Below are 57,108 nucleotides of genomic sequence, written 5' to 3'. Positions count from 1 at the left end.
TTGATTTGGAGCCGGATTGAGATTTCAGGTCGAACCCACCAATCATCATCGGGCTCTGGCGGAGGCGTGAGTCGCGAGATCAAGGCGCGTCACCAGGATGTGGAAAAGTTTTGAGACTTTCCTGTTTAGCCGTCGCATATTGCCGGAAATGACAATCTATAGATTACGCCTCCTATGACGGGCGACAAACGCTTCTTCCTCGATGTCAGGCAGTCGGCGACCGGTGTTTCCTGGGAACACCGGTTGAGCGAGCGGCAGGACATGACGGCGCTTGCCATTGCGCAGGGCCACGGCGTGCCCGACATTGTGGCGCGCGTGCTCGCCGGGCGCGGCGTGACCGCGGACCAGGCCGAGCGCTTCCTCGATCCGACGATCCGCAATCTGTTGCCGGATCCGGCTTCGCTGACCGACATGGGCAAGGCTGCGACCCGCATCGCCGAAGCGGTCATGGCCAAGGAGAAGGTGGCAATCTTCGGCGACTACGATGTCGACGGCGCCGCCTCTTCGGCGTTGCTCAAACGCTTCCTGACGCATTTCTTGGTGCCTTCGGAGATCTACATTCCCGACCGCATCTTCGAGGGCTACGGCCCCAATCCGGAGGCTATGCGCGAACTGGTCTCGCGCGGCGCGACGCTGATCGTCACCGTCGATTGCGGCACCAACAGCGCTGTCTCCATTGATGCCGCCAAGGCCGCAGGCGCCGATGTGGTGGTGCTCGACCACCATCAGGTCGGCGGCCCGCTGCCGGAGGCGACCGCGGTCGTCAATCCCAATCGCGAGGACGACCTTTCCGGGCAAGGCCATTTGTGCGCCGCCGGTGTCGTCTTCCTCACTCTGGTGCAGACGGCGAGGGTCCTGCGCAGCCGATTGCCCGACGCAGCGCCACCGGACCTGTTGTCGTTGCTCGACTTGGCGGCGCTGGCCACGGTTTGCGATGTGGTGCCGCTCATCGGCGTGAACCGCGCTTTCGTCGTCAAGGGACTACAGATGGCGCGGCAGCAGAAGAATGAGGGGCTCGCCACACTGGCGCGGGTGTCCCGCATTGGTGAGCCGATAAGCACCTTTCATCTCGCCTATCTGATTGGGCCGCGCATCAATGCCGGCGGCCGCATCGGCGATGCAGCACTTGGCAGCCGGCTGCTCGCCACCGACGATCCGGTTGAGGCCAGGACCATTGCCGAGACACTCGACCGGCTCAACCAGGAACGCCAGCAGATGGAGCTGGAGATGCTGGCAGCGGCGCGCGCGGAGGCTGACGCCGAACTTGCCGGCGGCAACGGGCCGGCCATCATCGTCACCGCCAGCACCAATTGGCATCCCGGCATTGTCGGCTTGATCGCCTCGCGGCTGAAGGACCATGCGCGGCGGCCGGCCTTCGCCATCGCCTTCAACGCCAATGGCATCGGCACCGGCTCCGGCCGTTCGGTGTCGGGCTTCGATCTCGGACGGCTGGTGCGCGCAGCCGCCGATGCCGGGCTGATCGTCAAGGGCGGCGGCCACGGCATGGCCGCCGGCATCACGGTGGAACGCGCCAAGCTCGGCGAACTCCGTGCTTTCTTCGAGGAGCGCGCGGCGGCCGAAGTGTTCCGGCTCCAGGACGAAGAAAGTCTGGCCGTCGACGGCGCGCTCGCCGCCGAGGGCGCGACGATTGCTTTGCTCGATGCACTGGAAAAGGCCGGGCCTTTCGGCGCCGGCCATGTCGCGCCGGTGTTCGCGCTGCCGCGCCATCGGCTGGCCGACGCGCGGGCCGTCGGCACCAACCACATCCGGGCTGATCTGCAGTCGGAAAGCGGCGGCCGCATCCAGGGCATCGCCTTTCGATCCGTCGATACCGCGCTGGGCGAATTCCTGTTCAAGAACAGGGGCAACACGATCCATGTAGCCGGCTCGCTGTCGGGGAATTATTGGAACGGCAACCGCACGGTGCAGTTCCGCATCACCGATGCGGCCAAAGCCTGACATTGCCGAACTGGTTTAAGCGAGAACCGTCTGCAGCCGCTTCAACTCGCTGATCTGCGCCATCGTCGCCTGGTAACCGACGCTGATCGCCTCATCCGCGCGGTGGAATTCGGTCAAGCCGATATGGCTGAGTTTCGGTTGGAGCGACATGTCGGGCGGATCGCCCGCTAGCCTTGCGCGTGAAATCCGGTCCTGGATGATGTTGAAGGCTTCGACCATGACGCCGGTGATGCCGAGACGGCTCTGGTGCGGCTGGTGGTCGGGGCTGGCCTGGCCTGGCCGGGGCGCGTCCTTCTCGATGAGCAGTTCGCCGGCGCTGTGCTTGATGACGGCGGCGCGGCCGAACAGATCGTAGTGAAGGTTGACCGCGACGACCAGCGGCTGCTCGTAGGCGCGGCAGACCGAAACCGGAACCGGGTTGACCAGCGCGCCGTCGACCAGAATGCGGCCGTTGCAATTCACCGGTTCGAACACGCCGGGCAGCGCATAGGAAGCCCGCATCGCGGTGATCAGCGATCCGCTGGACAGCCAGATCTCATGGCCGGTGCGAATTTCGGCGCCAACGGCGACGAAGGGTTTCGTCAGATCCTCGAAGCGGATGCCTGCCATGTGCTCGCGCAGCCTGACGTCCAGTTTCATGCCGCCGAACAGGCCGCTGCCGCGCAGATTGAGATCGAGCAGGCCGAAGATGCGCCGCTTGGTCAGGCTGCGGGCGAACTCCTCGAGTTCGTCCAGCTTGCCGGCGAGATAGCAGCCGCCAACCAGCGCGCCGATCGAAGTGCCGGCGATCATCGAGACTTCGATGCCGGCTTCGTCGAGCGCGCGCAGCACGCCAATGTGCGCCCAGCCGCGTGCGCAGCCGCCGCCCAGCGCGAGCGAAATGCCTGTCTTGCCCGCGGGTTGCGGGTCAGGCACGCCGCCGGACGATGAGGGGCCATTGGCCTCCCGCACGTCCGGTCTGCTACGCAATGACGCCCACTCGAGCATCATGATCTCCCTTGTCCCGCGTCCGTTCTACAGGAAGGACGTTTGAGAATAGTGAATATGAGTGGTTTGCGACTGTTGAATGGTTCACGCGGGCTTCCGATACGTTTTTTCCGCATCGAACAGCGGCGTGCTGCCATCGTCGGCAAGCGTTGCCTTGCCGCCGATTAGCCCCACCGTCCGATAAAAACATGAACGCCGGCCGGTGTGACAAGTTGCGTCGTGGCCCAACACTTTGACGCGCAACCATATGGCGTCCTGGTCACAATCCGTGAGCATCTCGACGACGGTCTGAAAATTGCCTGATGTTTCGCCCTTCTTCCACAGCGTGCTGCGCGAGCGCGACCAGTAGTGCGCGATGCCGGTTTCGAGCGTCAGCGCCAGCGCCTCGGGATTCATATGCGCGACCATCAGCAGCATACCGTCAGCGGCGTCGGTGACGACGACGGTGACCAGCCCGGCAGCATCGAAGCGCGGGGAAAACACCGCGCCTTCTTCGAGAGCCTTCTTGTCTGATGGAGCCTTGGGAAATGTTAGTGCCGACATCGCCGGTCCTTGATCTAGCGATGCCGGCGAGGGGCTTACGCCCCGAGGCCGCGCACCATGGTGACGAAACGGACCTGTTCCTCGGGCGTGTCCTTGAACACGCCGGTGAAGGTCGAGGTCAGCGTGGTGGAGCCCTGCTTGCGGATGCCGCGCATGGCCATGCACATATGCTCAGCCTCGATCATGACGGCGACACCGCGCGGATTGAGCACGTCCTGGATGACGCCGGCGATCTGTGCGGTCATGGCCTCCTGAGTCTGCAGGCGATGGGCGAAGATATCGACCACACGGGCAATCTTGGACAGGCCGACGACCTTGCCATCCGGGAGGTAGCCGACATGCGCCTTGCCGATGATCGGCACCATGTGGTGCTCGCAATGCGAGTGGAACTGGATGTCCCTGACGATGACGAGATCGTCATAGCCGGCGACTTCCTCGAAGGTGCGGCCGAGCTCTTCGGCCGGGCACATGTCATAGCCGTTGAACATTTCGAGAAAGGCCTTGGTGACGCGCTTGGGCGTGTCGATCAGGCCCTCGCGGTCCGGATTGTCGCCGGTCCAGCGCAACAGCGTGCGCACGGCGGCCTCGACCTCGGCTTCGCTCGGCCTGTCGGTGACCGGCTTGTCCAGATAGTCGGAAGGGGGCATTATTTTCTTGATGACGGCATCCATAAAGGCGTCTCCCGTAGTTCCTCTCTCAGGAGGAACGAGTTGAACGGACCACGACCTTTCGGGTGCTGAAAACTCGCCCGGTTTCCAGCCCGCAAGCGGCGTGAACGAAATGGGCAAGGACGATGGCTTTGCTTTGCCTTGTCGATACCCGACTGCCACCATTATATATGGTCGTACGCAGCGAATGAAAGACGCTACAACGGCAATCGCTGTTCGCTTGGCGGCGACGGATTGGAAAAATATGATTGACGACGTCTACAATGCGAAAATTCTGGGTTTTGCCGGAAACATCGCACGCATCGGCCGGCTCGATCATCCGGATGCGAGTGCCAAGGCTCATTCCAAATTGTGCGGCTCGACGGTAACCGTCGACCTCAAGATGGACAATGGCGTCGTCACCGATTTCGCGCATGACGTGAAGGCCTGCGCCCTCGGCCAAGCCTCGTCCTCGATCATGGCTCAACATGTCATCGGCGCCAGCGCCGACGAATTGCGGGCGGTGCGCGACACCATGCTGAAGATGCTCAAGGAAAATGGCGCGCCGCCGCAAGGCCGCTTTGCCGATCTGAGATATCTGGAGCCGGTGCGCGACTACAAGGCGCGCCATGCCTCGACCATGCTGACCTTCGATGCGGTCGTCGATGCCATAGGTCAAATCGAGAAGAAACGCGCAGAAGAAGCAGCGTGACATAGCGCGGGCTTCGCGCAGGACATGACGGAGGAAGTGTTTGCATTGGTTGATGGTGGCTTCGGGCCTTGTGGTTTCGCTGGTCACGAGTGGCTATGCTGCCGGCGCAGAAAACGCCTCGCAGCAGAAGGCTGCCGCCTACCTCGCTGACAAGCTGGCTGGCTGCTGGATTATCCCCGTCGGCGACGAACTTGTGGCCACACGCGTCAAAATCAGCTTTAACCGGGATGGTTCGCTGGCGGCGCCGCCGAAGGTACTCAATCTTGCAACAGAACCACAGGGCAAGAAGTTCGATGACAGCGCAGTTCGGGCGATTACCCGTTGTGCGCCCTTCATTGGCCTTGCGATTTATGCCGATAGCTACCAGGCTTGGCGCGAGACGACGGTCAATTTCGACGGCCGAGTGATGTCATCCGGCGCGCAGCAGAAATAGAACCGAGGGCTTAAGAAGCACGACGGCTTAGGTCTGCTGTTCCTGCGCCCGTCTGCTTTCGGCAAATTCGCTTCTCACCCAGTCGGCAAAGGCCTTAGCCGGCTCCGGCAGGTCCTTCAAACTCCTGGCCACCAGCCAGTAGGCGCCGGATGCGACGTCGATGTCGAACGGCTTGATCAGCGCGCCGGACGCAATCTCCTCGCCGATCTGCAAGAGGTCGCCCAGCGCCACGCCGTGGCCGAGCAGGGCCGCCTGCTTCGACAGCGACACATCCGCCAGCATAGGGCCGCGCGCCGGAATGGTGTCGGCTGACACGCCGGCTGCCTCGAACCAGCGCGCCCAGCCTTGACGATTCTCCTCGTGCAACAGCGTGTAGCGGGCAAGGTCGAGCGGCTTTTCGAGGGCAGGGCCCGATGCCAGCAAGGCCGGCGACAGGACCGGTGAATCGACGGTCGAGGCGAGCCATTCGGCCTCGCTGCGCGGCCATGAGGTGGCGCGCGCGCTGAAGCGCAAGGCGAGTTCGGGCTGATCGCTGCGGAACTCGATCGGCCTTGGGTCAACTTCGAGGGAAACGTCGATATCGGGCCGCAACTGGCTGAAGCGGTTGAGCCGCGGCAACAGCCATACCGAGGCCAGCGACGGCTCGACACTGACGCGGACCACCGACTGCGCCGGGGCCGCCACCAGGTCCGAAAGCAGCCTGTCGATGTCGTCGAAACTCCTGACCAGTTGATCGAGCAGGCGCTGGCCGGCCTCGGTCAGCTCGACGCGGCGGTGATGACGGTGGAACAAGGGCTGGCGCAAGAACTGCTCGAGTTCGCGGATCTGCCGGCTGATGGCGGCCTGCGAGACGAACAGCTCCTCGGCGGCCCGGCTGAAACTCAATTGCCGGCCGGCTGCCTCGAAACTTCGCAACGCCGTCAGTGGGAGCCGTCCGCGCTTCATTTCGCATAACCCGAAGTTATCCGAACCGGAAATTATACTCGTTTGAAGGCGAAGGCCAGCGGGCGTCTAATCCGCCTCAAAGGAGATGCGGCCATGATCCAGTTACTGGAAATCTTTTGCGATGTGATGCAGATCGCGACATTTCAGTGGCATGGCGACAGGCAGCATCATGTGCAGCGCACCGAGCAAAGGCCGGCCACCCGCTGGGCGGCTCCAGCGGAGCGGCATCCCTTTCGCCGCTCGCGACCCTGAAGCCGACAAAGAGGCGAGTGAGTGAAGAGGATTGCGTTTGCCGGCCGAAGCTCACATCTATCGGTTTGGAAACGCAAGCTGACCCGGAAGCCGGTTTCGGGTCGCGTTCGGAAAGAGACTGCGGTGGGCGACCAGCATCGGCATGTGCATGCCGCCGGACGGACCCGGCGCGGGCGCAACTGGCCCGGTCCCTGGCGCAAAACACCCGGCCGCATTTTCGGCACGTCGCTGGTGCGCCTCTATCAACTGACGCTGTCCGGATTTGTCGGCAATTCCTGCCGGCATCTGCCGACCTGTTCCGAATACGCGCATGAGGCGATCGCCCGCCATGGTCTGTGGGCCGGCGGCTTCATGGGGCTGTTCCGCGTGCTGCGCTGCGGCCCTTTCGGTTCGCATGGCATCGATCGCGTGCCGGAGGTACTCGATCAGCGCTATGTCTGGTTCATGCCATGGCGTTATTGGCAGATCGGCAGGAAGCGCGGCGAGGCCTGACGGCGGGCGCGCTGGTCCCTGATCCAGATCGCCAGCGCGGCATTTCTTTACAATCCGGTAAGGTTAACAACGGGCTGCACAAAGACTGCGCATTTGAGTCAAAATCGAGCCAAGACACTTCGCTAAGCGCCTCCTGTTCATTCCCAGGAGAGCCCACATGCGTCGGATCGAAACCCATCCCTTCATCATTGCCGCGGTCCTCTTCCTGCTGGCCTGGTTTCTGGGATTTCCGATGCGGGCGCAATCGGCGCCGCTTGGCGATGTCGCCTGCACGCTTATCCAGGACGCGGCGAGCGGCGAGACGCTCTATCAAAGCGGCGTCTGCGACCAACGCGTCAGCCCGGCGTCGACCTTCAAGGTGCCGCTGGCGCTGATCGGCTACGACAGCGGTATCCTGAGCGATGCGCATACGCCGACCTGGGACTACAAGCCTGAATTCAGGGCCGTGAGCCGCGACCACAAAGCCGTCGACCCGACTATCTGGGAGCGCGACTCGATCGTATGGTATTCGCGCGAGATCGTGCGCCGGCTCGGCGCAAAAAGCTTTGCCGGCTACGTCTCGAAATTCGGCTACGGCAACATGGATGTCTCGGGCGATGCCGACAAGGACAACGGGCTCACGCAATCCTGGATAAATTCCTCGCTTGAGATATCGCCGGTCGAACAGACAGCCTTCCTGCGCCAGCTGCTCGCCGGCAAGATGCCGGTTTCTGCCAAGGCGCATGAGATGACCCGAGCCATCCTGCCGACTTTCCAGGCCGGCGGCTGGACGGTGCGGGGCAAGACCGGCAGCACCAGGCTGGGAAACAGCAAGGACAAGCGCGCGCTGGGCTGGTTCGTCGGCTGGGCCGAAAAGGGCGGCCGCCGGATCGTCTTCGCCCGGCTGGTCGTCGACACCAAGCCGATCGACATGCCGAAAGGCCCGGCGACACGCGCGGCGTTACTGAGGGAGTTGCCGCAACTGGTGAAGTGAACTTGCTTTAGCTTCAAGTGCTCCGGCGGGCACGAAGGATGTGGCCGCCGGAATTCCTTGTATCCGCCTTTGGCGTCCTGGAGAAGCGGGCGGCGATGTCGCTGCTTTCCAGATCTTCGATCTCATCGAAGCCGAGCTCGCGCAGCGATTGCGCCAGTGCCGCGGGCACGAAGAAGCTGATCCAGGGCTCTCCGGCAGCGGCGACGCGCGCCGCATGGAAAGAGAGGGCAGCCTGTCCAGCCGCATCGCGGTTCTCGGCCGGCTCGCTGTAGTCGAAGACGACCTCCGAACCGGGCATGCCGGTAATCCAGGACAGGGTGCTGAAGATTGCGTCCTGGCTCAGATACGGAACGACACCCAGCCAGATGAAGAAACTGGGCTCGGTCTGCCGCAAACCGGCCGACGTCAGTTCATCCGCGGGGCGCTGGCGCTCGAAGTTGACCGGCACGAACATGGTGGCCCGCGGTTCGGCAAGACCAGCATCGGCGATGCATTTGCGTTTCCAGGCCTGTGTCGCCGGGTGATCGACTTCGAACACCGCGACATCAGGGTACGGATTGCGCAGCGAGAAAGTGTCGAGGCCGGCGCCGAGCACCACCACTTGCCGGACGCCCCGGCGCACCGCCGCAGCCAGCCAGTCCTCGGCGAGGCGGGCGCGCGCTGCCACGAACAGGCGCATGCGCCGGCTGCGCTCACCTTCCTGCTCGAGCTCCTGCACCGTCGGTGCGGCATCGCCCAGTATCGCACTCGCATATGGGTCGCGAAACAGCGCCGCCTGCTGCGAGAACTGGTGGAGGGCCCGCATGCGCGCGACGCCCAAGGCGGTTCGGCTGGGTTTTGCGTCTTCCATGCCGGGGATTCCAACCTCGTGTCGGGGAAATTCGCAAGCCTGTGCGACTGGCCTGCGACATCTGTCGCGCCATTTCCTGACAGCTGCGCCAACGACGGCTCTTTACCTGATGCCGCGTGGCCTCTAAAACCCGCCCGCTGCCGGATGCCTCCGGCTTCACACCACGACCACCCGCGCTCGTTTGCGGGACTGGATAGGAGATACCCGATGCTGAATTCCGTTTCCCTGACATTTCCCGATGGCTCCGTTCGCGACTATGACGCGGCGATGACCGGTGCAGGCCTCGCCGAATCGATCTCGAAGTCGCTGGCCAAGAAAGCCGTCGCCTATGCCATCGACGGCACCGTTCGCGATCTTTCCGACCCGCTTGGCAAGTCCGGCAAGGTCGAGATCATCACCCGCACCGATCCGCGCGCGCTGGAGCTCATCCGTCATGATGCAGCACACGTGCTGGCGGAGGCCGTGCAGGAACTGTGGCCGGGAACGCAAGTGACCATCGGGCCGGTAATCGAGAACGGATTCTATTACGACTTCGCCCGCAACGAGCCGTTCACGCCTGACGATTTCCCGGTGATCGAAAAGAAGATGCGCGAGATCATTGCGCGCAACAAGCCGTTCACCAAGGAAGTCTGGTCGCGCGACAAGGCGAAAAAGGTCTTTGCCGAGAAGGGCGAGCGCTACAAGCTCGAGCTGATCGACACCATTCCCGAAGACCAGGATCTCAAGATCTATTCCCAGGGCGAATGGTTCGACCTCTGCCGCGGCCCGCACATGGCCTCGACCGGCCAGATCGGCAACGCCTTCAAGCTGATGAAGGTGGCCGGCGCCTATTGGCGCGGCGATTCGAACAACCCGATGCTGACCCGCATCTACGGCACGGCATGGGCCGAGCAGGCTGAACTCGATGCCTACCAGACGATGCTGGAAGAGGCCGAGAAGCGCGACCACCGCAAGCTCGGCCGCGAGATGGACCTGTTCCATTTCCAGGAAGAGGGGCCGGGCGTCGTCTTCTGGCACGCCAAGGGCTGGAAGATGTTCCAGAATCTGGTCAACTACATGCGCCGCCGCCTCGACGAGCAAGGCTACCAGGAGGTCAACGCACCGCAGGTTCTCGACAAGAGCCTGTGGGAGACGTCGGGCCACTGGGGCTGGTATCGCGATGCCATGTTCAAGGTGACGGTGGCCGGCGACGACACCGACGACGACCGCGTGTTCGCGCTGAAGCCGATGAATTGTCCGGGCCACGTGCAGATATTCAAGCATGGGTTGAAATCCTATCGCGATCTGCCCGTAAAGCTTGCGGAATTCGGCAATGTGCATCGTTACGAACCGTCCGGCGCCTTGCACGGGCTGATGCGCGTGCGCGGCTTCACGCAGGACGATGCGCACATCTTCTGCACCGAGGAGCAGCTGGCCGCGGAGTGCCTGCGCATCAACGATCTGATCCTGTCGACCTACGCCGATTTCGGCTTCGACGATGTCAGCGTGAAGCTGTCGACGCGGCCGGATAAGCGCGTCGGCACCGACGAGGCCTGGGATCATGCCGAGGCGATCATGGGCAACGTGCTGGATACAATCAGGACGCGCTCGGGAAACCGCATCAAGACCTCGATCAATCCGGGCGAGGGCGCTTTCTACGGGCCGAAATTCGAATATGTGCTGAAGGACGCGATCGGCCGCGAATGGCAGTGCGGCACCACGCAGGTCGACTTCAATCTGCCGGAACGCTTTGGCGCCTTCTACATCGGTTCGGATTCGGAAAAGAAGCAGCCGGTGATGGTGCATCGCGCCATCTGCGGTTCGATGGAACGCTTTCTCGGCATCCTGATCGAGCATTATTCCGGCCATTTCCCGCTGTGGTTCGCGCCGCTGCAGGTGGTTGTGGCGACGATCACCTCGGATGCTGACGACTATGCGCGAAAGGTTGTCGCACAGTTGAAGGCGGCAGGACTTTTGGCCGAACCGGATCTGCGCAACGAGAAGATCAACTACAAGGTGCGTGAGCATTCGCTGGCCAAGGTTCCTGTGATCCTCGTCTGCGGCAAGCGCGAGGCGGAAGAGGAGACCGTCAACATGCGCCGGCTCGGCTCGCGCGATCAGGAATCGCTCAAGCTGGCCGACGCGCTGAAGCTGCTTTCCGACGAGGCTGTTTCAGCCGACCGAAGGCGCAGCGCGGCCTGAGCAAACAATGTTTCGTAGAAATGGCGGTGGAGCGATCCACCGCCATTTTCACATGCCTGTCACGCCAACCTTGTAACGAGCCCCCATGCTCAAGCTGAAGATACGGGAAAGACCGTTTCCCGAACTCTCCTACGCCAATGCGAGCCAGCCGGCGCTGACGCGCTGGTTCATCCATTCCATTGAAGGTCTGTCGGGGCGCGACCGGTATGCCGCGCTCTATGATTTCTGGCGCCGCCAGGTGGCGCCGACCGGCGAGCGGGTGTTCAGCCGCATGCTGCAGCTGATCGACGTCAAGGTGCGCAGCACCGATCAGTGGCCGCCGGCGGGGCTGCCCGACACGCCGCTGGTGATCGTTGCCAACCACCCGTTCGGCATTGGCGACGGCATTGCCGTGCTGTCGCTCGTCGAGCAGCTCGGGCGTCCGTTCCGCGTCATGATCCACAAGGATCTGCTGAAGATCCGCGAGATGGAACCGTACTCGCTGCCGGTCGACTTTTCCGAGACCAAGGACGCGGTGAAGAACAACATGGCGGTGCGCCACGAGGCAGTGCGGCTGTTGAAAGAGGGCGTCACCATCGTCGTATTTCCGGCCGGCGGCGTCGCCACGGCGCCGAAAGGCTTTGGCCGGGCGCGCGACCTGCCGTGGAAGATGTTTCCGGCGCGCCTCGTGCAGGACGCCAAGGCGTCGGTGGTGCCGATGCATTTTTCAGGTCAGAACGGCCGGCTGTTCCATCTGGTCAGCGGTCCGATGAACATGGCCGAGCGCGAAGGAAGGCTGGCGAAATTCGTCGGCAAGGCGTCGCTGACGTTGCGCCTTTCAATGCTCATCCGCGAATTTGCGCGGCTGTCCGGCAAGGCGATCGACGTGCGCGTCGGCGATGTGCTGAGCTGGGATGAGTTGGAGCCATTGCGCGACCGCAAGACGCTGCTCGACCGTCTTCATCGCGGTGTCTTCGACCTAGCGCCCGACGCGCCGCGCGGCCGGGTCCACTTCCTGCAGCGCCGCCTGTGCAAGGCCGCCTGACGTAGCCCTGAACTACCACTTCAACTGAGCAGCCAAACCGATGCCAATGGGCGCGCCGGTCAGTCGGCGCCTTCCTCCGGATCGATCGCAGAGGCATCAGTGGCCAGGACCTCGATCTCCTGGTTCTGTCCGGCAACGACGGTGAAATCCTTCTGGTAGATGCGGTCGCGGTTCTTGGCGATGATGGTGTATTGGCCTTCGGCCAGCACCATCGAGGCGAAGGCGCCGACGGCCTCCTTGATCGGATCGCCGGATTCGTTGAGCAGCGACCAGGATGTATCGGCGATGGCCTCGCCGCCGGTCCCGCGCACCAGCTTCATGGTCTCCTCCGCCGCGCGATGCTCGACGGTGGCTTCGGTCAGCTTGCCGGCTTCGACACGGATGTCGGAGCGAATAACGGCATTGACCGCGCCATAGGTGGAGACGACATGATAAACGCCGGCGTTGAGCCGCACGACGCTGTTCGGCTCGACATCGGGAATGATCAAAGCGCGGTCGCCATTGGCCTCGGCGGTGCCCTCATAAATGGAGAAGCGCAGTTTTTTCGGCGGAATACGCACGCCGCCCGACAGCACCGCGTCGAGCTTGAGGCCGCCGGCATCGAGCACCAGGCTTTCGCGCCTGGCGTCCTTGCCGACGGTGATGCGCTTGGTGGCGCCGGCGCGTCCGTATGAGGCGTGGACCAGATAGCTGCCGGGTTCGAGCTGGAACACGGCGCTGCCGCCATGCGCGGAAGCCACCATCGGCAGCTTGCCGTCGCCGGCGGCCTCGGGCTTGAAGACGCGCCAGACGATGCCGCGCGTGATGTCGGCGCCCTTGTCGGTCAACTGCGCCGACAGCGTTATGGCACCGCCGCCACCGAGTGCCAGCGGCGTCTCGCCCTTGGGCGGTGCATAGCTCGAAATATCGGGGAGTTTCAGATTGCCGATGCCGTCGGCATTCTGCGCCATGGCCATCGAGGCCGGCGCAAACAGCGCTACGGCGAGCCAAATCAGGAAAAGGCGCGATGTCCCCTCAAACATGCCTTGCGTTGAAGCCCAAGGCGGTGGCAATTTCAAGGCTTAAGAGTCCGACCGCCTTGGCAACAGGTTCTTTCGTCCGGCGCGCCCGCGCCAATGCCCGAGCCGCCCCGATCCGCAATGGCGCGCTTCAGCTCAAAATCGAGTGCTTTAGGAGACCTGGCCCCCATGGCGTCGCCGATCATCGACTTCCTGCTGACCCGAAACTCCGCACCTATTCCTGAATTGAAGGAACCGGCGCCCAGCGATGCCGATATCGCGACCATGATCGCGGCTGCAAGCCGTGTGCCCGATCACGGCCGACTGGAGCCGTGGCGCTTCATCCTTTATCGCGGCGAGGCGCGATTCGAGATCGGCAGGAAGCTGGCGGCGCTCGCCGAACAGCGCGAAGGGCCGCTGCCGGAAAACCGCCGCAACCAGGAGCTTGCGCGGTTTTCCCGCGCGCCGCTGGTGATCGGCGTGGTGTCGGTTCCGAAGGACAATCCAAAAATCCCGCAATGGGAAATGTTCCTGTCCGGCGGCATGGCGGCGCTGAACCTGATGATCGCGGCCAACGCGCTGGGCTATGGCACCAACATGATCAGCAACTGGTATTCCGACGTCGCGGAGGGCAGGGCGATCCTGGGGCTGGCGCCGCAGGAGCGCGTCGTCGGCTTCATCCATGTCGGCTCCTACCAGGGCCCGGCGCCGGAACGGCCGCGGCCCGATCCGGCAAAGCTCTATGCCGATTATACTGGGCCGTGGAACGGCTGACACCCGAAAGCGATTCCCCTTTATTTAAACACAGGCTAAGACGGCGGCTTGGCGATGCGTGGGGTTGGCGTATCGATCATAGGATATTGGGGGTCGCCGGCGACATGAAGAAACGAGACTCGCTGCGAACCCGGCTGCGCTATGGGTTTGACAAGAGCATGGCCGCCGGGCCGATCGCGCTGATCGGCTGGCTCGCCGTCCTTTCCCTGCTGATCATCATCGCCGCCGCGGCCTTCCTTGCGGTGACCCGCATCGCGCCGGAGGGCGGCGAACCGCTGAACTTCTTCGAAGCGTTCTGGGAATCGCTGATGCGCACGCTCGATTCCGGCACGATGGGCGGCGACACCGGCTGGGCCTTTCGTCTCGTCATGCTGTTTGTCACGCTTGCCGGCATCTTCGTTGTGTCGGCCCTCATCGGCGTGCTCAGCGCCGGCGTCGACAGCAAGCTCGATGAATTGCGCAAGGGTCGTTCGCGGGTGCTGGAGAGCGACCACACCATCATCCTCAACTGGTCGCCGTCGGTCTTCGACGTCATCTCCGAACTCGTCATTGCCAATGCCAGCCGCCGCCATCCGCGCATTGTCGTCATGGCCAACATAGACAAGGTCACGATGGAGGACGAGATCGCCGCCAAGGTCGGCAGGTTGGGCAACACACGCATCATCTGCCGCAGCGGCGACCCGACCGACCTCTACGATCTGGCCATCGTCAACCCGCAGACCTCGCGCTCCATCATCGTGCTGTCGCCGGACGGCGACGATCCGGATTCGCAGGTCATCAAGACGGTGCTGGCGCTGGCCAACGACCCGAACCGGCGCACCGCGCCCTATAACATCGCCGCCGAGATCCGCGACGGAAAGAACGCCGAGGTCGCCCGCGTCGTCGGCGGGGCCGAGGTACAGCTTGTCCTGGCCGACCAGCTGATCTCGCGCATCGTCGTGCATTCGAGCCGGCAGTCGGGTCTCAGCGGCGTTTATTCGGAGCTGCTCGATTTCGACGGCTGCGAAATCTACACGACCGAGCAGCCTGATCTCACCGGCAAGACCTTCGGCGAGGCAGTGATGGCGTATGAGCATTGCACGCTGATCGGGCTCTGCGACCAGCAGGGGCGCGTCAATCTCAACCCGCCGTCGGAGCTGGTAATCGGCAAGGACATGCGCGCCATCATCATTGCCGAGGACGATGCCGCCATCAAGCTGGGAAGCGCCGGAGCCAAGATCGATGCCGCGGCGATTCTTCGCCATCAGCCCATCGAGGCGAAGCCGGAGCGCACGCTGATCCTTGGCTGGAACCGGCGCGGTCCGATCATAACCTATGAACTGTCGCGCTATGTCGCGCCTGGTTCGATCCTGACCATCGCCGCCGATACGCCAGGCCTCGAGCAGGAAGTTGCCGGGCTGCCGGTCGTCGGCGACAATCTGTCGGTTTCCTGCCGGATCACCGACACGTCGAGCAGCACAGCACTGGCAAGCCTGGACGTGCCTTCCTACGACCACGTGCTCGTCCTCGGCTACAGCGAGACCATGGCAGCGCAGCCCGCCGATACGCGCACGCTGGTGACGCTGTTGCATCTGCGCAAAATCGCAGACGATGCCGGCACGCATATCTCGATTGTCAGCGAAATGATCGACGTGCGCAACCGCGAGTTGGCGGCGGTGACCAAGGCCGATGACTTCGTCGTCAGCAACCGGCTGGTCAGCCTGATGCTGGCGCAGGCATCGGAGAACCAGCATCTCGCCGCGATCTTCGATGACCTGCTCGACGAGGAGGGCTCCGAAATCTACATGCGTCCGGTCGGCGACTATGTCGCCATCGACCAGCCGGTGACGTTCTGGACGATCGCGGAATCGGCGCGGTTGCGCGGAGAGATCGCCATCGGGCACCGGCGCGTTCGCGCCGCGCAGAGTGATGAGCGGGCGCTGGGCGGCGTCACCGTCAACCCGTTGAAGTCGCAAGCGCTGGCCTACCTGCCTGAGGACCGGGTAATCGTGCTGGCGCGGGACTAAACCCCGACTGCCTTGGCGCGAGCCAGAAGCCGTTCGGCGAGCCTGAGATGCGGCCGGTCATACATCTTGCCGTCAATGCCGACCACGCCGGGATTTCCGGCCGCCTCGAAGGCGGAGACGATGGCCTGCGAGCGTTGCACTGCCTGCGCCGATGGCGTGAAGGCGGCGTTGATGACCGGCACTTGCGCCGGATGGATCGCCATCTTGCCGGCAAAGCCGTCACGCTCGGCCTCCGTGCATTCGGCTTCGAAGGTGGCCATGTCGCGAAAGCCGGGGAAGACTGTGTCGATCGCCGCGACTTCGGCTGCGCCGGCGGCAAGGATGGTCATCGTGCGGGCGAAGCGGAAGACATCGGTGTAGCGGCCGTTCTCGTCGCGCGACGCGCGCGCGCCGATCGCCGCCGACAGATCCTCAGCGCCCCAGGTGAGGCCGGCAAGCCGGGCGCTTGCCCCGGTGTAGGTCGCGGCCGCCAGCACGCCGGCAGCGGTCTCGGTGATGATCGGCAGGATTTTTATGCCGCCATCCGGCAATCCGTTTTCGGCCTCATGTACGCGGAGCTTTACGGATAGCTGCTGGACATCCTGGCCGCTGTTCGACTTCGGCAGCATGATGCCGTCGGGTTTGACCGGAACCAGGGCGGCCAGATCATCGTCGGTCAACCCGGTCGATAGGCCGTTGACTCTGATATAGATGGCGGAGCTTGTCTGCTGCCGGTTGCCGCCGATAAAGCGTGCCGCGATGTCGCGTGCCGACGCCTTGTTTTGTGGCGCCACGGAATCCTCGAGATCGACGATGACCACGTCGGCGCCGGCGCCAAAGCCTTTGTCCAGCTTCTTTTCGGAATCGCCGGGCACAAACAGCAGCGAGCGCATCAGGCCGCCTTTTTCATCATCATCGCCTGGCGCGTGCATTTGGCGACGAGCACATCATTCTGATTGTAGGCGCGATGCTCGAACTCGACGATGCCGCGGTCCGGCTTGGATTTCGATTCCCTGACCGAGATCACAGTCGTTTCGACACGGATGGTGTCGCCATGGAAGACCGGGTGCGGAAACACCGTCTCCCTCATGCCGAGATTGGCAATTGTGGTGCCGACGGTGATGTCATTGACGGAAATGCCGATCATCAGGCCGAGCGTGAACAGCGAATTGACCAGCGGTCTGCCCCATTCGCTCTTGGCGGCGAAGTCGAAGTCGATGTGCAGCGGCTGCGGGTTCAGCGTCATCACCGAGAACAGCATGTTATCGCTTTCGGTGACGGTCTTGCGCAGCGTGTGCCGAAAGACATGTCCGACGACGAACTCTTCGAGATAAAGCCCGGGCATCGTTTTTCTCCTCCGCTGCCTGACGGTTGATAGGCGCTGCCCATGCCACCCGCAAGCCAGTTAATAAACATGGTGAACCGTTCGTAAACCATTTCTGCCTAGGGTCATTCCTGGGGCCGGAAGCTTTCCGGCAAGGGGCGTAGCAGGCAGTATGGTTGTCTCGCATTTTCTCAAATGGATCTACACCGCGAGAGTTTCGGAGCGCGCCGCGGCGGCGAGCGCGCTGGCCCGCGCCTACGTCAATTCCGACCTGCCTTTCGAAGACCGTTGCGCGGCCGAAGCGGCGCTGACGCTGCTGCTCGACGACGCCTCGTCGAAGGTGCGGCTGGCTATGGCCGAAGCGCTGTCGATGAGCCATCACGCGCCGCTGCAGATCATCAGCGCGCTTGCCTCCGATCAGCCGGAAGTGGCAGCCCTGGTGCTGGCGCGCTCCCCGCTGCTGACGGACGCCGACCTGATCGACCGCGTCGCGGCCGGTCACAAGGCGACGCAAAAACTGATCGCCGACCGGCCGGTCGTTTCGATGGCGGTTGCCGCGGCGATCGCCGAGATCGGCGAACCGGAAGCGTGTGCGGCGCTGCTCGCCAATGACGGCGCCGACATAGCCTCGCTCTCCTTCCGCCGCATCGCCGAGCGGCATGGCCATATCGCTCATTTGCGCGAGGCAATGGTCACGGATGTGCGGCTGCCGGCCGACTGCCGGCACATGCTACTGGTCAAGCTCGGCGAAACGCTGAAGGCTTCGCCGCTGGTGATGGCGCTGATGGGGGCGGCCAGAGCCGAGCGCGTCACGCGCGATGCTTGCGTCAAGGCTTCGGTGCGGCTGGTCGAAGGCACGCGCGCGGAGGAACATGCGGCACTTATCGAACATCTGCGCCTGCGCGGCGACCTGACCGCAAGTTTCATCATCCGTGCCATTGCCCACGGCAAGGTCGACTTTTTCGGCTCGGCCCTGGTCGCGCTCAGCCAGCAGTCGGAGCAGCGGGTGCGGGCCTTGCTCGCCGGCGGCCAGGACGTTGCGTTGCAGGCGCTGTTCCGCAGCGCCGGCCTTGCCGCTTCCACCCATGGCATCATCCTGCGCGCGCTCAAGATCTGGCGCGAAGTCGCCAACGGCAAGCGCCTCGCCGGCGTGCAGGAAGTCAGCTGGCTGATGCTGAAGGAACTCGGAGGTCAATCCACTGAGGGCGATCTCGCTGGCCTGGTCAAGTCGATCCATCTCGACGCGCTGCGGGAAAACGCGCGCGGGCATGCGCTGGCGATAGCCGCGGCCTGACGCCCTAGCCACGGTCCCTGGTGAAGAAATCCGGGAAATCCTCGATCGCGGCGGCGATGATGCGCAGCGAGGCTGCGATCTGCAGCGTGTCGGCACTACCGCTGCGCTCTGAGAGGCCGGCTGCATATTGCCGGGCCACAGTGATGGTCGCCGTCTGGGGCTCGCCTGGTGCGCGAAAGAGCAGTTCACGCGCCAGGCCGCGCAGGAAATTGGCGATCGAGAGCGCGGTGTCGGAAGGAGTGGACGGCCTCTGCTGCGCGGCGCGCAGACGCAGGATTTCAAGGCCGACGGTAACGGCGGCGACCCCGCCGCCCAGAATCGCATCGCCTTTCCTGCCGGCATTTTGCAAGAGCGGCATCAGCTGGTTGATGCGGTCATAGGCCAGGCTCTCGAAGGCCGAACGCCGCGGCACCCGCTCATGCAGGCACAGCCGCGCCAGATCCTCGCGCATGGCCCGCACGATGCGGTTGGCCGCGCGCCATGGATCCACCGGCAGCACCACGATGAAGACGCCGATCGCCAGCAGGATGCCGACCAGCACCGACGCCGAGCCGGCGAAAAACGGGCCTGGGGCATAGGTCATCGCCTGATGCGGGCTGAGGAAGGCGAGGAAATTGATGGCAAAGGCCGTCGCCACGCCGACGGTGCGCGGATTGGCCATGCCCAGCGCCGTCGGTACCAGGATCGGCACGACAAACAGCGTGAACCAGCCGAAGCCGGGCAAAGCAGGCAGCGCGACCTGGCCGACAAGGAAGGCAAAGGGCAAAGCCAGCAGCGTTCCCTTGAAGAAGCCCCAGGACACCCGCACCGGGTCAGGCCGCGCGGCGAAAAGACTGGAGACGACGGCAACGAGGATGACGGTGCCGGCCGCGTCGGACCATTTCGTCGTCAGCCAGAAGGCGGCGACCGCCAACGTGGCAAGGCCGGCGCGTATGGCATTGCGCGAAGCCCCGGGATAATCGCGGTGCACCACCAGCGCAGGCGGCTGCCTGTTGCTCCGGCTGGGGCCCGTCACCGGTGCGCGCAGGGCGTCGAGGCCGCGCAGCACCTGCTTGAAGGCTTCGGCGAAATCGGCGGCGATGGTGAGGCGGGTTATGGTGCCGACCCTGTCGTCGCCCTGATCGGTCGAGGCGTCGGGCATTTGCCGGGCCTTGCCGGCAATCGCGTCGAGCCGCGTCACCCAGGGCGACGTGTCGTCCAGCGCCTCGGGCGTCGCTGCCAACTCGCTGACCAACGACTGCAGTTCGGAGCGTACCGGGATGAGCGCTGCGTTTTTCGGCGCGGCATGCGAATGCAGCGCGCGCGCCGCCGACAGCGCCGAGAGAAGCTGACCGATGGTTAGGCGGACCGGATGGGCGCGGGTGGCGAAGCTCGGGGCTTCGAGCCGGGCATAGGCGCGCATCTCGGCCAGCATCTGGGCGTCGGTGATCAGCTTGCGGTGCAGACCGGCCAGCGTCGCCGGGTCGCCACCGGAAAAAGCGCCGCCTGCATAGGTTGCAAGGTCGAGGATGCTGCGCTTCAGCCTGGAGATGATGGCGTCAGCGGCCAGCTTGGGCAGGATCAGCCGGCTGGTCAGGCCGGCGCAGACGATGCCGAGCACGATCTCGGCGCAGCGCGCGACAGCGAGATCGACGACCACGTGCGGCTGGCCGAAAGCCGGCAGCCCAATGATCATCGCGGTATAGCCGGCAAGTGCGGCGCCATAGGCTTCCGGATTGCGCAGCAGCGACGAAACCAGCGTGCACAGCCCAATCCAGACGGATAGCGCCGTGACCAGCAGCCAGGGATTGGTGCCGAAAACCGAGGTGATGCCGATCGCCGCAAGTCCACCGGCCAGCGTGCCGAGCAGCCGGTAAAAACCTTTCGCCAGCACCATGCCGGCGACCGGCTGGGCGACGATGAAGACCGTCATCATCGCCCATTGCGGGTGGTCGAGTTTCAACGCGTAAGCAGCGAGAAGCGCGATCAGACCGGCCGAAACCGTGCGCAGGGCGAAAATCCAATCCGAGCGCGTCGGCTGCGTCAGGCCCGCCAAACTGGTTTCGAAGTAGCTCTTCAGCCGCGCCCGGATCACAAGCTGGTCTCCGTATCGGAAGTGCAGGCTAGAGCAATTCCAGGAAAAGTTTGAAACGGTTTTCCGCCCGGAACTGCGTCAAAACGAAGAGTCGGCCGGCGCTCAGATATCCAGCACTTCCGTCGCGGCGAATTCGGCGCGTTCCTGGATGAAGCGGAAGCGGGCTTCCGGCTTGGTGCCCATCAGCGCGTCGACAGCATCCTTGGTCGCCGCCACGGCGTCGATAACATCGACCCTGAGCAGCGTGCGCTTCCTCGGGTCCATGGTGGTTTCCTTGAGCTGCGCGGCCATCATCTCGCCCAGGCCCTTGAAACGGCCGATCTCGACCTTGGCGCGGCCGGTGAATTCGGTGCGCAACAGCTCGTCCTTGTGCGCATCGTCCCTGGCATAGGCAACCTTGCCGCCTTGCCGGATCGAATAGAGCGGCGGCACCGCCAGATAGAGATGGCCGCCATTCACCAGGTTCGGCATTTCCTGGTAGAAGAAGGTGATCAGCAGCGAGGCTATGTGAGCGCCGTCGACGTCGGCGTCGGTCATGATGATCACGCGGTCGTAGCGCAAATCCTCATCGCGGTATTTCGAGCGCGTGCCGCAACCGAGCGCCTGAATCAGGTCCGATATCTGCTGGTTGGCGGCGAGCTTGTCGTTGCCGGCGCTGGCGACGTTGAGGATTTTTCCGCGCAGCGGCAGCACCGCCTGGCTCGCACGGTCGCGCGCCTGCTTGGCCGAGCCGCCGGCCGAGTCGCCTTCGACGATGAACAGTTCGGCGCCCGCGGCGGCGTTCTGCGTGCAGTCGGCGAGCTTGCCGGGAAGGCGCAGCTTGCGCACCGCGCTCTTGCGCGACACCTCCTTTTCCTGCCGCCGGCGCACCCGCTCGTCGGCGCGCGCAATCACCCATTCCAGCAGCTTGGAGGCTTCCTGCGGATTGTCGGCCAGCCAGTGGTCGAAGGGATCGCGGATGGCGGTCTCGACAATGCGAATGGCTTCGATCGTTGCCAGCCTGTCCTTGGTCTGGCCGACGAATTCCGGCTCGCGAATAAACACCGACAGCATGCCTGCCGCCGAGATCATCACGTCTTCGGAGGTGACGATCGAGGCGCGCTTGTTGCCGACCAGGTCGGCATAGGCCCGAAGCCCGCGCGTCAGCACATTGCGAAAGCCGGCCTCATGCGTGCCGCCTTCGCCGGTCGGGATGGTGTTGCAGTAGGAGTTGACGAAGCCGTCACCGCCGAACCAGGTCACCGCCCATTCCAGCGAACCGTGGCCGCCCTGCTTCTCGCTCTTGCCGGCGAAGATTTCGCGGGTCACCTGGAAATCATCGCCGAGCGATGCCTTGAGATAGTCCTTCAAGCCGCCGGGGAAATGGAACTCCGCCTTGGCCGGCGTCTGGTCCTTTTCCTTGATCAGCGATGGGTCGCAGCTCCAGCGGATCTCGACGCCGCCGAACAGATAGGCTTTCGAGCGGGTCATGCGATAGAGCCGCGCCGGCTCGAAGGCGACGCCCTTGCCGAAAATCTGCTCGTCGGGATGGAAGCGGATTTTGGTGCCGCGCCGGTTGTGCACTTCGCCGAGCTGCTCCAGCCCGCTCACCGGAACGCCGCGCGAGAACCTTTGGCGGTAAAGCTGGCGACCGCGCGCGACCTCGACTTCGAGATGGTCCGACAGCGCATTGACGACCGAGACGCCGACACCGTGCAGACCGCCGGAGGTCTCATAGACCTTGCTATCGAACTTGCCGCCCGAATGCAGCGTCGTCATGATGACTTCGAGCGCCGGTTTCTTGAATTTCGGATGCGGATCGACCGGAATGCCGCGGCCATTGTCGGTGACGGTCAGAAATCCGTCGGCCGACAGCTCGACATCGATGAAGGTGGCATGGCCGGCGACCGCCTCGTCCATCGAATTATCGATGACCTCGGCAAACAGATGGTGCATCGCCTTGTCGTCGGTGCCGCCAATATACATGCCGGGACGGCGCCGCACCGGCTCCAGCCCCTCCAGCACCTCGATGTCGGCGGCACTATAGCCCTCGCTGCCGTCCTTGGTCGCGGCAGGACGCTTCGTGGCCTGCACCAGCGGGTCGGCCGGGCGCGAAGGTGTCCGAGCCGGTTGGGGCTGCTTTTCCAGATTGCCGAAAAGATCGTTGTTGTCGTCCATGCCTACCATAGAATCCGTGCCGCGAATCACCCGTCGATACTGCCACGCTTTTCGGCGCCAAGCGACGGAAGTTCCTGTTACGTTCGGGGATTAAACCCTTCTTATCCTAAAACCTTTCGATAACCAAGCCGGCGGAAATAGGTCCGTGCGGAGCGGCCGCGATTCCTGAATCTTTAACAAAGCGGCCTAGCGTCGCTCCAACAAAACAAAAGACCACGAATGTCAGGGGTTGGTTGTGAGGGGCAAGGCCATAACGATGATTGGCATCGCTGCCGTCTTCGGCGCGATTTCAATCTTTGCCGCGGATTTCTGGGTGAAAAGCCAGGCCAAGGCCGATGCCGAAGAGAAAACGGCGTCGATCCCGGCGCCCGCCGTCCCCAAGGTCGTCTTCAAGACCATAGTGGTGGCCAACGCGCCGCTGCGTTACGGCATGGAGCTTGACCGGGCGCAGCTCAGCGAAATCCCATGGTCCGAGGATTCGGTGCCGCAGGGCGCGTTCACCACAGTCAATGCATTGCTCGCCGAAGGCAGCCGCGTGGTATTGTCGCCGATCGAGGTCAACGAGCCGGTGCTGATCAGCAAATTGTCGGGGCCGAACGGCCGCGCGACGCTATCAAACATGATGACGCCCGGCATGCGGGCGGTGACAATCCGCACCGACGAGATCGCCGGTGTCGGCGGCTTCGTCATGCCGGGCGACCGGGTCGACGTGGTGCTGACACGCGATGCGGGCGAAATCCAGGAAGTGGCCAAGAACGCGCAGGGCGCCGCCGGATCGACCGTTACCTCCGAGATTGTCGTCTCCGACGCCAAGGTGCTGACCGTGGGGCAGGGCGCCGACGAGCGCCAGACCACACCGCAGATCGCCAATTCCGTCACCATCGAGGTGACGACCGAAGGCGCGCAGAAAGTGGCGCTTGCCCGCACCGTCGGCACCTTGTCGCTGTCGCTCCGCTCGGCCGCAGACGGAGGGGCCGCCAAGGACGGCGTCACCACCATCTCGTCCTTCGGCGGATCGGTCGCATCCGGCGTCCAGGCCGCTGCCGGCGCGCTGTTCACTGCCGCGACCAAGGAGCCTGAGAAGCCGAAATTCAAGACGATCATCGTGACGCGCGGCACGCAGGTCGAAGAATACCAGGTTCCTGCGCGGGACCAGCAATAACTGCCGGTGGGGACCGGGCGAGGGACGGGACAGATGTCGGGACTTCATGCATTTCGAACTACGAAAGGGCTGCGCCCAATGCGGGCGCTTGCGGTGGGGGGTTGCCTGGCCGCGGCCGCAATGCTCGGCCTCAGTGCGCCAGCCAAGGCCGACAACGATATCGTCCATGTCTCGTCGACAACGAATGCGTCGATCAAGGTAGCCAAGGGCAAGCCGAAGACGGTCATGACCAATGCCGCCTTCTACCAGATCGTCATCGGCGATCCGGAGATCGCCAACGTCAATCCGCTGACCGACAAATCCTTCTATGTGCTGGGCAACAATCTCGGCACCACCGGCATCGCGCTGTTCGACGAGAACAAGCAGTTGGTCGGCACCGTCGACATCGAGGTGACGCTGGACACCGACCAGCTGGCCAGCACCATTCGCGCCAGCGTGCCGGACGCCAAGATCAAGGTCGGCTCGGCCAATGGCCGCGTCGTGCTGTCGGGCGAGGCCGATGACGCGGTCGCCGCCGAGAAGGCAAGCAAGATCGCCAGCCGCTTCTCCGGCAATGAAGAAGTGATCAATTCGGTCAACATCTCGTCCTCGCAGCAGGTTCAGCTCAACGTCCGCTTCGTCGAGATCAATCGCCAGGCCGGACAGGATCTCGGCGCCAAATACAGCGCCAATTTCGCTTACGGCATTGGCGGGCGCGACGTCACCCTCGATCCTGGCACGGTGCCGGGAGCCGGCAATGGCGAGATCATCGGCCGGCTGCTGTCCAACGGCCTGTCGATCGACGTCGCCATCAAGGCGCTGGAGGAACGTGGTCTCGCCAGGCGGCTGGCCGAGCCGAACCTGATCGCCCGCTCGGGCCAGACGGCAAGCTTCCTCGCCGGCGGCGAGTTCCCGATCCCGGTCTCCGAGGACAATGGCAAGATTTCCGTCAGCTACAAGAAATACGGCGTCAGCCTCGACTTCACGCCGACGGTTCTCAAGGACGGGCTGGTGAGCCTCGACATCGCGCCGGAAGTGTCCTCGATCGACGCTTCGGCCTCCTACAATATCGGCAATATCTCGGTCCCGGGCTTTATCGTGCGCCGCGCCAAAACATCCGTCGACCTGAAGAATGGCCAGAGCTTCATGATCGCCGGCCTGCTGCAGTCACAGAACGACATTACCACATCGCGTCTTCCCGGCCTCGGCAAGCTGCCGGTGCTCGGCTCGCTGTTCTCCTCCAAATCCTATCAGCGGCGCGAGACCGATCTGGTGATCATCGTCACCCCCTATCTGGTCAAGCCGGTCGATCCGTCGAAGAAGCTGCTCGAGCCGACCGACGGCACGCAGCCAGCCAGCAATGTCGACTATTTCCTCAACAACACCGAGGAAGTGAAATCGTCCGAAGCCAATCGTGCAGTGGCAATGGCCAGCGGCAGTACGGCACAGCCGGCCGCGGTCACCACCGTCGGGCATTTCCTCGACCTGCCGAAGGATTGAAGCCATGCGCGTGGAATCATGCATCGCCCTGCTGATCGCCGGCCTCGCCGGCGGCTGCACCAGCGACGACTATGTCCGCTCCGAGGGACCGACGATTGCCGCCGGCAACGCACAGGCCGCCAATACGGCCATGCAGATGGTCGATCCCTGGAAATACGGCGTCCAGAACACCAGGCTGCTGGTGCCGGCGCAGCGCAGTGAGGCGGCAGTCAACGCCGCCGACCAGGCTGCTGCTGCCAAGGCCGTGCAACCGACAGCGACAACCGATTGATTTGCCCGGTGATTTGACCGGGAATGACCTGACAGGCTGACAAAATGGCAAGCGGCATCAAGACCAAGAAGATCCTGCTGGTGTCCAGCGACCGGACCTTTGCGCAGGATACGCGCACCGCGTTCGCGGCCTCGGAGGTGATCCAGCTTTCGACCGTCGAGAAGAACATTACCGAACTGCGCGGCGAGGTCCAGGAAGCCGATTTCGGCGCGCTCATCGTCGACATGGATGCGGCAAAGCTGGAAGAGATCGAGTCGCTGCAGCGCATCATGCGCCGGCTTGAAGGCCGCGTTCCGGTGGTCGTCGTCACCCAGGAATTCAACGCAGCCGCAGTGCGTATCCTGGTGCAGCTCCAGGTCGCCGATTTCCTGGTCAAGCCGATCACCACCGCCGATCTGGTGCGGTCGGTCGTGCGCGCGCTGCAAGGGCCGGGGCGCGAGGAAAACACCGAGTCGCAGATCTATACCTTCATGCCGGCCGCCGGCGGCGTCGGCACCACGACGCTGGCGCTGCAGACCGCCTTCCAGCTGCATCATTCGGTGACGCGCGGCGCGTCGACCTGCGTGGTCGACCTCAATTTCCAGCAAGGCGCCTGCGCCGAATATCTCGACCTCGAGCCGCGCTTCGACATCACCGAAATCGAGAACCAGCCCGAGCGCCTCGACCGTCAGCTGCTGGATGTGATGCTGTCCAAGCATGCGAGCGGGCTCTGCGTGCTGGCGGCGCCAACGCATCCGTCGGAAATGCGCTCGTTCAAGACCGATGTCGTGGTGCGCATGCTCGATCTCGTCTCGGCCTATTTCGATAACGTCGTCATCGACATGCCGCGCACCTGGTTTCCGTGGACGGAGACGGTGCTGCTCGGCTCCAACAAGCTCTACATCGTCGCCGAAATGACGGTGCCATGCCTGCGCCACACGCAGCGGCTGATCCAGGCGGTCTACGAGACGGCCGGCAAGGAAGTGAAGCCGAACGTCATCGTCAATCGTTTCGAGCAGAAGATGTTCGACAACGGCATCAAGCAGGCGGATGTCCAGGAAATCCTGGGCGAGCATTTCGTCGGCGGCATCTCCAACAATTACCGGCTTGTGCGTGAAGCGGTCGACCGCGGCGTGCCGCTGCATGAGATCGACCCGAACGCCAACGTCGTCAACGATCTGAAGAGGATCATCCTGCCGGAAGAAGCCGTGGTGACGCCGGAGAAATCGCGCTCGCTGTTCGGCATCGGCAGGGGCCTCCTGAAGAGGAAAGCCGGATGACCAGCCGCTTCTCGACCCTGCAGAACCGTGACGTCCGCGCGCTGAAGCCGGCCGAGGCGGCGCCGGTCGCGCATCACGCCGTGGTCATCCCGACGAACCGCAAGGCCTTGCCGCCGAAGCCGGAGACAACACCGGGAAAAAGCGCCAACAAGGTGCTCGATGCCCGCGTGCGCATCCACCGGCTGCTGCTCGAGGAAATCAACCTGGTCGCGCTGGAGCGCCTGCCCAAGGATGAGATGCGCCGGCAGGTGCAGGAGTTCGTGTCGGAAAAGACCCGCCAGGAGCGTATGGCGATCAACACCGTCGAACTTGAAGCACTGGTCGACGACATCGTCGATGAGATGGTCGGCCTCGGGCCGCTGGAACCGCTGCTCAAGGATCCCGACATCAACGATATCCTGATCAACGGCCACCAGAACTGCTTCGTCGAAAAGCGGGGCAAGCTGCAGCAGGTCCATATCCCGTTCAAGGACGAGGCGCACCTGTTGCGCATCGTCAACAAGATCGTCGCCGCCGTCGGCCGCCGGGTCGACGAATCGCAACCGATGGTCGATGCCCGCATGCTCGACGGCTCGCGCTTCAACGCCGCCATTCGCCCGGTCGCCGTCGACGGGCCGCTGGTGTCGATCCGCAAGTTTTCAAAGAACAAGCTCGGCCTGCACAAGCTGGTCGAGTTCGGCGCCATCACCCAGAACATGGCCGAGGTGCTGGCGGCTGCAGTCCACGCCCGCAAAACGACCATCATCTCGGGCGGTACCGGCACCGGCAAGACGACGATGCTCAACGCATTGTCGGCCTTCATTCCGGAAGACGAACGGCTGATCACCATCGAGGACGCGGCCGAACTGCAGCTGCAGCAGCCGCATGTCGCGCGCATGGAAACGCGCCCCGCCAACATCGAAGGTCATGGCGAGCTGAAGCAGCGCGACCTGGTCAAGAACGCGCTGCGCATGCGCCCCGACCGCGTCATCCTCGGCGAGTGCCGCGGCGAGGAGGCCTTCGACATGCTGCAGGCGATGAACACCGGACATGAAGGCTCGATGGCGACCATCCACGCCAACACGCCGCGCGACGCCATTTCACGCCTCGAGCAGATGCTGGGCATGACCGGCATGCCGATGACGGTGCAGTCGATCCGCAGTCAGATCGCCAGCGCGCTCGACCTTATCGTCCAGCTGACGCGACTGTCGGACGGCAAGCGCAAGGTGACCAGCGTCGCCGAGGTGACCGGCATGGAAGGGGACGTCATCCAGATGCAGGAGATATTCCGCTTCGTGCGCACTGGCATGGAGGCCGACGGCAAGATCCTCGGTCACTACGAGGCGACCGGCATTCGCCCGCGTTTCCTCGAGGACCTGCGCAATATGGGCATTGAATTCCCCGGCAAATATTTCGAACCCGGCCGGCCGCAGGAGTAGCCGGGTGTTCGAGAATTTCAGCCCGATCTATGTCGTTTATGCCGCGGCAGCGCTGACCGGCATCATGATCGCCGAAGGCTGCTATCTGCTCTATGCCGGCCGCAGCGACAAGCGCCTGGCTATCAACCGGCGCATGAAGCTGCAGGAAAACAAGATCAGCCAGGAACAGGTGCTGATCCAGCTGCGCAAGGAACGCGGCCTCGATTCCGGCACGTCATTCTTCTCGCCCGACCGTTTTCGCGCGCTGCGCACGCAGTCTGGCATGGTGATGCCCTTGCCGAAATTCCTGACGATGACGACGGGCGTGGCGCTGGCGATGATGCTCGTCGCGCTCTGGTACGGCCTGCCGCTGTTGCTCGCCATTTTGCTGTTTGTGGTGCTGACAGCGCTGCTGCCGGTAATTGTGCTGCGTTCCAAGCGTGCCCGGCGGGTGAAGCGTTTCGGCGTGCAGTTGCCGGAGGCGCTGGAATTGATCACGCGCGGCTTGAAGGCCGGGCATCCGGTTCCGGTGGCGATCTCCATGGTCTCGCGCGAGATGCCCGATCCGATCGGCACCGAATTCGGCGTTATCTCCGACGAGGTGACTTATGGTTCCGACCTGGTTTCGGCGTTGAATTCACTGTTTGATCGCGTCGGCCAGGAGGATCTGCCGCTGTTCGTCACCGCGGTTTCCATCCAGACGAGTTCGGGCGGCAATCTGCGCGAGATCCTCGACGGGCTGTCGACGACGATCCGCGAACGCGGCAAGCTGCGCCGCAAGGTGCGCGCCATTTCGACCGAGGGTCGTATGTCGGCCTATATCCTGACGGCGGTGCCGGCGCTGCTGTTCGCCGCCATCATGGTGATGATGCCGCAATTTTATCAAAGCGTCTGGGATGTGCCGAAGACCTGGTATCTGCTGGGCGGTTCGGTGACATGGCTGATGCTGGGCAACATCATCATGTTCAAGATGTCGAACTTCCGGTTCTGAGATGGAGCAGGTGATCCAGTTTCTTGCCTCGCTGGCGCCGACGTCGCTGATGCCGGCAGCCGCGATGCTGCTGGCATTGGGCGGCAGCGCGGTGGCATGGCCGCTGGTGGTGGCCAAAGGCGACCGCAACGATCTCAAGCGCCGGCTCAAGATCGACGACAGCAAGACTCCCCAACAGGCCGAGGTGGCGCCGAAGAAGAACCAGAGCGTCGTGCGCGAGAAGGCGGTGAAGCGGGCGCAGGAATTCTACGCCAAGAGCGATCCGGAAAATGTCGCCCGGCTGCGTATGAAGCTGATCCAGGCGGGCTATATGGAGCCGCGCGCGGTCGGCACATTCTTCCTGATCCGCTTCGCCTGCCTGGTGGGCGCAGCGATCGGCGCGTTCCTGGTCAACCATTGGATGGGCAGCGCCGATTCCACCGCGACCAGCCGCTGGACCTTCATCATCCTGTCGGGAGCCGCCGGCTATTTCGTGCCCGGCCTGGTGCTCAGCCAAAAGGTGCGGGAAAAGATGCGCGAATACCGCAACGGCTTTCCCGACTTCATGGATTTGATGATCGTCTGCTCCGATGCCGGCATGAGCATGGAGGCCGGCATCGAGCGCGTCTCGAAGGAACTGGCCAAGACCTATCCGTCGCTGAGCCAAAACCTGCAGCTGGTGTCGCTGGAACTCAGGGCCGGCCGCAGCCTCGACGATGCATTGAAGGCGCTCGCCGACCGCCTCAGCCTGGACGAGGTGCGCTCCTTCGCCACGCTCTTGCAGCAGTCGAAGGAACTCGGCACCAGCCTCGCCGGGGCGCTGCGCGTGTTCTCTGACGAAATGCGCCACAAGCGCATGTCGTTGGCCGAGGAGAAGGCACATGCCTTGCCGGCCAAGATGTCGGTGCCGGTGGTGGTGTGCATCCTGCCGGTGGTGCTGATGATCGCCGTCATCCCGATCATCGTCAAAATGACGGCGGTTCAGTAGATACCAAGGCAGTAGATACCAAGTGGCCGCCCGGCGGCTTTCTGCGGTTACTCACTTCAACTACGCTTCGCCTGGATGTCATATCCGGCCGGTTTGGCCGCTCTCCTTCGGCAAAGTCCGCAAAAAGCAAAATGAGTGAGCCGTCCATGCGAATAGTCTTGTGCACCGCCTTCCTCGGCCTCGCCGCGGCCAGTCTGTCGCCGGCCTCGGCCGCGGCCGACGATTGCGGCGACTCTGCCGCTCTGGTGCAGCAGGCATATCCCAAGGCCCAAAAGAGTGCCGATGGCGCCTCCTTCACGCTCGAACCTCATACCAGCATCGCCCAGACGCTTTGGGATGGCGATGCGCCATTCGGCGTGGTCTGCAAGATCTGGCCCGCCCATGACGACCTGTTGTTGGTCGCCGTGCCGCTGATCGACAGCTCCCAATCCAGCGACGACGGGCATTTCGGCGATGTCGAGCTTCTGGTCGTCGACAGGAAGACCCGGCAGGTGCGCCAGCGCCTGCTCCAGCCCGGGCTGATGACCGATGATGCCGTCGGCATCCGCGAGATCGACTTCGATACCGGGCGCTACAGATTGGCGCCCGATGTCAGCGCCTTCGGCCTGCGCATCGACATGGCAAACCATTCGCAGCCGAATCCTTACAGTGAAACCGACCTGCGGCTCTATGCCCTTGACGGCGGTGCTCTGCGCCTGGTGCTCGACGGCATCATCGTGGCCGGCTTTGGCGGCGAAGGCGACACCAATTGCGCAGGATCCTTTCAATCCAACCGGGTCAGCCTGGCGATGAGCCCGGCGAGACATCACGGCTATCACGACATCACAGTGTTCGAGCGGTTGGACACCGACAATCCGTCTGTCGACAAGAATGGCGAGTGCCAGTCCCATCCCGGCAGGTCCATGAAACGAACCTACCGGCTGCGCTACGACGGCAGGCGCTATCAGTTTCCGGCGGGGCTCAAGGCGCTGGAGCCGGAATAGGCTTCGGTTGGTTAATGGCTTCTGTGCCCGAAACCAAATTTTAGGCGCGTTTCCGCACTGAAGTTTAATCGCCCTGTTGTAGTCTGCTTCCTCAGAGAACGACCCGGTAAATCGGGCGATTGGGGCCAGGGGCATGCGTCACAGAAGTTTCACGGTAATGGCCGCGCTAGCGGCCGTCTTGATGGTCGGCGGCTGCACGACCGACAACGTCGACAAAACCAAGACCACATCGATCCAACCGGTGGCAAAAGACGTCAGCACCTCCGACCTTGCGCAAGGCAAGGCGCAGTTCCGCGAGGCCAATTACGGCCTTGCCGAACAGCATTTCCGCAAGGCCGTGGAACTGAAGGCCGACAGTGCCGAGGGATGGATGGGGCTTGCCGCCTCCTATGACGAACTCGGCCGCTTCGACTTCGCCGACCGCGCCTACGACCAGCTTTTGAAGGTTGCCGGGCGCAAGCCGCAGATTGTCAACAATATGGGCTATTCGCAGCTGCTGCGCGGCAACAAGAACAAGGCGAGAGCGCTGCTCATGGAAGCAAGGGCCGGCATGGCCGACCCGAGCGTGATCAACGCCAATCTGGCGCTGCTCAACAAGGGCTGAGACTAGGGACACTCGCGTGCCGAGCTTCGCGGGACGGCAGTCGACGCTTTGTAAACCCTGTCGGCAGGTTGCTTTGAAAACCGGCCGAAAACGGTATCTCCGGCCGGTTGCATGCCTATGATGCGCCACAAATCGAAGATCCCAAAGGTTGCCCCTCATCCATGCTGGATTTCAGTTCGCTATTGCTGGCGGCTGCGCTGTCGGGCACATGCCTGAGCGTCACCATGTTTGTGATCTGGTTCACGGCGCCGCGTGCACGCTTCGTGCTGACGGTGGCGTGCGGCATTCTCGTCCTTGTCGCCCACGTCATCGTCTTCTGGCGCTACACGAGGGAGCCCAGTCCGTTGCTTTGTCAGGCAGCGTTGGCGCTGCTCAGCCTCGGTTTCCTGGCGCTTTCACTTTCGGCCATGCAATATCTCGGTGTGCGCAACTACAGTCGCGCTTCCTGCCGGCCCTGCTTGCGATGGCTGTCTGCGCCGGCGTGACCTATCTCGGTTTCGATGGTTTCGGCTTCATCCTCACCTACACGACGGTAACAGTGCTGCTCGCCTCGATCGGGGTGATGTTCTGGATCAAGGGCGGTCAGGATCGCGGCATTCTGCTGGTCGTTTCGGCGCTAAGCGGCGTCTGCGGCATATCCTTCGGGCTCTGCGGCGCCGTGCTTCTGGTCAAGGGCCAGTGGGTGCTCGGCGTCGCACCCGACAATTGGGCCGAGCGGTTGAATTCGGTCGTGGCAGTCGCCTGCATGACGGCGCTCGGCGCGCTGACGCTGTCGCTGCATCATCTGCAGGCACAGATCGAACTGAAGGCCGAGACCTTGACCGACCCGTTGACCGGTCTCATGAACCGGCGGGCTTTGAACTCGCTTTATGGCGAGCGCGTCTTCGGCCCGTTCATGTCGGTCGCCATGTTCGACCTCGACCACTTCAAGCGGACCAACGACATCTATGGCCATCCCGTCGGCGACCGGGTGCTTTGCCGTTTCGCCGCAGTCATCAAGAAGTATGACAGGGTTGGCGTCGACGCCTTCCGGCTGGGCGGCGAGGAGTTCGCGTTGGTCATGTCTCGGATGACCGAAGACAAGGCCTACGATCTCGCCAGCAGGATCGGCGTAGCCTTCGGCACGGAAGTGGTGCCCACGCCGCGTGGGCCGTTGCGCAGCAGCGTCAGCGGCGGCATTGGCTTTGGCAAGGAGGACGGCAGCAGCCTCGAGGACGTCCTGGCCGAGGCCGACAAAGCGCTTTACGCGGCCAAGCACGCGGGGCGGAACCGCGTGCTTGTTCTGAACCGGGTAAGCAAGGCCGATGGGCCGGCCTTGCGTTCAGCTTGATCGGCTAAGCTTTATTCGGCGGCGCCGAGATATTCCGACAGCGGCGGGCAGGAGCAGACGAGGTTGCGGTCGCCGGCGACATTGTCGATGCGCGAGACCGGCGGCCAGTATTTGGCCGCCGTATCGACATCGCCAGCGGGGTAGGCCGCTTCCAGCCGCGAATAGGGGTGAGTCCACTGGCCGGCAAGGGTTTCGGCCGCCGTGTGCGGGGCATTGACCAGCGGGTTGTCCTCGAGCGGCCATTCGCCCTTCGCCACTTTCGCTGCCTCGCCGGCGATGGCAATCATCGCCTCGCAGAACCGGTCGAGTTCGCGCTTGGGCTCGGACTCTGTGGGCTCGACCATCAGCGTGCCGGCGACAGGGAACGACATGGTCGGCGCGTGAAAGCCGTAGTCGATCAGCCGCTTGGCGATATCATCGACGCTGATGCCGGCGCTCTCCTTGAGGACGCGCGTGTCGAGGATGCATTCATGCGCGATGCGATCGTGCCTGCCCTTGTAGAGAAGCGGGAAGTGCGGCGCGAGCCGCGTCGCCACATAATTGGCCGAGATGATCGCCGTCTCCGTCGCCTGCTTCAGGCCGGCGGCGCCCATCATGCGGATGTACATCCAGGTGATCGGCAGGATGGAAGCGCTGCCGAACGGGGCAGCGGACACGGCATGCGCCGAACCTTCGGTGACATGACCCGGCAGATAGGGTTTCAGATGCGCCCTGACGCCGATCGGACCGACGCCCGGACCGCCGCCGCCATGCGGGATGCAGAAGGTCTTGTGCAGGTTCATGTGGCAGACATCGGCGCCGATATCGGCGGGCCGCGCCAAAGCAACCAGGGCGTTAAGGTTGGCGCCGTCGAAATAGACCTGGCCGCCATGCTCGTGAACGAGAGCGCACAGGTGGCGCGCGCCTTCCTCGTAGACGCCGTGCGTCGAGGGATAGGTGAACATCAGGGCTGCGAGATTCTTCGAATGCTCGTTGGCCTTGGCCCGCATATCGTCCATGTCGATATTGCCGTCCTCCAGGCAACGCACGACGACGACGCTCATGCCGGCCATCGCCGCACTCGCCGGATTGGTGCCATGCGCGGACTGGGGGATCAGGCAGATGGTGCGATGGCCGTCGCCACGCGAACGGTGATAGGCGCGGATGGCGAGCAGGCCGGCATATTCGCCTTGGCTGCCGGCATTGGGCTGCAGGCTGACGGCGTCGAAGCCGGTGATCTCCGCCAGCCAGCCTTCCAGCTCGCCGACCATGGCGCGATAGCCGGCCGAATGGCTGGCCGGCGCGAAGGGATGGAGGTTGGCGACAACAGGCCAGCTGACCGGCATCATTTCGGCCGCCGCGTTGAGCTTCATGGTGCAGGAGCCCAACGGGATCATGGTGCGGTCGAGCGCCAAATCCTTGTCGGCTAGCCTGCGCAGCAGGCGCATCATGTCGGTCTCGGAGTGGTTTTCGCGGAAAACCGGCTGGGTCAGAAACTCCTTGCCGCGCGGCTTGCCGGGCATCGCGCCGGCCTCAGTAGCGCCGGACTTGGCGCCGAACAGGGCGGCGATAGCCTCGAGATCCGCCTCGGTCGAGGTTTCGTCGAAGGCGATGCTGATGCGGTCGGCATCGATGACGCGCAGCAGCCGGCCACCTTTTTCAGCGGCAGCGGCGATCGAAGCTGCCTTGCCCTTCACTTCGGCCGTCACCGTGTCGAAACGGCTTGAGCCGAGCACGGAAACACCAGCGGTTTTCAGGCCTGCTGCGAGGCCGTTGGCGAGCTCATGAATTCGGGCTGCGATCGCCTGCAAACCAGTAGGCCCGTGCCAGATCGCGTATGCGGTCGCCATGTTGGCAAGCAGCGCCTGCGCGGTGCAGATGTTGGAGGTCGCCTTGTCGCGGCGGATATGCTGTTCGCGCGTCTGCAGGGCGAGGCGATAGCCGGGCCGGCCCTTGCTGTCGATCGACTGGCCGACGAGGCGGCCGGGCATCAGCCGGGTCAGCTTGTCGGAGACGGCGCAATAGGCGGCGTGCGGGCCGCCAAAGCCCATCGGCACGCCAAAGCGCTGCATCGGGCCGACGGCGATGTCGGCGCCAAGCCTGGCCGGCGCTTCGGTCAGCGTGAGCGCAAGCGGATCGGCGATGAAGACGACCACGGCGCCGGTGGCGCGAGCCTTCTCGATCGCCGCCTTGTGGTCGCCATAGACGCCAAACGTGTCCGGCCAGGAGACCAGCAGGGCGGCGGTGTTGTCGTCGATGGTCTCGCCATCGATCTCGATGCCGAGCGGCTCGGCCCGGGTGCGCACGACGTCCAGCGTCTGCGGATGCGGCGTGCCGGCCAGCGCCACCTTGGTGCGCTTGTCGCGGTGATGGCGCAGCGCGATGCCGACCGCTTCGGCCACCGCCGTCGCTTCGTCGAGCAGGGAGGCCGAAGCCACCGGCAGGCCGGTCAATTCGGTGACCAAGGTCTGGAAGTTGAACAGCATTTCCAGGCGGCCCTGGCTGATCTCGGCCTGGTAGGGCGTATAGGCGGTGTACCAGGCCGGGTTCTCGAACAGGTTGCGCTGGATGACCGGCGGCACATGGACGCCGTGATAGCCGGCGCCGATGAAGCTCTTCAGCACCCTGTTTTTTGCCATGATCGCCGACAATTCGGCCAGCGCTTCGGCTTCGCTCGCCGGCGCGGGAAGGGCTAGCGGCAGATCGAGGCGGATCGACTGCGGCACGGCCTGGCTGATCAGCGTCTCGACGGAGGGAACGCCGATCACGGCAAGCATGGCTCTGACGTCGTTTACATCAGGACCGATGTGGCGGGCCGAGAAGGGGGTAAGTGCTGCGCTCATGGCAATAGGTCCTGATGTCAACCGATATGGGCTTTGTAGGCGGCCTCATTCATGAGGCCTGCGAGTTGGCCTTCGTCGGCGAGCTTCATCTTCCACAGCCAGCCGTCGCCGGTCGCAGCGGAGTTGACCAGCGACGGGTCCGAGGACAGCGCGCCGTTGGCGTCGGTGATCTCGCCATCAACCGGCGCATAAACATCGGATGCCGCCTTGACGGATTCGACGACCACGGCGGTGTCGCCCTTACTGAGTTTGGTGCCGATTTGAGGCAGTTCGACGAAGACGAGATCGCCAAGCTGTTCCTGCGCATAGTCGGTTATCCCGACGGTGGCGATGCCTCCCTCGACGCTCAGCCATTCGTGATCTTGTGTGAAATAGGTTTTTGCCATCGGAATTATCCTTTGCGGTAGCGATGAGGAGTGAAGGGCAAGGAACTGATATCGACCGGGATTTTCGTCCCGCGAACGTCGGCGAACAGTTTCGTGCCCGGCTTGGCCAAGGCCGTTGACACATAGCCCATGGCGACGGGATGGCCGGCCGACGGGCCGAAGCCGCCTGATGTCACGTAGCCGGTCGGATCGCCGTCGGCATCGAACAAAGCAGCGCCGGCGCGCACCGGCTGGCGGCCGTCCGGCTTCAGGCCGACGCGCTTTTGCGACGGCCCGCGCTCCAGGATGGACCGCAGCGCATCGGCGCCGATGAAGGACCCGCCGGCGCGGAGATCTTTGGGGATCGCCCACATCAGGCCGGCACTCGCCGGATCGATCTCCGGCGTGATGTCCTGGCCGTGCAGGCACAGGCCGGCCTCCAACCGCAGCGAGTCGCGGGCAGCAAGGCCGATCCACAACACACGCTCGTCCTCGAGCAGTTTCGTGACCAGAGCGCGCGCATCCGCCTCCGGCAGGCCGATCTCGAAGCCGTCCTCGCCGGTGTAGCCGGAGCGGCTCATGAACCAGTTTTGCTTCGGCTCGATGCCATGCATGAACAAGAGTGAGCCGGTCTCGATGCCGGCGCGGGACAAGGCAGCCCAGGCTTCCGGCCCCTGGATCGCCAGGAAGACGCGGTCGAGCGCATCGACTTTGACGTCGAAGTCCGCGGCCAGCGCACGCAAATGCTTCTCGTCCTCGACCGCATTTCCGGCGTTGGCGACCACCATGAAGCGCTCGGCGCCGAGCCGGGTGACGATCAGATCGTCGATGATCCCGGCGGCCTCGTTGAGGAAGAAACTATATTTGGACTGTGAAATCTCAAGCGCGCCGGCATCGAGCGGACTGGCGCGGTTGAGCAGTGCCGCAGCGCCCGGTCCGCTGACAGCGAACAGCTTCATATGCGAAATGTCGAACAGGCCGGCATGTTCGCGGGTGTGAAGGTGCTCCTTCATCACGCCGGCCGGATAGGTCAGCGGCATCGACCAGCCCGCAAAGGCGCCAAAGCGTGCGCCGGCGGCGGTGTGCAGATCTTCGAGAGGAAGGTGTTTGGTGTCGTCGCCCGTCATGTCATCTCCAGAGTCGCACGCAATCGGCCGCTGCTGGCGACCAGTCCGTGCCCCTCTGTCTGAAGCCTGAGAGACTCGCGCAACCGGAACTCTGTCGGCGACGCTTACACCTTCGGCGCGGGGGCAAGCCCCGACTTTCCAGAGTGTCTTTCCCGTCTACGGTTCTTTTGCCTGAGAGATTTCGGGCGATTTCCCCTTCGGCGACAGCTCGCGCTGCTCTCTCCCGCAAACAGGTAGGACTCAAAACTTAAGCCCTCGACGCGCCATCCATAGCTTGTCGGCGACACCTTGTCACCTGCCAGCGACACGTAAAGCGCGTCGTCTTTACAGTCTTCGCTAACCACGCCGTTTGCCGGTTTTTCAAGACAATGGCGATATTCTGGGCTGACGGTTTGGCCGGCAATTGCGTTGGGCACGGCGGATGGGGATTGACAGATGGGCGAACGGATCGGGAGCGCGCCGGTGGCGGGGCTGGCCTCCAAGGACCGCATCACGGCGGAAGATGTCGTCATGCTGCGTCGCGAAGTGTTCGCTGACGGCGTGGTGACGCGCGGCGAGGCTGAAGCACTGTTCGCGCTCGATGCGACAGCGACGGACAAATGCCCGCAATGGCCTGAATTCTTCGTCGAGGCCGTTACCGACTACATCGTCTACCAGGAAAAGCCGGCAGGCTATATCTCTGAAGACAATGCCGGTTGGCTGATCCAGACCATCTCGCGCGACGGAATGGTCGACAGTGTGACCGAACTGGAGCTGCTGGTGCATGTGCTGGAAAGGGCGAAATCATCGCCCGGCCGGCTCTCCGCCTATGCGCTCGAGCAGGTCGCCAACGCGGTGGGTCGACGGCAAGGGACCACTGATGCTCGGCGGCGCGCTGGTTCCCGGGCTGGTCGCCAAGGCAGAGGTCGATCTGTTGCGCCGCATTCTCCATGCCTATGGCGGCGACGGCAACATTGCCATCACACGGGTAGAGGCCGAGGTGCTGTTCCAGATCAACGAGCAGACCGCAGCGGCCCACAACGACCCGTCCTGGAACGACCTGTTCGTCAAGGCGCTCGCCAATTTCGTCATGTGTTCGGCCGGCTACGAAGCGCCGACGCGCGATGTGGCGCTGCGTCGTGACAGTTTCTTGGACCAGGCCGAGCCCGAAATTGGTGGCTTCTTCAGCCGCATGGTGTCGGGCGGACTGGCCGGCATCATGGAAGCCTATCGTTCGCCCGGCGATATCGAGGCCGAATGGGAGTCGAAGAACCGTGCCGCCGAGGCACTCGCGCGCCGCGCCGAGACGATCGAAGCCAGCGAGGCGAAATGGCTGGCCGATCGCATCGGCACCGACCGCCCGCTGCGTGACAATGAACGCGCGCTGCTGACGCTGATCAAACTCGCCTCGCCCGAGATACATCCGGCGCTCAAGCCGCTGCTCGACAAGGTTGCTTAAGCCGCGCCGTTTTCTGCGACCGTTTTGCAGAGGACGATATTGGAGTGTCTTCAGGCCAATCGCCAAGTTCGGCCACTCGCTCGAAACCGGCTTCCTCAGGCAAGCTCGGTTCGGTCGGAGTCAGATCGTGCTCGGTCAGAATGCGAGGCCTATCAAATCCCGCCATACCAGTCATAGCCATTGTCTTCCCAATAGCCGCCGCGGCCGCCGCCGATATTGGCAAAACTGTCGACGAGCTCGATCTTGTAGAGATACTTCGGCATCTTGTAGCCGAGCTGTCGTTCGACGCGCACGCGCAGCGGCGCGCCGTTCTCGACCGGCAGCGGCTTGCCGTTGAGGCCGTAGGCCAGGATCGTCTGCGGGTGGCGGGCATCGATCAGGTCGATGGTGCCATAATATTTGATTTCCCCGGAGAGGCTACGATCGATCGTGTCGAGGCAGTGGAACATGACATAGCGGGCCTGCGGCTTGACCACAGCCTGGTCGAGCACCAGCGACAGCGGGGTGCCGGTCCATTTGGCGATGCAGCTCCAGCCTTCGACACAGTCGTGGCGGGTGATCTGCGTGCGGCTCGGCATGTTCTCCAACTGCTCGCGGCTGAGCGACAGCGGCTTTTCGACCACGCCCGTTACCTCCAGCCGCCAGTCGGCGAAATTGTTGGCGAGCAGGCCCTTGTAGGTGTCATCCTCGGGCGCGGTGACGCCGTTCGGCCGCTGCGGCTGGCGGATGTCGGCCTCGGTGAATTCCGGCGCCAGAGCATCGCGGCCGGCAAGCCAGCGTTGCGCGCGGTAGGTCAGGCCATTGGCGTTTTCGAGGAAACTGCGCAGGCCATCGCCCATGCCGAGCTGGCTGTCGAAGGCATCGCAGCCCGACAACATGATGCCGGAAACGCCGAGGCCGGCGCCCGTCAGGAACTTTCGGCGGCTGATCTGGAATTTGGCCATCTCACGCACTCCTCTCGGTGTCGCCATGCCTTGGCGGATCGGTGCGGTACCAGCCGGTGATGATCGAGCGCAGTTCGTTGATCGGGCCGGCGGCGAGGATCATCATTATATGGACGATGAAAAAGCCGACCAGCAGCACCATCACCGTGAAATGGATGGTGCGCGCCGTCTGCCTTCCGCCGAGCAGTTCGTTGAGCCAGGGCAGCACCGAGTTCATGCTCGGCGACATGGCAAGGCCGGTGATGATCATGAGTGGCAACAGCACGAACAGTACGCCGCCATAGGCCATTTTCTGCAGCGTGTTGTATTCGCGTGTGTGGTGGAACCTGAGCTTGGCGTGCTCGATGATGTCCTGCGGCAGCCGCTTGAGATCGTCAAGGCGCGGCGCCAGATCGCGGCGCAGATGGCCGTTGACCAGGCTGGCGACCAGCCAGACGACCAAGGTGGTTGTCAGTATCCAGGCGAAGAAGAAATGCACGACGCGGGCGGTGCCGAGATCGTAATAGGACGGGATTGTCGCCCAGGACGGGAAGGCACGCGACGTTTGCTGCCCGGCCGGGCCCGACCAGCCGAGCACGCCGGTGGTGTCGAAGCGATGGCCGAAGATTTCGGTGTAGCCGCGCGGGCCGGTCGCGGTGTTTTCGGCACCGATGGCAAAGACAGTGTTGTTGTAGCCGAAGCCGGATTGCTTGCCGATGTAGAGCTGCGGGCGGGCGTTGAAGATCTGCAGGCCGGACAAGAGCATGAAGAACAGCGAGATGGCCCACAGCCAGTGCGTCAGACGCGTCCAGCGCGATTGCCGGTAGATCAGCGTCGCATCCTTCGTTGAGGCGGCATCGACGCCTGCGCCGGGCTGACTCACGGTAATGGTTTCCATCTTTTCCTCGCCTCCGGCTGCGCGATCCTGGGATGGCCGCGCTCGTCCTTGTCCTCCCAATACGTCGCTATCGAAAGCGATGTTTCAAGCGGTCACGTTTTTATTACGGGCACGGGTTTATCGCGGGCACGGATACTCAATTGCCGAGGCTCACCGCGAGATTGACGACGGCGGCGACGATGACGGCGTTGAAGAAGAACGACAGGATCGAATGGACAAGCACCACGCGGCGCATATGCGAGGTCGTGATCGCGGTGTCGGCGGTCTGCGCGGTCATGCCGATCACCGTCGCGAAATAGAGAAAGTCCCAACCGTCCGGCCGTTTGCTGCCGGGAAAATCGAGGCCGCCGACCGGTATCTTCTTCTTGGTTTCGGCATCGATCGCGTCGCCGTCCATCCAGTAGACATGCGCATAGTGGAGGGCGGCCATGGCATGGATGGTGAACCAGCCAAGCGGGATCGACAGCATGGCGAAGCCGAGTTCGATGGGGTCGCGATCCTTGTGATTGATCAAAAGGAACAGCAGGACAATGGCCATGGCGACGATGCCGAGCGTGATGGCAAAGATGCCCAGCACTGGGAGGTCCAGTTCGCGCGCGTTCTTGCTGAGATAGCGGCCGGACAGCAGCGGCATCTTGGCGATGACGAGCGCGATGAAGACGACGAAGAAGGAATCGGCGGCAATCGAGATCGAATAGGCAAGCCGCGTGGAGACGGGGAGCGATCCAATCAAAGGCAATACCGCGGCAAATACGACCAGACCGACGGCTAGCGACACAAAGAACTGCTTGTGCCGCTGCAAGGGGTTATTCGGCGATGTGTCGGCCATAGCCCGACCTCGGATGATGCTTCACGTCTGGTCGGGTGTGACGGATTTCAGAGCCCGCCGCAAGATACGGTCGAGCTCACCCAGGAAACGCGAGCGATCCTGTGGCGCAAAGCTGGCATTGTAGCCCTTGCTCTCGCCGGTTTCGCGCAGATGCTGCTTCAAATCGCGCATTGCAACCGCCATGCCGATGGTCTCCGGCGTGAACGGCCGGCCGGTTGGCCCAAGCACATGCGCGCCGAGCGCCACGGTGCGAGCGGCAAGCGGGATGTCGGCGGTGATCACGATGTCGTTGGGCTTTGCGTTCTCGACGATCCAATCGTCAGCGGCATCGGCGCTTTTAGAGACGACGACGTTGCGAATCATCGGATCGCGCGACGGACGCAGCCCGCCATTGGAGACGTAGGTGACGACCACGCCATGGCGCTCGGCGACCTTCTCGACCTCGGCTTTCACCGGGCAGGCGTCGGCGTCGACGTAGATGGCGGGTGCGGGCATTATCTCTCCAAAACGGACATGGGGCGGGCATGTTACCCGGCCCCATGCCAGAAATCTCGTACTGTCAGGCCGGCAGCGCGCCCGACTTCTTCGCCGTCCAGGTGGCTATGTAATCCATCAGGCCGGGGTTGAGACAGTCATAGGGTTCGAGGCCGATCGACTTCAACTGGCCGCGGATGCCGTCCATGCGCTTGGGGTCGACACCGGATTCGATGATCGACGAAACGAAAGCGGTGAAGCCCGGCGGTGACCAGCCGTCTTCCTGGAAGCGCTCGGGATGGATGAAGGACAGACCCTTGAACGGATGGTCGCGCTCGACCGGGCCGTGCATGTGGACGCCGCAACCGGTGCAGGCATGACGCTGGATCAACGCTGCCGGATCGACCACCTTCAGCTTGTCGCCATTCTCGGTGACGGTGACGTCGCCAGTGCCGGCGACCGCCACGACCGAGAACACCGCGCCGTCCGGTTTCCAGCATTTGGTGCAGCCGCAGGCATGGTTGTGGGCGATCTGGCCCTTGACCGTCACCTTCACCGGCTTGCTGGTGCAGGCGCAGACCAGCGTGCCGCCGGCAAAGCTTGCGCTCTCCTTTGGCAAGCCATTGTCGATTTTGGGATGCAGTTTCTCAGGCATTGTCTTCCTCCCTTGTTGAACCTGTGCAACTTCAGTCGCTGGCCCTTCGGTCGGCGGCTTGTTCTTCCTCCGTTTGGTGTGCGATCGGACGCAAAACCGGGCGCCACTTTTGCTGATCGCACTTAGTAAACGACGACGCTCCTGATCGACTTGCCCTCATGCATGAGATCAAAACCCTTGTTGATGTCCTCAAGCTTCAGCAAATGGGTGATCATCGGGTCGATCTGGATCTTGCCGTCCATGTACCAGTCGACGATTTTCGGCACGTCGGTGCGGCCGCGCGCGCCGCCGAAGGCGGTGCCCATCCAGGTGCGGCCGGTGACCAGCTGGAACGGCCGGGTCGAAATCTCCTGGCCGGCGCCGGCAACGCCGATGATAACCGACTTGCCCCAGCCGCGATGCGAGGCTTCCAGTGCCTGGCGCATCACCTTGGTATTGCCGGTGCAGTCGAATGTGTAGTCGGCGCCGCCGATCTGGTCGGCGCCACGCTTGGTCAGGTTGACGAGGTGAGGGACGATGTCGCCGTCGATCTCCTTCGGGTTGACGAAATGCGTCATGCCGAAGCGCTCGCCCCATGCCTTCTTGTCGTTGTTGAGGTCGACACCGATGATCATGTCAGCGCCGGCGAGCTTCAGGCCCTGGATGACGTTGAGGCCGATGCCACCGAGACCAAAGACGACAGCAGTCGCGCCTTGCTCGACCTTCGCGGTGTTGATGACCGCGCCGATGCCGGTGGTGACGCCGCAACCAATGTAGCAGATTTTGTCGAAGGGCGCGTCCGGGTTGACCTTGGCGACGGCGATCTCGGGCAAAACGGTGAAATTGGAGAAGGTCGAGCAGCCCATATAGTGGAAGATCTTGTCCTTGCCGATCGAGAAGCGCGAAGAGCCATCGGGCATCAAGCCTTGGCCCTGCGTGGCGCGGATGGCGGTGCACAAATTGGTCTTGCGCGACAGGCAGGATGGGCACTGCCGGCATTCCGGCGTGTAGAGCGGGATGACGTGGTCGCCCTTCTTGACCGAGGTGACGCCCTTGCCGACATCGACGACAACGCCGGCGCCTTCATGGCCGAGGATTGCCGGAAACAGGCCTTCGGGATCGGCGCCCGACAGGGTGAACTCGTCGGTGTGGCAGATGCCGGTCGCCTTGATCTCGACCAGCACCTCGCCTTCGCGCGGTCCGTCGAGGTCGACCTCCATGATTTCCAACGGCTTTCCGGCGGCGACAGCGACAGCGGCGCGGGTTTTCATTAGGCAATTCCTCCCAAGGCGATTGGTCTTCAGGCTTTCAGGGTTTTTATACTGTTTCAACCCGATTTGGCGACCAAATATGGCGCAAATCTTGGCCCAGTCGTCGGCGAGCCCAACCTTCGCCCCTCGGCACGGCCCTGGCGGGCAGGGAGTGTCTTGATGGGTGCGCTGCCGGCGGTGCTTGAGCCCGGCTGCCGAAGCCCATAAGAAGGACGAAAGACCGAGGAAACGCCTTCGATGTTCACGAAAATCCTGATCGCCAATCGCGGCGAGATTGCTTGCCGCGTCATCAAGACGGCGCGCAGGATGGGGATTGCCACCGTAGCGGTCTATTCCGACGCCGATCGCGACGCCGTGCACGTCGAAATGGCCGACGAAGCCGTGCATATCGGGCCATCGCCTGCCGCGCAAAGCTATCTTCTGCCTGAAAAGATCATCGCTGCCTGCAAGGAGACGGGCGCGCAGGCCGTGCATCCCGGCTACGGTTTTCTGTCGGAGCGGGCCGCCTTCTGCGAAGCGCTTGAGGCTGAGGGCATTGTCTTCATCGGTCCGAAACCCAAGGCTATCAAGGCGATGGGCGACAAGATCGAATCGAAGAAGTTCGCCAAGGCCGCTGAGGTGTCGACGGTTCCCGGCTGGCTTGGTGTCATCGAAAATGCCGACCATGCCGAAAAGATCGCCGGCGAGATCGGTTATCCCGTGATGATCAAGGCCTCGGCCGGCGGCGGCGGTAAAGGCATGCGCATTGCCTGGAGCCAGTCGGAAGTGCGCGACGGCTTCGACCGGGCGCGCTCGGAGGCGAAAAGCTCGTTCGGCGACGACCGAGTCTTCATCGAAAAGTTCGTCGTCGATCCGCGTCATATCGAAATCCAGGTGCTGGCCGACGCGCATGGCACCGCCCTCTATCTCGGCGAGCGCGAATGCTCGATCCAGCGCCGGAACCAGAAGGTTGCGGAAGAGGCGCCGTCGCCATTCCTCGATGCCAGGACGCGCAAGGCCATGGGCGAGCAGGCCGTGGCGCTGGCCAAGGCGGTCGACTACCAGAGCGCCGGCACCGTCGAGTTCATCGTCGATGCTGAAAAGAACTTCTATTTCCTTGAAATGAATACACGATTGCAGGTCGAGCATCCGGTGACGGAGCTTGTTACCGGCATCGACCTAGTCGAGCAGATGATCCGTGTCGCCGCCGGCGAGAAGCTGGCGATCGAGCAGAGCGACGTCAAGCTGAACGGCTGGGCGGTGGAAAGCCGGCTCTATGCCGAGGATCCCTATCGCAATTTCCTGCCCTCGATCGGCCGTTTGACGCGCTACCGGCCGCCGGAGGAGGGCACGTTCGGCGACATCGTCATCCGCAACGACACCGGCGTCACCGAAGGTTCCGAGATTTCGATGTTCTATGACCCGATGGTGGCAAAACTCTGCACATGGGCGCCGACACGGCTGGCGGCAATCGACGCCATGTCGGAAGCGCTGGACAGTTTCGTCGTCGACGGCATCGAGCACAACATTCCATTCCTGGCGGCGCTGATGCAGCATCCGCGCTGGCGCGAGGGGCGGATATCGACGGGCTTCATCGCCGAGGAATATCCTGACGGCTTCGCGCCGATCGTGCCCAATGGCGATGAAAAGGCAGTGCTGGCGGCGATCGCCACCGCGGTCGAGCTTCTGCGCCGCGATCGGCTTGACCGGCTGGGCGGGCGGCTGGCGCCGCATTCGGGCGCACTCAAGCGCGATTGGGTGGTGAAGCTCGGCGACGACTATCTCCAGGCTTCGATCATCGAGGGCATGATCTCCATTCCGATGGAAATCGATCTGTCGGTCGATGGCGGCAAAGCGCTGACCGTGGCGTCCGACTGGCGGCCGGGCGACCTCATCTGGCGCGGCACTGTCGGTGCCCGCAAGGTCACGGCGCAGATCAGGCCGGCGCCGAACGGCCTGCGCATTGCCTGGAAAGGCATGTCGGTGACGGCGCGCGCCATGCTGCCGCGCACGGCGGAGCTGGAAAGGCTGATGCCGGAGAAGGTGGCGCCGGACACGTCCAAGATGCTGCTTTGCCCGATGCCGGGCCTGGTCGTGTCGATCGCGGTTGCCGAGGGGCAGGAGGTCAAGGCCGGCGAGACGCTGGCCGTGGTCGAGGCGATGAAGATGGAAAACGTGCTGCGCGCCGACCGCGATCTTGTCGTGTCGAAGCTCAACGCCAAGCCGGGTGACAGCCTGGCTGTCGATGCGGTGATCATGGAGTTCGCCTAGAGATTGTTTGGAAATTCTACTCCGGCGGCCATCTGAAGGTGGTTTCTGCGCTTCCCGTGCTCACGGACCAATGGCCGCTGCGCTCCGGTTCTCGAAACCACCATCATTATGACTCGCCAGAGCGAATTTCGAACAATCTCTGAGCCGTGCGGCTGGGTACGGAAGCCTGTGGTCGGTGGTCATTTGTGCTGGACTGGCATCGCCCGGTCCGGGACAATACATCTCCATCGACTCAAAGCCCTTCGAGCAATTTGAAACATCATGGCGGATGACAAACTTCCACGCGATCCCCTGAGGCGCGAAGCAGCGCTCGCTGCTGCGCGCCCGGAGGCGCCGGCGCGGCCGTTCATCCATCTGCGCGTGCATTCGGCGTATTCGCTGCTCGAGGGCGCCTTGCAGGTCGCCGCCGTTGTCGGTCATGCAGTCAAGGACGAGTGCCCGGCAATCGCAGTCACCGACACAAACAATCTGTTCGGCGCGCTGGAATTTGCCCAGAAGGCGGTGAAGGAAGGCATCCAGCCGATTATCGGTTGCCAGATCGATCTCGCCTTTTCCGGCGAGACCAGCGACGCGCAGCGCGACCGCCGCCGCCATGGTCCGGAGATGCACGCCGTGGTGCTGCTCGCCGCCACCGAGGCCGGCTACAGCAACCTCGTCAGGCTGGTCAGCCAGGTCTATCTGGAGACGCCGCCGGGCGAGCCCGTGCATCTGACGTCAGCAATGCTGGAAGGCCATAGCGATGGCCTGATCTGCCTCAGCGGCGGGCCGCGCGGCCCGATCGGCCGGGCGCTGAAGGAGGATCGCCGAGATCTTGCCGAGACGCGGCTGCTGGCACTCAAGGCGCTGTTCGGCGACCGGCTCTATGTCGAGCTGGACCGTGTTTCCGGTTATGACCGCGCTATCGAGAAATCATCGGTCGACCTTGCCTATATCCATGATCTGCCGCTGGTCGCCACGAATGAGGCGTTCTTCGCCGCCCGCGACGACTATGACGCGCATGATGCTCTGATCGCCATTGCCGAGGGTTCGGTGGTTGCCGCCGACAACCGTCGCCGGCTGACTTCGGACAATTTCCTGCGCAGCCAGGCGGATATGGCGCGGCTGTTCGCCGACCTGCCGGAAGCGATCGACAACACCGTCGAGATCGCGCTGCGCTGTTCCTATTATCCCAAGACCCGCAATCCGATCCTGCCACGCTTTACCGGCGGCGATGTCGCCGACAATGAGGTGGCGCTGAAAGCGGAGGCCGATGAGCTACGCCGGCAGGCGCATGAGGGGCTGGAGGCCCGGCTGGCGGCGCATGGACCCACCGCCGGCTACACGGTCGAACAATACCGCGAGCGGCTCGATTTCGAGCTCTCCATCATCGAGAAGATGAAATTTCCCGGTTACTTCCTGATCGTGGCCGACTTCATCAAATGGGCGAAGGCGCAAGGCATTCCGGTCGGGCCGGGCCGTGGTTCGGGCGCCGGATCGCTGGTCGCTTATTCCACCACCATCACCGATATCGATCCGCTGCGCTTCTCGCTGCTGTTCGAGCGCTTCCTCAATCCGGACCGCGTGTCGATGCCCGACTTCGACATCGACTTCTGCCAGGATCGGCGCGAAGAGGTCATCCGCTACGTCCAGCAGAAATATGGCCGCGACCAGGTGGGACAAATCATCACCTTCGGTACGCTGCAGGCGCGCGCGGTGCTGCGCGACGTCGGCCGCGTGCTGCAAATGCCTTACGGCCAAGTCGACAAGCTCTCCAAGATGGTGCCGCAGAACCCGGCCAATCCGGTCAAGCTGGCGGATGCCATCGCCAACGAGCCGCGCTTTGCCGAGGAGGCCGAGAAGGAGCCGATCGTGCAGACGCTGCTCGATATGGCGCAAAAGCTGGAAGGGCTCTACCGCCACGCTTCGACGCACGCCGCCGGCATCGTGATCGGCGACCGGCCCTTGTCGGAACTGGTGCCGATGTACCGCGATCCGCGCTCCGACATGCCGGTCACCCAGTTCAACATGAAATATGTCGAGCAGGCCGGGCTGGTAAAATTCGACTTCCTCGGCCTGAAGACGCTGACGGTGCTGGAGACGGCGGTGAAGCTGATCCGCCGGCGCGGCATCGAGATCGACCTGGCGACGATCCCGCTCGACGATCCTGAAACCTACGCCATGCTGTCGCGCGGCGAAGTGGTCGGTGTGTTCCAGGTGGAAAGTGCCGGCATGCGCAAGGCGCTGATCGGCATGCGGCCCGACTGCATCGAGGACATCATCGCGCTGGTGGCGCTCTACCGTCCCGGCCCGATGGAGAACATCCCGACCTACAACGCCAGAAAGCATGGCGAAGAGGAGATGGCATCGATCCATCCCAAGATCGACCATCTGGTGAAGGAGACGCAAGGCGTCATCGTCTACCAGGAACAGGTGATGCAGATCGCGCAGGAGCTGTCGGGCTATTCGCTCGGCGAAGCCGACCTGCTGCGCCGCGCCATGGGCAAGAAGATCCGCGCCGAAATGGACAAGCAGCGCGAGCGCTTCGTCACAGGTGCGGTCGAACGCGGCGTCGGCAAGCCGCAGGCCGACTTCATCTTCGACCTTCTGGCCAAGTTCGCCGACTACGGCTTCAACAAATCGCACGCGGCCGCCTACGCCGTCGTGTCCTACCAGACCGCCTATCTCAAGGCGCATTATCCCGTCGAGTTCCTGGCGGCGTCGATGACGCTCGACATGGGCAATACCGACAAACTCGCCGATTTCCGCCAGGATGCGCTGCGTCTCGGCATCGAGGTGGTGGCGCCGTCAGTGATGACCAGCTTCCGCAATTTCGAGGTCGGCGAGAACCGCATTTACTATTCGCTGGCGGCCCTCAAGGGCGTCGGTGACGCTGCGGTCGAGCACATCGTCGCCATGCGCGGCGAAAAGCCGTTCAAGAATCTCGCCGATTTCTGTGAAAGGGTCGATCCCAAGATCGTCGGCAAGCGCGTCTTCGAAAGCCTGATCATGGCCGGCGCGCTCGACTGCTTCGGCCACGACCGCGCCCAGATGATGGCCGGCGTCGAACGGATGATGGGGCTGGCTTCGCTGGCGCAGCAGAATGCCATTTCGGGCCAGCACGACATTTTCGGCGCGTCGCTCGGCGCGCAGCAGCAGGCGCTCAATTTGCCGCAGACCGATCCGTGGCTTGCCGCCGACCGGCTGCACCGTGAATTCCAGGTCGTCGGCTTCTATCTTTCGGCGCATCCGCTCGACGAGTACAAGGCGGCCCTGCAGAAGATGCGGGTGCAAAACTGGGGCGAGTTCTCGGCTGCGGTCAAACGCGGTGCCGCCGCGGGCCGGCTCGCCGGCACCGTCACCACCAAGCAGGAGCGCAAGACCCGAACCGGCAACAAGATGGGCGTCATCGCCTTTTCCGACACATCTGGCCAATATGAAGCCGTGCTGTTTTCGGAAGGGTTGGCGCAGTATCGCGACCTGCTCGAGCCCGGACGTTCGGTGGTGATCACCGTTTCGGCCGAGGATAGGCCCGAAGGGGTCAATCTGCGCATCCAGACGGTGCAGTCGCTGGAGGATGAGGCCAGCCGTATCCAGAAGGCGCTGCGCATCTTCGTTCGAAATGACGGGCCTGCGTCGGCGATTCAATCGCAGCTTACCCAGCGTGGGGAAAGTCAGGTAAGCATTATCGTCATCAAAGAAGAGGCGCAGGGCGAGATCGAGATCGAATTGCCCAACCGCTACCGCATCTCGCCGCAGATCGCGTCGGCCATGCGCGCGGTGCCGGGTGTGGTCGAAGTCGAGCTCGTCTAGGCTGCGCTGATATACACGGCAATCGCATCGACGTCGGCCAGTGCATGACGGCATAAAGATGCTCTGGGCCTGACATTGCAGCCGATAGGGCCAGCGTGCGGGGCGTGGTTGACCTGACCTTCCTTTGAACCACATGCGTTGAGCAGAAACTTCAAAGGAACGCACAATCATGCCCAGCCGCGAACGCGTCGAAGCCTTCCTCAAGGAGGTGGTCGAAGGCAGCCACGTCAAAGCGATCGCCGACTTCTACCATGACGATGCCACCATGCAGGAAAATCTCGGCGTCCCGCGGCGCGGCAAGGAAACACTGATGGCGCATGAGCAGGCAGCACTCGACCGGATCGAGAAGATGCACACCCATCCTGTCCAGACATTCCTGGTCGATGGCGACAATGTCGCCATCCGCTGGACCTTCGACCGTGTCGACAAGGCCGGCACCGTGCGCCGGCTGGAAGAGGTGGCCCTGCAGCGCTGGCGTGGTGACCGGATTGCGGAGGAGCGGTTCGTCTACGACACCGCCTCGGCCTGGCGCCTCGTCGGGCCGGACGGCAAGGTGGTGGAGGGCTGAGGATCACCGGGGCCATTAGATCATGATGAGATTCGGTTGAAATCTCATCATGATCTAACCCTTTGTTGGAACGTGATCTTTTCCAAAAACCGGCACCCACTTTTTGGGATCATGCTCTAGACGGCCCCGCCTGGGACCGTTACGCACTTGGTGATGAAAGCAGCCGAGAAGGACGGATCGCAGCAAAGCTCTGCCATCGCGCGGCTGCGTGACAGGCTGCGCAAGCTCTATCACGGACGCACGCCGGCGGCGTTCCGGTTTCAACTGGTGGCGGTCATCATCGACCTCGCCATCATCGCCTTCTTCGTTGCCACGCCGGTGCTCCAGGACAAGCCGTCATTCCTGTGGCTCGACTATACCGTCGCCGCATTGGTCGCCGCCGACCTGATTGCCCGGCTGTTAGCCTCCAACGACATGCTGCGGCTGATGAAACAGCCGACATCCTGGGTCGATGTCTTCATCCTTCTGACGCTGCTGATGCCGACGGCGCTGGCAAATCTGGCGTTCCTGCGCATCCTGCGGCTGTGGTCGCTGTCGCGCAGCGGTTCGCTGTGGCAGCATTTCGAAATGCGTGGCTTAAGGCCCTGGCGCGAGGCGAGCCACGCGGTCATCAACCTGTTGACGTTCCTGTTCGTCATCACCGGCTTCGTCTACACCTTCTTCTTTCGCACCGGCGCCGGCCTCGAGAACTATATCGATGCGCTGTATTTTACCGTCGCCACGGTGACGACGACCGGTTTCGGCGACATCGTGCTGCCGGGGATCGCCGGCAAGCTGACCGCGATCGCCACCATGATCATCGGCATCTCGCTGTTCGTCAGACTGGCGACGGCGATTTTTCGACCCGCCAAGGTGTTCTTTCCCTGTCCGCAGTGCGGACTGCAACGGCATGAGCCGGACGCCGTGCACTGCAAGGCCTGCGGGCATCTTCTCAACATACCGGATGAGGGGAATTGACCGACCGCTACGAGGCCGCGACCTCGGCCGGCTTTGGCGCCTTGCGCTGCAGGTTGAGCAGGTTGCCCATCAGGATCAGCAGGGCGCCGCCGGCTGTAAAGATGTCGATCTGTTCGCTGTAGAGCAGCCAGCCGATCAGCGCCGACAGTGGCACGCGCAGGAAATCCATCGGTGAAATCACCGTAGCGTCGGCATAGGTGAGGGCACGCGCCATGCAGAAATGCGACGACATGCCGGTGAAGGCAATCAGCAGGATCCATGGCCAGAGTTCGAGCGGTGGGTTGCGCCATTCATAAAGCGCCGGGATCAGGCCGACCACCGACTGGATGATCAGCATCCAGAAGATGATGCGCACGACACTGTCCGTGCGGGTCAGCGACTTGACCAACACCACCGATACGCCAAAGCACACGGCCGCGCCGAGAACGACGAGGTGACCCGGATCCATGGAGCCGACGCCGGGGCGAACGATGACCACCACGCCGATCAGGCCAAGCACGACCGCCGCAATTTTCGGGCGGGAGAGCCTTTCGCCAAGAAAGGTCACCGCCAGGATCGCGGTCCAGATCGGCGTGGTGAATTCGATCGATATGAGCACCGCAAGCGGGATCAGCGTCAGCGCATAGAGCCATGCCGCCTGGCCCGTATAGTGGATGACATTGCGAGCGATATGGGCCAACGGGCGCTGCGTGCGCATTGCGGCGAATCCGCCGCTCATCGTCACCAGCGGCAACAGGATGAAGAAGCCGATCACCGAGCGCAGTTCCAGCACCTGGAAGACGTTGAGCTCGGCGGTGGTTGCGCGGCCAGCGACTGACATCGCCAGAAACGAGGCGATCGACAGCGCCATCCAGAACGCGGCTTTCGGGATCGATGGGGAAGGTGCCATAGGCGCTATGTCGCAAGCCGGGACTTCTATCGCAACCGTTAGGCGACGCATTCGACTGGGCCAGACCGTTGCAAAAACAGCCATGCCGGAAGTGGAACCTGACGCGACGGCAGGCGTTGGTTCCGGTATTGGCCAATTGCTGGACGCATCGTTCTTCAACATCAACGGGGGAGAGATTCCGATGAAATCATTCGCGCGGTTTCTGCTAGCCGGCTGCCTGCTAACTGCAAGCGCCACGGCCGATGCCGACGAGGCGAATTTTCTCAGCTCCTTGCAAGGGAATTTCTCCGGCAAGGGGACAGTCAAGGTCACCACCGACGCACCGACGGTGAATGTGTCCTGCACCTTCAATTCCGACGCGACCTCGAGTTCATTGTCGCTTGACGGCAATTGCCGTGGTCTTGTCGTGGTGGCGCGCGCCATCAGCGCCAATCTGAAGGCCCGCGGGGCGAAGTATACTGGCGTCTATGTCGGGTCGCGCACCGGGCCGGCACAGCTCGCCGGCAGCCGTTCCGGGAACGCGATCAGTCTCGGCATTCGCTGGGCGGCGGAGGTCAATGGCGATCGCAAGGCGCGGTTGACGGTGGAGAAAACCAGCGGCGACGGAATGCGGTTGACCGTTACCGACGTCGATCCGAAAACCGGCAAGAACGTGGTGACGAGCCGCATCGATCTCAAGCGTATCTAAGCCGTCTCACTCCTCGATCGGCTCCGGCGGGTTGGCGTTGCGGCCTTTACCGAAGGTGTAGCCGGTTTCCACCGCATTCTTGCCGAACTTGTCGCGCAGCGTATCGATGGCGCTTTCGGCCATGGCGCGCTTGCGCGAGCCGACGTCGACGAGATCGGGCGGATCGGCCTTCTCGTCATCCGAGAGATCGCTGACACCGATGCCAAGCAGCCGGTACTTTGTCCCGTCCGCCTCCTTGCGCAACAGCTCGAGCCCGGTCTGGAAAATGCGGTCGGCCAGCCGGGTCGGGTCGCCGAGCTGACGGTTGCGGGTACGCAGCTTGAAATCCTGCGTCTTCAGCTTCAGCACCACGGTGCGCCCGGCAATGCCTGACTTCTTCAGCCGCGCCGAGACCTTTTCCGACAATCCCCTCAGCACTGGAACCAGTTCGCCCATTTCAGCTATGTCGGTGTCGAAAGTGGTTTCGGCCGACACACTTTTCGCATCCTGGTCGGGATCGACACGGCGGTCGTCCTGGCCGCGCGAGAGATGGTAGAGCCGGGTGCCCATCACGCCATAGCGGCGCATAAGATCAGCGCGCTCCATGCGCTGCAACTGGGCGATGCTGCGGATGCCGTCGCGTTCGAGCGTTGCGGCAAAAGCCTTGCCTACGCCCCAGATCAGCGTCACTGGCTGTTCGGCCAGGAAACCCAGCGCCTCGGCTTCGCCGATCACCGAAAAGCCGCGCGGCTTGCGGAAATCGGAGGCAACCTTGGCCAGGAACTTGCAGTAGGAAAGGCCGGCCGAAACGGTGATGCCGATTTCCTTTTCGACGGTCTGCGCAAAGCGCGCCAGCACCACCGCCGGCGGCATGCCGTGCAGGCGCTCGGTGCCGGCAAGGTCGAGAAACGCCTCATCGATGGAGAGCGGTTCGACCAGCGGCGTGAGCGCCTGCATCAAGGCGCGGACATCGCGGCCGACGCGGACGTATTTCTCCATATTGGGCGGGATGACGACCGCTTCCGGACAGGCTTCGAGCGCCTTGAACATCGGCATTGCCGAGCGCACCCCCTGGATGCGGGCGATGTAGCAGGCGGTGGAAACGACGCCGCGCTTGCCGCCGCCGATGATCAGCGGCTTGTCCTTCAGCGCCGGATTGTCGCGCTTTTCGATCGCCGCATAGAAGGCGTCGCAATCGATATGCGCCAGATGCAGCTGGTAGAGCTCGGGATGGCGGGTGAGTCGAGGGCTGCCGCAACGCTCACAGCGCTTGGTATCGCTGCGCTGAAAGGTCAGGCAGTCGCGGCAAAAACCGTGCTCGGGATTGTTGACAGGGGCCGCCATCGCTGCGAACATAAAGAGAACAGATGCAATGGTACGTCAGGACGGAAGCCGCCACAAGCGGTTAGCCGGGAGAGAACTCATGAGCACCACCATAGCGCCGCTGGCGCCTGACCTATGGGCGGATTTCGAGGATCTTTTCGGCAAGCAGGGCGCCTGTTACGGCTGCTGGTGCACGCATTTCCGGATGGCGCCGGCGGTCCGACGGGCCAGCGACAAGCAGCGCAACAAGGATCATATCAAGGCGCGTATCGAGGCCGGGCCGCCGCCGGGGCTTTTGGCCTTCGAGGACGGCCAGGCGGTCGGCTGGATGCAGATCGGTCCACGCGCCGACGTGCCCGAATGGAACAATCGGGGCCGGGGCTCGGCGCCGGTCGATCCAACCGACGCCGTAGATCCCGGCGTCTGGGCCATCTCCTGCTTCTTCATCCGCGCCAGCGCGCGCGGCCGGGGCGTCAGCCACCGCCTGGTCGAGGGCGGCATCGCTTTTGCCCGCCAGAACAAGGCGCGGCTGGTCGAGGCGTGTCCGATCGACGTGTCGCGCGATTCGCGTTCGATCGGGCTGTTCGTCGGCTCGTCGCGTGTGTTTGAAAAGGCCGGCTTCGAGCGGCTTGTCGAACGCAAGGCCGGACGGCCGCTGATGCGGCTGGTGTTGTAGTCAATTACCCGTCGGCGTTTGTTGATGTCCTGTGGAAGCTGTAGGTTGGTTTCATAGCAGACGAACGAAGCGTTCCTTTTTGGTCAAATGGAGAATTTTGTGAACCGTGTCCTGCCGCTTGCTTTCCTTCTCGCCCTCAGCGCTCCTGCCTTTGGCCAGGCTGTCGATGCCCAAGGTGCCAAGCAACTTTCCGATGAGCTCTCTCGCTATGTCGGCAAACAGGCGCTCAATGAAGGCATTTTGAAGATCTCAGCCGAGGAGGGTGCCTACAAGATCACCTTCGATGTGAAGGCGCTTGTGGCGAAGATGCCGAAGCAGGATCTGAAGCGGTTCGATTTCCCGCCCGTCACGCTGCGGGTCAAACCGCGCAGCGACGGAGGCTGGGATGTCGCCTCGGATTTCTCTACGACTGGGTCCATCGAGGTAAATGGCCCAAATGGCCTGAACACCGGGCAAATCGTTGTCAAGGATGGCAAGTTCACGGGCGTCTATGACCCGGAACTGGCGGCATTTACCAGCGGCACCAGTTCGATTGCGGGCATGACGATGACGTCGCGCCAAGTCAGTCAATTGACCGATTTGAGCGTGGGGCTGGGCTCTTCCAAATTTGACGCCAGGAAGTCGGCCAACGGCGGCGTCGATCTTAATTTCACACAGGCGATGGCGGACTTCGTCGAAACGGTCAAAATCGATGACCGGTCAATCGCAGCGCTCCGGGCACCGGAGCTCGCTGTGAACGTGACCGCTAAGGCCATTCAGACCAAGCCGCTTCTGGATCTTTTGGCGTTCGCCGTCGCCCATGAGGACGAGGCCCGGCTGAAGGCCGATCAAGCAGAGTTCAAAACGCTTCTGCTCGGTGCGCTGCCGCTATGGGAACGGATCGATGGGACCTACGCATTCAAAAACCTTGCCATTGAAACATATGCCGGCAATTTCGGCGCGGCGCAGCTGAACACCGTTGTCGGCATGGACGGCATCAGCAAGGACGGCAAGATCAGCTACGCATTCAAGGTTTCCGGCCTGACAATACCGCAGCAGATGCTGCCCAGTTGGACCGTTGCGTTGCTGCCGACGGATCTCGACCTGAATTTCGGCGGCGCCAACATCGATCTCGACAGTATGGCCAGGAAAACCATCGACACCCTCGATTTCAGCAAGGATCCACCGCTGCCGCCAGATTTCGGCGACGAGATTTCCGCCAATTTCCTGGCCAAGATACCAAAATTCGTTCTCGGGCACAGCACGGTGAAGAACGGCGACATCGAGGTCGCCATGGAGGGCGAAATGACGTTCCCCGGCAAGAAGCCGGATGCGAGCGTGACCGTCAACGTAACCGGCTACGACAAGATCGTTGAAACCTTGCAGGCGGCGGCTAAATCTGACCCGGAGGCCTCGCAGGCTTTCACAGGGGCGCTTGCGATTAAGGGATTCGCCAAGACGCTGCCGGACGGCCGTATCGAATGGGTGATCAACGCCAGGCATGATGGGTCGGTGACGGTCAACGGCGCGATGCTGAAGGGGCCTGATCCGGTCGTGGAAGACAACGCCGATCCGGATGCGATCCCTGGGACAGCAACGAAGCCTTGAGCACTGACCTCGGGGGCGGCTAACTCAGAGTCCCAGCGCGCTAGCAATCTTTGGCGTGGCCTCGTGCCAGTCCTCGACGGAGATGATGTCGTCCGGCACCGGCGGCAGGAAGGCGCGCAGCGAATTGTCGGCCATCAGGTGGAAGAGATGGGCGTCGGCAACCGAGTTGCGTGCCGAGATGAGGTTGGCGGGCTGGTCGTCGACAAAGGCTACCGGCCGGCCTCTGCTACCACGCAATTTGGCCACCGCGGGTCCCTTAGCCATTTCGGTGGTCAATAGCGGATAGGGCAGACCGAGCGCATCGAGATGGGCGCGGCGGGCGGCGCGATGCCGGTGCGGCATGGCGGTCAAAAGGACGATCTCGACGCGGTCGCTGAGGCTGGCAAGCGCTTGTTCGGCACCGTCGGTAACGCTCTGCCAGTCGGCCTGCGTATCGAAGAAATCTCCGAGAAGTGCCGTCACCTCCGGCTGTTCGATCAGCCGGCCGCTCGCCGTTTCGGCAATGTTGCCGGTGAGACGGAAGGAGGCCAGGGTCAGGCCGAAGCCGCGCGATTTCAGGAAATGCGGAAACGGC

51 protein-coding genes, 1 pseudogene and 1 riboswitch (1 of these 53 only partly in view) are annotated in these 57,108 nt (G+C 63.2%); of the genes and pseudogenes, 30 read left to right on the top strand and 22 right to left on the bottom strand.

Features of this window, described 5'->3' with window-relative positions:
• The first annotated feature begins 174 nt into the window (after positions 1-174).
• Entirely contained in the window at positions 175-1,959 is a 1,785-nt protein-coding gene (recJ, locus tag NLY44_RS09660) for a single-stranded-DNA-specific exonuclease RecJ (RefSeq protein WP_023701219.1), read from the top strand.
• A gap of 15 nt (positions 1,960-1,974) precedes the next feature.
• Here the strand turns inward: recJ and NLY44_RS09655 are convergent, their stop codons facing one another.
• From NLY44_RS09655 to folE, 3 genes are all read right to left on the bottom strand, one after another.
• Positions 1,975-2,946 carry a patatin family protein gene (locus tag NLY44_RS09655; RefSeq protein ID WP_023667624.1) on the bottom strand — a complete coding sequence of 324 codons (972 nt, stop codon included), beginning with the start codon at positions 2,944-2,946 and terminating at the stop codon, positions 1,975-1,977.
• Positions 2,947-3,030: 84 nt separating this feature from the next.
• Positions 3,031-3,489 (bottom strand): phosphoribosyl-AMP cyclohydrolase, encoded by a 459-nt coding sequence (gene hisI / locus NLY44_RS09650; RefSeq protein WP_023805328.1) that lies wholly within the window; start codon positions 3,487-3,489, stop codon positions 3,031-3,033.
• 35 nt (positions 3,490-3,524) lie between these two features.
• The gene (folE, locus tag NLY44_RS09645; protein ID WP_023667622.1) at positions 3,525-4,160 is read right to left on the bottom strand and encodes a GTP cyclohydrolase I FolE; all 636 of its coding nucleotides are present in this window, start codon (positions 4,158-4,160) and stop codon (positions 3,525-3,527) included.
• Positions 4,161-4,401: 241 nt separating this feature from the next.
• Between folE and NLY44_RS09640 the strand changes: the two genes are divergently transcribed.
• Complete coding sequence (locus tag NLY44_RS09640; protein ID WP_023707147.1) at positions 4,402-4,848, top strand: iron-sulfur cluster assembly scaffold protein; 447 nt, start codon at positions 4,402-4,404, stop codon at positions 4,846-4,848.
• 40 nt (positions 4,849-4,888) lie between these two features.
• Positions 4,889-5,281 carry a cell envelope integrity protein TolA gene (gene tolA, locus NLY44_RS09635; protein WP_155923149.1) on the top strand — a complete coding sequence of 131 codons (393 nt, stop codon included), beginning with the start codon at positions 4,889-4,891 and terminating at the stop codon, positions 5,279-5,281.
• Positions 5,282-5,308: 27 nt separating this feature from the next.
• Here the strand turns inward: tolA and NLY44_RS09630 are convergent, their stop codons facing one another.
• Positions 5,309-6,226, bottom strand: coding sequence for a LysR substrate-binding domain-containing protein (locus NLY44_RS09630; RefSeq protein WP_023805327.1), 918 nt, complete (start codon positions 6,224-6,226; stop codon positions 5,309-5,311).
• 93 nt (positions 6,227-6,319) lie between these two features.
• Here NLY44_RS09630 and NLY44_RS09625 point away from each other — a divergent pair, with 93 nt between their 5' ends.
• The 3 genes from NLY44_RS09625 (at position 6,320) to blaOXA (ending at position 7,943) form a co-directional block, all read left to right on the top strand.
• Positions 6,320-6,478 carry a hypothetical protein gene (locus tag NLY44_RS09625; protein WP_084013004.1) on the top strand — a complete coding sequence of 53 codons (159 nt, stop codon included), beginning with the start codon at positions 6,320-6,322 and terminating at the stop codon, positions 6,476-6,478.
• A gap of 123 nt (positions 6,479-6,601) precedes the next feature.
• On the top strand, positions 6,602-6,970 hold the full coding sequence (yidD, locus tag NLY44_RS09620; protein ID WP_023667617.1) for a membrane protein insertion efficiency factor YidD: 369 nt from the start codon (positions 6,602-6,604) through the stop codon (positions 6,968-6,970).
• A gap of 157 nt (positions 6,971-7,127) precedes the next feature.
• Positions 7,128-7,943 carry a class D beta-lactamase gene (gene blaOXA, locus NLY44_RS09615; RefSeq protein ID WP_023667616.1) on the top strand — a complete coding sequence of 272 codons (816 nt, stop codon included), beginning with the start codon at positions 7,128-7,130 and terminating at the stop codon, positions 7,941-7,943.
• A 13-nt stretch (positions 7,944-7,956) separates the two neighbouring features.
• Here blaOXA and NLY44_RS09610 read toward each other — a convergent pair whose 3' ends face one another.
• Entirely contained in the window at positions 7,957-8,793 is an 837-nt protein-coding gene (locus NLY44_RS09610) for an SAM-dependent methyltransferase (protein ID WP_023805325.1), read from the bottom strand.
• A 207-nt stretch (positions 8,794-9,000) separates the two neighbouring features.
• Here NLY44_RS09610 and thrS point away from each other — a divergent pair, with 207 nt between their 5' ends.
• Positions 9,001-10,974: a threonine--tRNA ligase gene (gene thrS, locus NLY44_RS09605; RefSeq protein WP_023805324.1), complete on the top strand. Its 1,974-nt coding sequence runs from the start codon at positions 9,001-9,003 to the stop codon at positions 10,972-10,974.
• 85 nt (positions 10,975-11,059) lie between these two features.
• Positions 11,060-11,998, top strand: coding sequence for a lysophospholipid acyltransferase family protein (locus tag NLY44_RS09600; protein WP_023805323.1), 939 nt, complete (start codon positions 11,060-11,062; stop codon positions 11,996-11,998).
• Positions 11,999-12,057: 59 nt separating this feature from the next.
• Here NLY44_RS09600 and NLY44_RS09595 read toward each other — a convergent pair whose 3' ends face one another.
• Positions 12,058-13,020 carry an RgsD C-terminal domain-containing protein gene (locus tag NLY44_RS09595; protein ID WP_023805322.1) on the bottom strand — a complete coding sequence of 321 codons (963 nt, stop codon included), beginning with the start codon at positions 13,018-13,020 and terminating at the stop codon, positions 12,058-12,060.
• Between the two features lie 165 nt (positions 13,021-13,185).
• Here NLY44_RS09595 and NLY44_RS09590 point away from each other — a divergent pair, with 165 nt between their 5' ends.
• Positions 13,186-13,770, top strand: a complete 585-nt coding sequence (locus NLY44_RS09590) for a nitroreductase family protein (protein ID WP_023667611.1) — start codon at positions 13,186-13,188, stop codon at positions 13,768-13,770.
• Between the two features lie 104 nt (positions 13,771-13,874).
• A complete protein-coding gene (locus NLY44_RS09585; RefSeq protein ID WP_023805320.1) occupies positions 13,875-15,776 on the top strand; it encodes a CASTOR/POLLUX-related putative ion channel in 1,902 nt (633 codons plus the stop codon).
• On the opposite strand, the gene NLY44_RS09580 is transcribed toward NLY44_RS09585, so the two are convergent.
• Positions 15,773-16,648, bottom strand: coding sequence for an HpcH/HpaI aldolase/citrate lyase family protein (locus NLY44_RS09580; RefSeq protein WP_023805319.1), 876 nt, complete (start codon positions 16,646-16,648; stop codon positions 15,773-15,775). The two genes, NLY44_RS09585 and NLY44_RS09580, sit on opposite strands and share 4 nt — an antisense overlap.
• Entirely contained in the window at positions 16,648-17,160 is a 513-nt protein-coding gene (locus NLY44_RS09575; RefSeq protein WP_460221791.1) for a MaoC family dehydratase, read from the bottom strand. The genes NLY44_RS09580 and NLY44_RS09575 overlap by 1 nt, the downstream gene beginning before the upstream one ends.
• Positions 17,161-17,251: 91 nt before the next feature.
• Between NLY44_RS09575 and NLY44_RS09570 the strand changes: the two genes are divergently transcribed.
• On the top strand, positions 17,252-18,373 hold the full coding sequence (locus NLY44_RS09570; protein WP_023805318.1) for a DUF2336 domain-containing protein: 1,122 nt from the start codon (positions 17,252-17,254) through the stop codon (positions 18,371-18,373).
• Between the two features lie 4 nt (positions 18,374-18,377).
• Here NLY44_RS09570 and NLY44_RS09565 read toward each other — a convergent pair whose 3' ends face one another.
• Together NLY44_RS09565 and parE are read right to left on the bottom strand one after the other, a co-directional pair.
• Positions 18,378-20,447 carry an FUSC family protein gene (locus NLY44_RS09565; protein ID WP_023805317.1) on the bottom strand — a complete coding sequence of 690 codons (2,070 nt, stop codon included), beginning with the start codon at positions 20,445-20,447 and terminating at the stop codon, positions 18,378-18,380.
• A 102-nt stretch (positions 20,448-20,549) separates the two neighbouring features.
• A complete protein-coding gene (gene parE / locus NLY44_RS09560; protein ID WP_023805316.1) occupies positions 20,550-22,604 on the bottom strand; it encodes a DNA topoisomerase IV subunit B in 2,055 nt (684 codons plus the stop codon).
• A 256-nt stretch (positions 22,605-22,860) separates the two neighbouring features.
• On the opposite strand from parE, the gene cpaB reads away from it, so the two are divergent.
• The 11 genes from cpaB (at position 22,861) to NLY44_RS09505 (ending at position 33,047) form a co-directional block, all read left to right on the top strand.
• Positions 22,861-23,766, top strand: coding sequence for a Flp pilus assembly protein CpaB (cpaB, locus tag NLY44_RS09555; protein WP_023688289.1), 906 nt, complete (start codon positions 22,861-22,863; stop codon positions 23,764-23,766).
• 78 nt (positions 23,767-23,844) lie between these two features.
• Positions 23,845-25,245, top strand: coding sequence for a type II and III secretion system protein family protein (locus NLY44_RS09550; protein WP_460221739.1), 1,401 nt, complete (start codon positions 23,845-23,847; stop codon positions 25,243-25,245).
• Between the two features lie 4 nt (positions 25,246-25,249).
• Positions 25,250-25,516, top strand: coding sequence for a hypothetical protein (locus NLY44_RS09545; protein ID WP_023667602.1), 267 nt, complete (start codon positions 25,250-25,252; stop codon positions 25,514-25,516).
• A 44-nt stretch (positions 25,517-25,560) separates the two neighbouring features.
• Complete coding sequence (locus tag NLY44_RS09540) at positions 25,561-26,775, top strand: CpaE/TadZ family protein (RefSeq protein ID WP_023667601.1); 1,215 nt, start codon at positions 25,561-25,563, stop codon at positions 26,773-26,775.
• Positions 26,772-28,193 carry a TadA family conjugal transfer-associated ATPase gene (locus NLY44_RS09535; RefSeq protein WP_023667600.1) on the top strand — a complete coding sequence of 474 codons (1,422 nt, stop codon included), beginning with the start codon at positions 26,772-26,774 and terminating at the stop codon, positions 28,191-28,193. Before NLY44_RS09540 ends, NLY44_RS09535 begins: the two co-directional genes overlap by 4 nt.
• 4 nt (positions 28,194-28,197) lie before the next feature.
• Positions 28,198-29,163: a type II secretion system F family protein gene (locus tag NLY44_RS09530; RefSeq protein ID WP_023688292.1), complete on the top strand. Its 966-nt coding sequence runs from the start codon at positions 28,198-28,200 to the stop codon at positions 29,161-29,163.
• Between the two features lies 1 nt (position 29,164).
• Complete coding sequence (locus tag NLY44_RS09525; protein ID WP_023805314.1) at positions 29,165-30,130, top strand: type II secretion system F family protein; 966 nt, start codon at positions 29,165-29,167, stop codon at positions 30,128-30,130.
• Positions 30,061-31,113, top strand: coding sequence for a PA3715 family protein (locus NLY44_RS09520; protein ID WP_245261854.1), 1,053 nt, complete (start codon positions 30,061-30,063; stop codon positions 31,111-31,113). Before NLY44_RS09525 ends, NLY44_RS09520 begins: the two co-directional genes overlap by 70 nt.
• Positions 31,114-31,270: 157 nt before the next feature.
• A complete protein-coding gene (locus NLY44_RS09515; RefSeq protein ID WP_245261158.1) occupies positions 31,271-31,717 on the top strand; it encodes a hypothetical protein in 447 nt (148 codons plus the stop codon).
• 161 nt (positions 31,718-31,878) lie between these two features.
• Positions 31,879-32,202: a hypothetical protein gene (locus tag NLY44_RS09510; protein WP_245263786.1), complete on the top strand. Its 324-nt coding sequence runs from the start codon at positions 31,879-31,881 to the stop codon at positions 32,200-32,202.
• Positions 32,181-33,047, top strand: coding sequence for a GGDEF domain-containing protein (locus tag NLY44_RS09505; RefSeq protein ID WP_245263784.1), 867 nt, complete (start codon positions 32,181-32,183; stop codon positions 33,045-33,047). The genes NLY44_RS09510 and NLY44_RS09505 overlap by 22 nt, the downstream gene beginning before the upstream one ends.
• An 11-nt stretch (positions 33,048-33,058) precedes the next feature.
• Here the strand turns inward: NLY44_RS09505 and gcvP are convergent, their stop codons facing one another.
• Genes gcvP through gcvT form a run of 3 tightly spaced genes read right to left on the bottom strand, consistent with a single transcriptional unit; the run spans position 33,059 to position 37,361 of the window.
• A complete protein-coding gene (gcvP, locus tag NLY44_RS09500; RefSeq protein ID WP_023805313.1) occupies positions 33,059-35,869 on the bottom strand; it encodes an aminomethyl-transferring glycine dehydrogenase in 2,811 nt (936 codons plus the stop codon).
• A gap of 17 nt (positions 35,870-35,886) precedes the next feature.
• Positions 35,887-36,255, bottom strand: coding sequence for a glycine cleavage system protein GcvH (gene gcvH, locus NLY44_RS09495; RefSeq protein ID WP_023681591.1), 369 nt, complete (start codon positions 36,253-36,255; stop codon positions 35,887-35,889).
• Positions 36,256-36,260: 5 nt separating this feature from the next.
• Positions 36,261-37,361 carry a glycine cleavage system aminomethyltransferase GcvT gene (gcvT, locus tag NLY44_RS09490; protein ID WP_023688298.1) on the bottom strand — a complete coding sequence of 367 codons (1,101 nt, stop codon included), beginning with the start codon at positions 37,359-37,361 and terminating at the stop codon, positions 36,261-36,263.
• Positions 37,362-37,510: 149 nt separating this feature from the next.
• Positions 37,511-37,597: riboswitch (glycine riboswitch) on the bottom strand.
• Positions 37,598-37,796: 199 nt separating this feature from the next.
• Here gcvT and NLY44_RS32940 point away from each other — a divergent pair.
• A pseudogene (locus NLY44_RS32940) lies at positions 37,797-38,799 on the top strand (hypothetical protein).
• A gap of 152 nt (positions 38,800-38,951) precedes the next feature.
• Here NLY44_RS32940 and NLY44_RS09480 read toward each other — a convergent pair.
• The 6 genes from NLY44_RS09480 to NLY44_RS09455 form a co-directional block, all read right to left on the bottom strand.
• Entirely contained in the window at positions 38,952-39,743 is a 792-nt protein-coding gene (locus tag NLY44_RS09480; RefSeq protein ID WP_023805312.1) for a molybdopterin-binding protein, read from the bottom strand.
• A 1-nt stretch (position 39,744) separates the two neighbouring features.
• Positions 39,745-40,620, bottom strand: coding sequence for a cytochrome b/b6 domain-containing protein (locus NLY44_RS09475; RefSeq protein WP_023805311.1), 876 nt, complete (start codon positions 40,618-40,620; stop codon positions 39,745-39,747).
• A 136-nt stretch (positions 40,621-40,756) separates the two neighbouring features.
• The gene (locus tag NLY44_RS09470) at positions 40,757-41,449 is read right to left on the bottom strand and encodes a DUF1345 domain-containing protein (RefSeq protein ID WP_023688301.1); all 693 of its coding nucleotides are present in this window, start codon (positions 41,447-41,449) and stop codon (positions 40,757-40,759) included.
• Between the two features lie 21 nt (positions 41,450-41,470).
• Positions 41,471-41,944 carry a YaiI/YqxD family protein gene (locus NLY44_RS09465; protein ID WP_023695438.1) on the bottom strand — a complete coding sequence of 158 codons (474 nt, stop codon included), beginning with the start codon at positions 41,942-41,944 and terminating at the stop codon, positions 41,471-41,473.
• 64 nt (positions 41,945-42,008) lie between these two features.
• Entirely contained in the window at positions 42,009-42,578 is a 570-nt protein-coding gene (gfa, locus tag NLY44_RS09460) for an S-(hydroxymethyl)glutathione synthase (protein WP_023667587.1), read from the bottom strand.
• A gap of 122 nt (positions 42,579-42,700) precedes the next feature.
• The gene (locus NLY44_RS09455) at positions 42,701-43,828 is read right to left on the bottom strand and encodes an S-(hydroxymethyl)glutathione dehydrogenase/class III alcohol dehydrogenase (RefSeq protein ID WP_023667586.1); all 1,128 of its coding nucleotides are present in this window, start codon (positions 43,826-43,828) and stop codon (positions 42,701-42,703) included.
• Positions 43,829-44,065: 237 nt separating this feature from the next.
• Here NLY44_RS09455 and NLY44_RS09450 point away from each other — a divergent pair, with 237 nt between their 5' ends.
• The 4 genes from NLY44_RS09450 (at position 44,066) to NLY44_RS09435 (ending at position 51,392) form a co-directional block, all read left to right on the top strand.
• A complete protein-coding gene (locus NLY44_RS09450; protein ID WP_023688304.1) occupies positions 44,066-46,078 on the top strand; it encodes an acetyl-CoA carboxylase biotin carboxylase subunit in 2,013 nt (670 codons plus the stop codon).
• A gap of 261 nt (positions 46,079-46,339) precedes the next feature.
• A complete protein-coding gene (dnaE, locus tag NLY44_RS09445) occupies positions 46,340-49,867 on the top strand; it encodes a DNA polymerase III subunit alpha (RefSeq protein WP_023805310.1) in 3,528 nt (1,175 codons plus the stop codon).
• A 169-nt stretch (positions 49,868-50,036) separates the two neighbouring features.
• Positions 50,037-50,435, top strand: a complete 399-nt coding sequence (locus NLY44_RS09440) for a nuclear transport factor 2 family protein (protein ID WP_023667583.1) — start codon at positions 50,037-50,039, stop codon at positions 50,433-50,435.
• Between the two features lie 153 nt (positions 50,436-50,588).
• On the top strand, positions 50,589-51,392 hold the full coding sequence (locus tag NLY44_RS09435) for a potassium channel family protein (protein WP_023681580.1): 804 nt from the start codon (positions 50,589-50,591) through the stop codon (positions 51,390-51,392).
• A 7-nt stretch (positions 51,393-51,399) separates the two neighbouring features.
• Here the strand turns inward: NLY44_RS09435 and NLY44_RS09430 are convergent, their stop codons facing one another.
• Positions 51,400-52,281, bottom strand: coding sequence for a DMT family transporter (locus NLY44_RS09430; RefSeq protein WP_023710632.1), 882 nt, complete (start codon positions 52,279-52,281; stop codon positions 51,400-51,402).
• A 181-nt stretch (positions 52,282-52,462) separates the two neighbouring features.
• On the opposite strand from NLY44_RS09430, the gene NLY44_RS09425 reads away from it, so the two are divergent.
• Positions 52,463-52,969, top strand: coding sequence for a hypothetical protein (locus NLY44_RS09425; protein ID WP_023805309.1), 507 nt, complete (start codon positions 52,463-52,465; stop codon positions 52,967-52,969).
• 6 nt (positions 52,970-52,975) lie between these two features.
• Here the strand turns inward: NLY44_RS09425 and NLY44_RS09420 are convergent, their stop codons facing one another.
• Positions 52,976-54,304: a DNA polymerase IV gene (locus NLY44_RS09420; RefSeq protein ID WP_023805308.1), complete on the bottom strand. Its 1,329-nt coding sequence runs from the start codon at positions 54,302-54,304 to the stop codon at positions 52,976-52,978.
• A 67-nt stretch (positions 54,305-54,371) separates the two neighbouring features.
• Here NLY44_RS09420 and NLY44_RS09415 point away from each other — a divergent pair, with 67 nt between their 5' ends.
• Positions 54,372-54,947: a GNAT family N-acetyltransferase gene (locus NLY44_RS09415; RefSeq protein WP_023681576.1), complete on the top strand. Its 576-nt coding sequence runs from the start codon at positions 54,372-54,374 to the stop codon at positions 54,945-54,947.
• 99 nt (positions 54,948-55,046) lie between these two features.
• The gene (locus NLY44_RS09410; protein WP_023805307.1) at positions 55,047-56,534 is read left to right on the top strand and encodes a hypothetical protein; all 1,488 of its coding nucleotides are present in this window, start codon (positions 55,047-55,049) and stop codon (positions 56,532-56,534) included.
• Positions 56,535-56,558: 24 nt separating this feature from the next.
• On the opposite strand, the gene NLY44_RS09405 is transcribed toward NLY44_RS09410, so the two are convergent.
• Positions 56,559-57,108 carry the 3' portion of a hypothetical protein gene (locus tag NLY44_RS09405; RefSeq protein ID WP_023805306.1) on the bottom strand. Its footprint extends 104 nt past the window's final position, so only the last 550 of its 654 coding nucleotides appear in the window; its start codon lies off the right edge, out of view; its stop codon occupies positions 56,559-56,561.

Origin of the sequence: Mesorhizobium sp. C089B, from assembly GCF_030323125.1 — a bacterium.
Lineage (GTDB): Bacteria > Pseudomonadota > Alphaproteobacteria > Rhizobiales > Rhizobiaceae > Mesorhizobium.
Note: the sequence above shows the minus strand (reverse complement) of the source record. Positions and strands in the feature narration are given on the sequence as shown.

Coding starts and splice junctions, on each gene's coding strand:
- NLY44_RS09425 (WP_023805309.1), top strand. CDS start 52,463: ATGAAATCATTCGCGCGGTTTCTGCTAGCCGGCTGCCTGCTAACTGCA.
- NLY44_RS09570 (WP_023805318.1), top strand. CDS start 17,252: ATGGTTGTCTCGCATTTTCTCAAATGGATCTACACCGCGAGAGTTTCG.
- NLY44_RS09630 (WP_023805327.1), bottom strand. CDS start 6,226: ATGAAGCGCGGACGGCTCCCACTGACGGCGTTGCGAAGTTTCGAGGCA.
- cpaB (WP_023688289.1), top strand. CDS start 22,861: ATGATTGGCATCGCTGCCGTCTTCGGCGCGATTTCAATCTTTGCCGCG.
- NLY44_RS09595 (WP_023805322.1), bottom strand. CDS start 13,020: ATGTTTGAGGGGACATCGCGCCTTTTCCTGATTTGGCTCGCCGTAGCG.
- NLY44_RS09440 (WP_023667583.1), top strand. CDS start 50,037: ATGCCCAGCCGCGAACGCGTCGAAGCCTTCCTCAAGGAGGTGGTCGAA.
- NLY44_RS09480 (WP_023805312.1), bottom strand. CDS start 39,743: ATGGCCAAATTCCAGATCAGCCGCCGAAAGTTCCTGACGGGCGCCGGC.
- recJ (WP_023701219.1), top strand. CDS start 175: ATGACGGGCGACAAACGCTTCTTCCTCGATGTCAGGCAGTCGGCGACC.
- gcvT (WP_023688298.1), bottom strand. CDS start 37,361: ATGACGGGCGACGACACCAAACACCTTCCTCTCGAAGATCTGCACACC.
- NLY44_RS09515 (WP_245261158.1), top strand. CDS start 31,271: ATGGCCGCGCTAGCGGCCGTCTTGATGGTCGGCGGCTGCACGACCGAC.
- NLY44_RS09580 (WP_023805319.1), bottom strand. CDS start 16,648: ATGCGCTCGCTGCTGTTTGTGCCCGGCGATTCCGAAAAGAAGCTGGAC.
- folE (WP_023667622.1), bottom strand. CDS start 4,160: ATGGATGCCGTCATCAAGAAAATAATGCCCCCTTCCGACTATCTGGAC.
- NLY44_RS09465 (WP_023695438.1), bottom strand. CDS start 41,944: ATGCCCGCACCCGCCATCTACGTCGACGCCGACGCCTGCCCGGTGAAA.
- NLY44_RS09600 (WP_023805323.1), top strand. CDS start 11,060: ATGCTCAAGCTGAAGATACGGGAAAGACCGTTTCCCGAACTCTCCTAC.
- NLY44_RS09625 (WP_084013004.1), top strand. CDS start 6,320: ATGATCCAGTTACTGGAAATCTTTTGCGATGTGATGCAGATCGCGACA.
- NLY44_RS09590 (WP_023667611.1), top strand. CDS start 13,186: ATGGCGTCGCCGATCATCGACTTCCTGCTGACCCGAAACTCCGCACCT.
- NLY44_RS09640 (WP_023707147.1), top strand. CDS start 4,402: ATGATTGACGACGTCTACAATGCGAAAATTCTGGGTTTTGCCGGAAAC.
- NLY44_RS09475 (WP_023805311.1), bottom strand. CDS start 40,620: ATGGAAACCATTACCGTGAGTCAGCCCGGCGCAGGCGTCGATGCCGCC.
- parE (WP_023805316.1), bottom strand. CDS start 22,604: ATGGACGACAACAACGATCTTTTCGGCAATCTGGAAAAGCAGCCCCAA.
- NLY44_RS09505 (WP_245263784.1), top strand. CDS start 32,181: ATGGCTGTCTGCGCCGGCGTGACCTATCTCGGTTTCGATGGTTTCGGC.
- thrS (WP_023805324.1), top strand. CDS start 9,001: ATGCTGAATTCCGTTTCCCTGACATTTCCCGATGGCTCCGTTCGCGAC.
- NLY44_RS09540 (WP_023667601.1), top strand. CDS start 25,561: ATGGCAAGCGGCATCAAGACCAAGAAGATCCTGCTGGTGTCCAGCGAC.
- NLY44_RS09550 (WP_460221739.1), top strand. CDS start 23,845: ATGCGGGCGCTTGCGGTGGGGGGTTGCCTGGCCGCGGCCGCAATGCTC.
- NLY44_RS09510 (WP_245263786.1), top strand. CDS start 31,879: ATGCTGGATTTCAGTTCGCTATTGCTGGCGGCTGCGCTGTCGGGCACA.
- NLY44_RS09655 (WP_023667624.1), bottom strand. CDS start 2,946: ATGCTCGAGTGGGCGTCATTGCGTAGCAGACCGGACGTGCGGGAGGCC.
- NLY44_RS09545 (WP_023667602.1), top strand. CDS start 25,250: ATGCGCGTGGAATCATGCATCGCCCTGCTGATCGCCGGCCTCGCCGGC.
- dnaE (WP_023805310.1), top strand. CDS start 46,340: ATGGCGGATGACAAACTTCCACGCGATCCCCTGAGGCGCGAAGCAGCG.
- NLY44_RS09585 (WP_023805320.1), top strand. CDS start 13,875: ATGAAGAAACGAGACTCGCTGCGAACCCGGCTGCGCTATGGGTTTGAC.
- gfa (WP_023667587.1), bottom strand. CDS start 42,578: ATGCCTGAGAAACTGCATCCCAAAATCGACAATGGCTTGCCAAAGGAG.
- NLY44_RS09420 (WP_023805308.1), bottom strand. CDS start 54,304: ATGTTCGCAGCGATGGCGGCCCCTGTCAACAATCCCGAGCACGGTTTT.
- NLY44_RS09525 (WP_023805314.1), top strand. CDS start 29,165: ATGGAGCAGGTGATCCAGTTTCTTGCCTCGCTGGCGCCGACGTCGCTG.
- NLY44_RS09455 (WP_023667586.1), bottom strand. CDS start 43,828: ATGAAAACCCGCGCCGCTGTCGCTGTCGCCGCCGGAAAGCCGTTGGAA.
- NLY44_RS09415 (WP_023681576.1), top strand. CDS start 54,372: ATGAGCACCACCATAGCGCCGCTGGCGCCTGACCTATGGGCGGATTTC.
- NLY44_RS09450 (WP_023688304.1), top strand. CDS start 44,066: ATGTTCACGAAAATCCTGATCGCCAATCGCGGCGAGATTGCTTGCCGC.
- blaOXA (WP_023667616.1), top strand. CDS start 7,128: ATGCGTCGGATCGAAACCCATCCCTTCATCATTGCCGCGGTCCTCTTC.
- hisI (WP_023805328.1), bottom strand. CDS start 3,489: ATGTCGGCACTAACATTTCCCAAGGCTCCATCAGACAAGAAGGCTCTC.
- NLY44_RS09535 (WP_023667600.1), top strand. CDS start 26,772: ATGACCAGCCGCTTCTCGACCCTGCAGAACCGTGACGTCCGCGCGCTG.
- NLY44_RS09430 (WP_023710632.1), bottom strand. CDS start 52,281: ATGGCACCTTCCCCATCGATCCCGAAAGCCGCGTTCTGGATGGCGCTG.
- gcvP (WP_023805313.1), bottom strand. CDS start 35,869: ATGAGCGCAGCACTTACCCCCTTCTCGGCCCGCCACATCGGTCCTGAT.
- NLY44_RS09470 (WP_023688301.1), bottom strand. CDS start 41,449: ATGGCCGACACATCGCCGAATAACCCCTTGCAGCGGCACAAGCAGTTC.
- gcvH (WP_023681591.1), bottom strand. CDS start 36,255: ATGGCAAAAACCTATTTCACACAAGATCACGAATGGCTGAGCGTCGAG.
- NLY44_RS09610 (WP_023805325.1), bottom strand. CDS start 8,793: ATGGAAGACGCAAAACCCAGCCGAACCGCCTTGGGCGTCGCGCGCATG.
- NLY44_RS09435 (WP_023681580.1), top strand. CDS start 50,589: ATGAAAGCAGCCGAGAAGGACGGATCGCAGCAAAGCTCTGCCATCGCG.